At 62.0% G+C, this 56924-nt stretch carries 53 protein-coding genes (1 of these 53 running past the window's edge); 34 read left to right on the top strand and 19 right to left on the bottom strand.

Features of this window, described 5'->3' with window-relative positions; genetic code table 11:
• The 3 genes from AACW30_RS07750 to AACW30_RS07740 all read left to right on the top strand — a co-directional run.
• On the top strand, window positions 1-735 hold the 3' portion of the coding sequence (locus AACW30_RS07750; protein WP_200624649.1) for an NAD-dependent succinate-semialdehyde dehydrogenase. It extends 645 nt beyond the left edge of the window; 735 of the gene's 1380 nt are visible here — the last part of the coding sequence; its start codon lies off the left edge, out of view; it ends in the stop codon at window positions 733-735.
• Window positions 736-847: 112 nt separating this feature from the next.
• Window positions 848-1756, top strand: a complete 909-nt coding sequence (locus AACW30_RS07745; RefSeq protein WP_200624648.1) for a LysR substrate-binding domain-containing protein — start codon at window positions 848-850, stop codon at window positions 1754-1756.
• Window positions 1753-2109, top strand: coding sequence for an MmcQ/YjbR family DNA-binding protein (locus AACW30_RS07740; RefSeq protein ID WP_106577973.1), 357 nt, complete (start codon window positions 1753-1755; stop codon window positions 2107-2109). Before AACW30_RS07745 ends, AACW30_RS07740 begins: the two co-directional genes overlap by 4 nt.
• Here AACW30_RS07740 and AACW30_RS07735 read toward each other — a convergent pair.
• Both AACW30_RS07735 and AACW30_RS07730 read right to left on the bottom strand, forming a co-directional pair.
• Window positions 2098-2481, bottom strand: a complete 384-nt coding sequence (locus tag AACW30_RS07735) for a DUF1294 domain-containing protein (RefSeq protein ID WP_106577972.1) — start codon at window positions 2479-2481, stop codon at window positions 2098-2100. The two genes, AACW30_RS07740 and AACW30_RS07735, sit on opposite strands and share 12 nt — an antisense overlap.
• Window positions 2478-3308 carry an undecaprenyl-diphosphate phosphatase gene (locus AACW30_RS07730; RefSeq protein WP_106577971.1) on the bottom strand — a complete coding sequence of 277 codons (831 nt, stop codon included), beginning with the start codon at window positions 3306-3308 and terminating at the stop codon, window positions 2478-2480. The genes AACW30_RS07735 and AACW30_RS07730 overlap by 4 nt, the downstream gene beginning before the upstream one ends.
• Window positions 3309-3537: 229 nt before the next feature.
• On the opposite strand from AACW30_RS07730, the gene AACW30_RS07725 reads away from it, so the two are divergent.
• From AACW30_RS07725 to AACW30_RS07710, 4 genes are all read left to right on the top strand, one after another.
• Window positions 3538-5172 (top strand): methyl-accepting chemotaxis protein, encoded by a 1635-nt coding sequence (locus AACW30_RS07725; protein ID WP_200624647.1) that lies wholly within the window; start codon window positions 3538-3540, stop codon window positions 5170-5172.
• A gap of 1131 nt (window positions 5173-6303) precedes the next feature.
• Entirely contained in the window at window positions 6304-6867 is a 564-nt protein-coding gene (gene pnuC / locus AACW30_RS07720; RefSeq protein ID WP_200624646.1) for a nicotinamide riboside transporter PnuC, read from the top strand.
• On the top strand, window positions 6864-7385 hold the full coding sequence (locus AACW30_RS07715) for an AAA family ATPase (RefSeq protein WP_179607759.1): 522 nt from the start codon (window positions 6864-6866) through the stop codon (window positions 7383-7385). The genes pnuC and AACW30_RS07715 overlap by 4 nt, the downstream gene beginning before the upstream one ends.
• 65 nt (window positions 7386-7450) lie before the next feature.
• Window positions 7451-8959 (top strand): FAD-dependent oxidoreductase, encoded by a 1509-nt coding sequence (locus tag AACW30_RS07710; RefSeq protein ID WP_200624645.1) that lies wholly within the window; start codon window positions 7451-7453, stop codon window positions 8957-8959.
• On the opposite strand, the gene xth is transcribed toward AACW30_RS07710, so the two are convergent.
• Entirely contained in the window at window positions 8956-9750 is a 795-nt protein-coding gene (gene xth / locus AACW30_RS07705) for an exodeoxyribonuclease III (RefSeq protein ID WP_119739616.1), read from the bottom strand. The two genes, AACW30_RS07710 and xth, sit on opposite strands and share 4 nt — an antisense overlap.
• Window positions 9751-9803: 53 nt before the next feature.
• The gene (locus AACW30_RS07700; protein WP_200624644.1) at window positions 9804-10244 is read right to left on the bottom strand and encodes a MarR family winged helix-turn-helix transcriptional regulator; all 441 of its coding nucleotides are present in this window, start codon (window positions 10242-10244) and stop codon (window positions 9804-9806) included.
• 75 nt (window positions 10245-10319) lie between these two features.
• Between AACW30_RS07700 and AACW30_RS07695 the strand changes: the two genes are divergently transcribed.
• A complete protein-coding gene (locus tag AACW30_RS07695) occupies window positions 10320-11441 on the top strand; it encodes an FAD-dependent oxidoreductase (RefSeq protein WP_200624643.1) in 1122 nt (373 codons plus the stop codon).
• Here the strand turns inward: AACW30_RS07695 and ggt are convergent.
• Window positions 11435-13159: a gamma-glutamyltransferase gene (gene ggt / locus AACW30_RS07690; protein ID WP_200624642.1), complete on the bottom strand. Its 1725-nt coding sequence runs from the start codon at window positions 13157-13159 to the stop codon at window positions 11435-11437. The two genes, AACW30_RS07695 and ggt, sit on opposite strands and share 7 nt — an antisense overlap.
• A 159-nt stretch (window positions 13160-13318) precedes the next feature.
• Between ggt and AACW30_RS07685 the strand changes: the two genes are divergently transcribed.
• Window positions 13319-13966, top strand: coding sequence for a TetR/AcrR family transcriptional regulator (locus tag AACW30_RS07685; protein WP_200624641.1), 648 nt, complete (start codon window positions 13319-13321; stop codon window positions 13964-13966).
• 131 nt (window positions 13967-14097) lie between these two features.
• On the opposite strand, the gene AACW30_RS07680 is transcribed toward AACW30_RS07685, so the two are convergent.
• From AACW30_RS07680 to AACW30_RS07665, 4 genes are all read right to left on the bottom strand, one after another.
• On the bottom strand, window positions 14098-17625 hold the full coding sequence (locus AACW30_RS07680) for a molybdopterin cofactor-binding domain-containing protein (RefSeq protein ID WP_200624640.1): 3528 nt from the start codon (window positions 17623-17625) through the stop codon (window positions 14098-14100).
• A complete protein-coding gene (locus AACW30_RS07675) occupies window positions 17622-18113 on the bottom strand; it encodes a (2Fe-2S)-binding protein (protein WP_106577957.1) in 492 nt (163 codons plus the stop codon). The genes AACW30_RS07680 and AACW30_RS07675 overlap by 4 nt, the downstream gene beginning before the upstream one ends.
• Before the next feature lie 372 nt (window positions 18114-18485).
• Window positions 18486-18920 carry a MarR family winged helix-turn-helix transcriptional regulator gene (locus tag AACW30_RS07670; RefSeq protein WP_106578155.1) on the bottom strand — a complete coding sequence of 145 codons (435 nt, stop codon included), beginning with the start codon at window positions 18918-18920 and terminating at the stop codon, window positions 18486-18488.
• Window positions 18921-19126: 206 nt separating this feature from the next.
• The gene (locus AACW30_RS07665; protein WP_200624639.1) at window positions 19127-20179 is read right to left on the bottom strand and encodes a 2,5-dihydroxypyridine 5,6-dioxygenase; all 1053 of its coding nucleotides are present in this window, start codon (window positions 20177-20179) and stop codon (window positions 19127-19129) included.
• Between the two features lie 307 nt (window positions 20180-20486).
• On the opposite strand from AACW30_RS07665, the gene AACW30_RS07660 reads away from it, so the two are divergent.
• From AACW30_RS07660 to AACW30_RS07610, 11 genes are all read left to right on the top strand, one after another.
• Window positions 20487-21620, top strand: a complete 1134-nt coding sequence (locus AACW30_RS07660; RefSeq protein WP_124417300.1) for an FAD-dependent monooxygenase — start codon at window positions 20487-20489, stop codon at window positions 21618-21620.
• Window positions 21617-22414 carry an alpha/beta fold hydrolase gene (locus AACW30_RS07655; protein WP_200624638.1) on the top strand — a complete coding sequence of 266 codons (798 nt, stop codon included), beginning with the start codon at window positions 21617-21619 and terminating at the stop codon, window positions 22412-22414. The genes AACW30_RS07660 and AACW30_RS07655 overlap by 4 nt, the downstream gene beginning before the upstream one ends.
• A gap of 14 nt (window positions 22415-22428) precedes the next feature.
• Window positions 22429-23181, top strand: a complete 753-nt coding sequence (locus AACW30_RS07650) for a maleate cis-trans isomerase family protein (protein ID WP_200624637.1) — start codon at window positions 22429-22431, stop codon at window positions 23179-23181.
• Between the two features lie 276 nt (window positions 23182-23457).
• Entirely contained in the window at window positions 23458-24090 is a 633-nt protein-coding gene (locus tag AACW30_RS07645; protein WP_200624636.1) for an N-carbamoylsarcosine amidohydrolase, read from the top strand.
• Between the two features lie 294 nt (window positions 24091-24384).
• Window positions 24385-25695, top strand: coding sequence for an MFS transporter (locus AACW30_RS07640; protein ID WP_169366605.1), 1311 nt, complete (start codon window positions 24385-24387; stop codon window positions 25693-25695).
• Window positions 25696-25723: 28 nt separating this feature from the next.
• Window positions 25724-26800 carry a nucleoside hydrolase gene (locus AACW30_RS07635; RefSeq protein ID WP_200624635.1) on the top strand — a complete coding sequence of 359 codons (1077 nt, stop codon included), beginning with the start codon at window positions 25724-25726 and terminating at the stop codon, window positions 26798-26800.
• Window positions 26801-26824: 24 nt separating this feature from the next.
• Window positions 26825-27247: a carboxymuconolactone decarboxylase family protein gene (locus AACW30_RS07630; protein ID WP_200624634.1), complete on the top strand. Its 423-nt coding sequence runs from the start codon at window positions 26825-26827 to the stop codon at window positions 27245-27247.
• On the top strand, window positions 27240-27680 hold the full coding sequence (locus tag AACW30_RS07625) for a GNAT family N-acetyltransferase (RefSeq protein WP_106577936.1): 441 nt from the start codon (window positions 27240-27242) through the stop codon (window positions 27678-27680). The genes AACW30_RS07630 and AACW30_RS07625 overlap by 8 nt, the downstream gene beginning before the upstream one ends.
• Window positions 27677-28270 carry an FMN-dependent NADH-azoreductase gene (locus AACW30_RS07620; protein ID WP_200624633.1) on the top strand — a complete coding sequence of 198 codons (594 nt, stop codon included), beginning with the start codon at window positions 27677-27679 and terminating at the stop codon, window positions 28268-28270. The genes AACW30_RS07625 and AACW30_RS07620 overlap by 4 nt, the downstream gene beginning before the upstream one ends.
• 59 nt (window positions 28271-28329) lie before the next feature.
• Window positions 28330-29475 carry a MalY/PatB family protein gene (locus tag AACW30_RS07615; protein ID WP_124417286.1) on the top strand — a complete coding sequence of 382 codons (1146 nt, stop codon included), beginning with the start codon at window positions 28330-28332 and terminating at the stop codon, window positions 29473-29475.
• A 209-nt stretch (window positions 29476-29684) separates the two neighbouring features.
• A complete protein-coding gene (locus AACW30_RS07610) occupies window positions 29685-33032 on the top strand; it encodes a hypothetical protein (protein ID WP_200624632.1) in 3348 nt (1115 codons plus the stop codon).
• A gap of 800 nt (window positions 33033-33832) precedes the next feature.
• On the opposite strand, the gene AACW30_RS07605 is transcribed toward AACW30_RS07610, so the two are convergent.
• Window positions 33833-34048 carry a TOBE domain-containing protein gene (locus AACW30_RS07605; protein WP_003173733.1) on the bottom strand — a complete coding sequence of 72 codons (216 nt, stop codon included), beginning with the start codon at window positions 34046-34048 and terminating at the stop codon, window positions 33833-33835.
• 319 nt (window positions 34049-34367) lie between these two features.
• Between AACW30_RS07605 and AACW30_RS07600 the strand changes: the two genes are divergently transcribed.
• Genes AACW30_RS07600 through AACW30_RS07590 form a run of 3 tightly spaced genes read left to right on the top strand, consistent with a single transcriptional unit; the run spans window position 34368 to window position 36890 of the window.
• Window positions 34368-35339, top strand: a complete 972-nt coding sequence (locus tag AACW30_RS07600) for an aliphatic sulfonate ABC transporter substrate-binding protein (protein ID WP_200624631.1) — start codon at window positions 34368-34370, stop codon at window positions 35337-35339.
• 10 nt (window positions 35340-35349) lie between these two features.
• Complete coding sequence (locus tag AACW30_RS07595; protein ID WP_200624630.1) at window positions 35350-36177, top strand: ABC transporter permease; 828 nt, start codon at window positions 35350-35352, stop codon at window positions 36175-36177.
• Window positions 36174-36890, top strand: coding sequence for an ABC transporter ATP-binding protein (locus AACW30_RS07590; protein WP_106577929.1), 717 nt, complete (start codon window positions 36174-36176; stop codon window positions 36888-36890). The genes AACW30_RS07595 and AACW30_RS07590 overlap by 4 nt, the downstream gene beginning before the upstream one ends.
• Window positions 36891-37117: 227 nt before the next feature.
• Here AACW30_RS07590 and AACW30_RS07585 read toward each other — a convergent pair whose 3' ends face one another.
• From AACW30_RS07585 to AACW30_RS07575, 3 genes are all read right to left on the bottom strand, one after another.
• The gene (locus AACW30_RS07585) at window positions 37118-38038 is read right to left on the bottom strand and encodes a FecR domain-containing protein (RefSeq protein ID WP_200624629.1); all 921 of its coding nucleotides are present in this window, start codon (window positions 38036-38038) and stop codon (window positions 37118-37120) included.
• A complete protein-coding gene (locus AACW30_RS07580) occupies window positions 38035-38553 on the bottom strand; it encodes a sigma-70 family RNA polymerase sigma factor (protein ID WP_200624628.1) in 519 nt (172 codons plus the stop codon). Before AACW30_RS07580 ends, AACW30_RS07585 begins: the two co-directional genes overlap by 4 nt.
• Before the next feature lie 92 nt (window positions 38554-38645).
• A complete protein-coding gene (locus AACW30_RS07575; RefSeq protein ID WP_200624627.1) occupies window positions 38646-39263 on the bottom strand; it encodes an LpxA family transferase in 618 nt (205 codons plus the stop codon).
• Window positions 39264-39376: 113 nt separating this feature from the next.
• On the opposite strand from AACW30_RS07575, the gene AACW30_RS07570 reads away from it, so the two are divergent.
• Together AACW30_RS07570 and AACW30_RS07565 are read left to right on the top strand one after the other, a co-directional pair.
• Entirely contained in the window at window positions 39377-40342 is a 966-nt protein-coding gene (locus AACW30_RS07570; RefSeq protein WP_200624626.1) for a threo-3-hydroxy-L-aspartate ammonia-lyase, read from the top strand.
• Window positions 40339-40719 carry a RidA family protein gene (locus AACW30_RS07565; protein WP_119735327.1) on the top strand — a complete coding sequence of 127 codons (381 nt, stop codon included), beginning with the start codon at window positions 40339-40341 and terminating at the stop codon, window positions 40717-40719. The genes AACW30_RS07570 and AACW30_RS07565 overlap by 4 nt, the downstream gene beginning before the upstream one ends.
• On the opposite strand, the gene AACW30_RS07560 is transcribed toward AACW30_RS07565, so the two are convergent.
• Window positions 40707-41333 carry a helix-turn-helix transcriptional regulator gene (locus tag AACW30_RS07560; RefSeq protein WP_119735328.1) on the bottom strand — a complete coding sequence of 209 codons (627 nt, stop codon included), beginning with the start codon at window positions 41331-41333 and terminating at the stop codon, window positions 40707-40709. The two genes, AACW30_RS07565 and AACW30_RS07560, sit on opposite strands and share 13 nt — an antisense overlap.
• Window positions 41334-41403: 70 nt before the next feature.
• Here AACW30_RS07560 and AACW30_RS07555 point away from each other — a divergent pair, with 70 nt between their 5' ends.
• Window positions 41404-42507, top strand: a complete 1104-nt coding sequence (locus AACW30_RS07555) for a DSD1 family PLP-dependent enzyme (RefSeq protein WP_200624625.1) — start codon at window positions 41404-41406, stop codon at window positions 42505-42507.
• 56 nt (window positions 42508-42563) lie between these two features.
• Here the strand turns inward: AACW30_RS07555 and AACW30_RS07550 are convergent, their stop codons facing one another.
• Window positions 42564-43040, bottom strand: coding sequence for a GNAT family N-acetyltransferase (locus AACW30_RS07550; protein ID WP_124417275.1), 477 nt, complete (start codon window positions 43038-43040; stop codon window positions 42564-42566).
• A gap of 271 nt (window positions 43041-43311) precedes the next feature.
• On the opposite strand from AACW30_RS07550, the gene AACW30_RS07545 reads away from it, so the two are divergent.
• Together AACW30_RS07545 and AACW30_RS07540 are read left to right on the top strand one after the other, a co-directional pair.
• Entirely contained in the window at window positions 43312-44562 is a 1251-nt protein-coding gene (locus AACW30_RS07545; RefSeq protein ID WP_034108883.1) for a ribonucleotide-diphosphate reductase subunit beta, read from the top strand.
• 152 nt (window positions 44563-44714) lie between these two features.
• Entirely contained in the window at window positions 44715-45203 is a 489-nt protein-coding gene (locus tag AACW30_RS07540) for a DUF1289 domain-containing protein (RefSeq protein WP_200624624.1), read from the top strand.
• A gap of 125 nt (window positions 45204-45328) precedes the next feature.
• Here the strand turns inward: AACW30_RS07540 and mdeB are convergent, their stop codons facing one another.
• Window positions 45329-48007 (bottom strand): alpha-ketoglutarate dehydrogenase, encoded by a 2679-nt coding sequence (gene mdeB / locus AACW30_RS07535; protein ID WP_200624623.1) that lies wholly within the window; start codon window positions 48005-48007, stop codon window positions 45329-45331.
• Window positions 48008-48197: 190 nt separating this feature from the next.
• Here mdeB and AACW30_RS07530 point away from each other — a divergent pair, with 190 nt between their 5' ends.
• The 3 genes from AACW30_RS07530 to AACW30_RS07520 all read left to right on the top strand — a co-directional run bounded on the left by AACW30_RS07530 (window position 48198) and on the right by AACW30_RS07520 (window position 50949).
• Complete coding sequence (locus tag AACW30_RS07530) at window positions 48198-49112, top strand: class I SAM-dependent methyltransferase (protein WP_200624622.1); 915 nt, start codon at window positions 48198-48200, stop codon at window positions 49110-49112.
• A 149-nt stretch (window positions 49113-49261) separates the two neighbouring features.
• Window positions 49262-49981, top strand: a complete 720-nt coding sequence (pcsA, locus tag AACW30_RS07525; protein ID WP_106577916.1) for a phosphatidylcholine synthase — start codon at window positions 49262-49264, stop codon at window positions 49979-49981.
• Between the two features lie 188 nt (window positions 49982-50169).
• A complete protein-coding gene (locus AACW30_RS07520; RefSeq protein ID WP_119741946.1) occupies window positions 50170-50949 on the top strand; it encodes a TSUP family transporter in 780 nt (259 codons plus the stop codon).
• Here the strand turns inward: AACW30_RS07520 and nudC are convergent.
• Complete coding sequence (gene nudC, locus AACW30_RS07515) at window positions 50917-51750, bottom strand: NAD(+) diphosphatase (RefSeq protein ID WP_169366581.1); 834 nt, start codon at window positions 51748-51750, stop codon at window positions 50917-50919. The genes AACW30_RS07520 and nudC overlap by 33 nt on opposite strands.
• A gap of 5 nt (window positions 51751-51755) precedes the next feature.
• Window positions 51756-52568, bottom strand: a complete 813-nt coding sequence (locus AACW30_RS07510) for a crotonase/enoyl-CoA hydratase family protein (protein ID WP_119741942.1) — start codon at window positions 52566-52568, stop codon at window positions 51756-51758.
• Between the two features lie 192 nt (window positions 52569-52760).
• Between AACW30_RS07510 and AACW30_RS07505 the strand changes: the two genes are divergently transcribed.
• Window positions 52761-54029 carry a chloride channel protein gene (locus AACW30_RS07505; RefSeq protein WP_200624621.1) on the top strand — a complete coding sequence of 423 codons (1269 nt, stop codon included), beginning with the start codon at window positions 52761-52763 and terminating at the stop codon, window positions 54027-54029.
• A gap of 60 nt (window positions 54030-54089) precedes the next feature.
• A complete protein-coding gene (locus AACW30_RS07500) occupies window positions 54090-54644 on the top strand; it encodes a UPF0149 family protein (RefSeq protein WP_106577911.1) in 555 nt (184 codons plus the stop codon).
• Window positions 54645-54651: 7 nt separating this feature from the next.
• On the opposite strand, the gene AACW30_RS07495 is transcribed toward AACW30_RS07500, so the two are convergent.
• A complete protein-coding gene (locus AACW30_RS07495) occupies window positions 54652-55281 on the bottom strand; it encodes a lytic polysaccharide monooxygenase auxiliary activity family 9 protein (protein ID WP_119741934.1) in 630 nt (209 codons plus the stop codon).
• Between the two features lie 329 nt (window positions 55282-55610).
• On the opposite strand from AACW30_RS07495, the gene AACW30_RS07490 reads away from it, so the two are divergent.
• Entirely contained in the window at window positions 55611-56867 is a 1257-nt protein-coding gene (locus AACW30_RS07490) for a 3-phosphoshikimate 1-carboxyvinyltransferase (RefSeq protein WP_106577909.1), read from the top strand.
• The last annotated feature ends 57 nt before the right edge of the window (window positions 56868-56924 follow it).

Genomic DNA, 56924 nt, shown 5'->3' with positions numbered 1-56924 from the left:
GCGGCGCAATGCGCGGCCACCCTCAAGAAAATGACCCTGGAACTGGGCGGCAACGCTCCGTTTATCGTGTTCGAGGACGCCAACCTGGATGAGGCCGTCAAGGGCCTGGTCAGCGCCAAACTGCGCAACAGCGGGCAGGTGTGCATCTCGCCAAACCGGATTTTTGTGCAGCACAGCATCCTCGACGAGTTCGTCCAACGGGTGCAGGCGGCGGTTGCCAAAATCGACGTGGATCAAGGCCTGCGCGAAGACTTTGTGGTCGGGCCGCTGGTCAATCAACTGGGTTTTGACAAAGTCGTCCGTTTGGTGGAAGACGCCAAGGCCGCCGGCGCCAGCGTGCTGATGGGCGGCAAGCCCCACGCCAGGGGCGGGTTGTTCTACGAACCCACCGTGTTGACCGGTTTGCGCGACGACTCGCCGCTGGCCACTGAGGAAATCTTCGGGCCGGTGTTCGCCTTCTATTCATTCAAGGATGAAGAGGAAGTCATCGCGCGCGCCAATCAGACCGAGTTTGGCCTGGTGGCGTATGCCTACACCCGCGCGCTGGGGCGTTCGTTGCGGCTGTCGCGCCAACTGGAGGCTGGGATGGTCATCCTCAATTCCGGTTCGGTCGGCACCGCGTCGATTCCATTTGGCGGTATCAAGCAATCCGGCTATGGCCGTGAGGGCAGCTATTACGGGATCGAAGAGTACGTGCATGTGAAGTATGTGCTGATGGCGGGCGCGCAGTTCTAAGCGTTTAATCGCGTCCAAAGCGAGTCGCCACACGGCGCTCGCTTTTTTTGTAGTGGATTTGCCCTCGCCAGACGCGGATAGTTCGTCCCACTGACAGGACAATAGGTTGACCATGCAAGACCTCAACGACCTCTACTATTTCGCCAAAGTCGTCGAGGCCGGCGGCTTTGCGGCGGCCGGCCGGCTGCTGGGGATTCCCAAGTCACGGCTGTCACGGCGTATTGCCGAGCTGGAAGAACGCCTCGGCGCGCGCCTGTTGCAGCGCACCACGCGCCAATTGACCCTCACTGCGGTCGGCGAGCGTTATTTGCGCCATTGCCAGGCGATGCTGCTGGAAGCGGAAATGGCCGACGAGGCCGTGGCCAGTATGTCCAGCGAACCGCGCGGGCGCCTGCGGGTCAGTTGCCCGGTGGGCATGGCCCAGCACATGTTGCCGGACATGGTTGCCGGTTTTCTCGCCGCCCACCCGCTGGTGCAGCTGGAAATGACGCTGGTGAACCGCCGTGTCGACCTGGTGGCTGAGGGCATCGACGTGGCCCTGCGCGTGCGCGAGTCGGGCGATGAAGACCCGCTGCTGGTGACCAAGCGCCTGCGCCAGGCCCAGACCCTGCTGGTGGCCAGCCCTGAATTCATCCAGGGTCGGCACATCGACAGCCTCGAAGACCTCAAACAACTGCCGTTGCTCGGCGCGCTGGAGGCCGACCGCCTGGTCCACCTGCGCCTGATCGACCCGCAAGGCAACGCTCAGGACCTCGCGCTGGAAGCCCGCCTGGGCATCGACGACTTCATCGTGCGCAAGGCTTGTGCCCTCAAAGGCCTGGGTTTCACCGTCTTGCCGATGATGTACTGCGAAGAGGAATTGGCCAGCGGCCAGTTGGTGCAGCTGCTGCCGCAATGGTCGTCGCCAGGGGGCTGGTTGCAGGCGGTGTACCCGCATCGCCGTGGCGTGCTGCCGGCCATTCGTGCCTGGATCGACTACCTGGAAGAAGCCTTCAAGGGCTGCGGAGACCGCTTGCTATGAAAATGACTGAAGCACACGTCGCCGCCTTCTGCCTGAGCCTGCCCGGCGCGCGGGAAGACTACAAATGGGGCGGCGTGCGGGTGTTTTCGATCGCCGGCAACAAGATGTTCGCCCTGCAGAACCTGCGGGGCGAATCGCTGGCGTTCAAGGTCGACAAGGACCTGTTCCTCGGCCATGTCGACCGCCCCGGCATCCACCCGGCGCCTTACCTGGCGCGGGCACAGTGGATCATCATGAACACGCCCTACCCGCTGGGCGCCGAGGAACTGCGTGGCCTGTTGCGGCGTTCTCACCAATTGGTGGTGAGCAAACTGCCCAAGCGCACGCAGATCGGGCTGTTGCTAGAAGATTGAAAGCAGCGTGCCGCCCAGGAATAACTGGTCGAGCCAGAACACCTCGTGCAGCAACACGATGACCCAGAACAGCACTTGGTACGACACCTTGCGCGTCTTGTGGCGGAACACTTGCTGGGCGATCAACGCCCCAGGCCACCCGCCGGCCAGTTCCACGGCGTGCAGGATGTTTTCGCGAACGCGCGGGCCTGCTGTCTCAGCCTTGCGCTTGTCACCCCAGTAAAGAAAAAACGCCACCACGCTGACCACGCCATAGGCGGCCAGCGGGATCACTGTCTCACCGCGATGCCATACCAGCGCCGCTCCCAGCAGCGGCGCGGCGCACAGCAGCACAAAGATCAGCGCCTTGAGGCGCGGATGCTGAATGTTCATGGCTTGACCGCCGACCAGTCGATCCAGCCGAACTGCCAGGTCGCCAGGATCAGCACACCGAACGCGATGCGATACCAGGCAAAGGCCGCATAGCTGTGGCTGGCGATGAACTTGAGCAAGGCCTTGACCGCGATCATCGCAAAGATGAACGAGGTGACAAACCCGATGGCAAACACCGGCAGGTCATCGGGCTGGAACAAGTGACGGTACTTGTAGCCCGAATACAGGGCCGCGCCGACCATGGTTGGCATCGCCAGAAAAAACGAAAACTCGGTGGCGGTCTTGCGCGACAGGCCGAACAACAGGCCGCCAATGATGGTGGCGCCGGAGCGTGAGGTGCCCGGAATCATGGCCAGGCACTGGGCCACGCCGACCTTGAGCGCGTCTTTCCAGGTGATCTGGTCCACGGTTTCAGCATGGACCGCATGCTGGCGGCGCTCGGCCCACAACATGATCACGCCGCCCACGACCAGGGCGGTGGCCACGGTGATCGGGTTGAACAGGTAGTGCTTGATCAGGTCGGCAAAAATCACCCCCAGCACGATGGCCGGCGCCACCGCGATGATCAGGTTAGCTGTAAACCGCCGGGCACTGGGTTGGGTCGGCAAGCCGATGACCACGTCGAGGATCTTGCGCCGAAACTCCCAGACCACCGCCAGGATCGCGCCCAATTGAATGATGATGTTGAACGCCTCAAAGCGTTCGCCGCCGAAGCCGATCAAGTCGGCGACGATGATCTGGTGCCCGGTGCTGGAAATGGGCAGGAACTCTGTCAGCCCCTCCACCACGCCAAGAATCAATGCCTGTATGGCGGTCCAAAAATCCATGTATCCCCCAAAGGTCATGCCTGTCGGCATGCCTTGACTGTCTTTTTAATAGTTCACTGACGACAAGCGCACTCAAGTTCCGGTGCTGATTTTCAACATCGGTCTGCAAAAATTTCGTGAAAAATCAGGGAGTACTCAGGTTTTTCAATTACAGGCCGAAAGCCTATCAGACAAGCCGGAAATTTCGATGCAGCGCCCACAATTATAAAAAGCATGGAGTGACAGGACGATGAACAGTTTGCGCAGTATGTCGATCAGCCGCCGCCTCTGGCTGATCCTGATAGTCGCCGTGTTGATGCTGCTGACGTTGGGGCTGTTGATGCTCAAGCAGATCCATGGCGACCTTTACCAGGCCAAACGTCAGCAGACCCAGCACGTGGTGCAGACCGCCAGCGGGGTGCTGGCCTATTACCAGAACCTTGAGAAAACCGGCGTGCTCAGCCGTGAAGCCGCGCAGCAGCAAGCCCTGAGCGCGGTGCGTGGCCTGCGCTACGACCACGACGATTACTTCTGGATCAACGACCTGACGCCCGTGATGATCATGCACGCGGCCAACCCCAAGCTGGATGGCCAGAACCTCTCGGCGATCCGCGACCCGGACGGTTTTGCGGTGTTCAACGAATTCGTGATCCTGGCCAAGGCCAAGGGCGCCGGCATCGTCAACTATCGCTGGCCCAAACCTGGCGCCGAAGCGCCCGTGGAGAAAACCTCGTACATCCAGCTGTTCGAACCCTGGGGCTGGATTATCGGCTCCGGCGTGTACGTGGATGATGTGCAGGCCGAGTTCACGGGCCAGGTGTGGAAGGCCTCGCTGATTGGCCTGGGCATCGCTCTGCTGATGGCCGTGTTGGTCACCCTGATTGTGCGCAGCATCGTGACGCCGTTGCAGGCGGCGGTGAACGCCATGGCCAATATCGCCAGTGGCGAAAGCGACCTGACGCGCAGCCTCGACACCCACGGGCGCGACGAAGTCACCCAGTTGTCTCGGCACTTCAACAGCTTTACCGCCAAGCTGCGCCAGGTGGTCGGCCAGTTGCAGGTGTGCGCCAATGCGTTGGGCCAGTCGTCCACGGAATTGGGCAACAACGCCAGCCAGGCGCATGACCGCAGCCAACAGCAGTCGCAGCAGATGGAACTGGTGGCGACGGCGATCAATGAAGTCACCTATGGCGTGCAGGACGTGGCGAAAAACGCCGAACATGCCGCCAGTGAGATGCGCGATGCCCAGGCCCAGGCGCAGCAGGGCCAGGTGAATATTGACGGTAGTTTGCAGCAGATCGACCAGCTCTCCGGCACCATCAGCCAGGCTGTGGAGGTGATTCGCACCTTGTCCAGCGAGAGCACGCAGATTGGTGGTGTGCTGGAAGTGATCCGCTCCATCGCTGACCAGACCAACCTGCTGGCGCTTAATGCGGCCATTGAGGCCGCACGTGCCGGGGAGCAGGGCCGTGGGTTTGCGGTGGTCGCCGATGAAGTGCGGCTGCTGGCTCAACGTACGCAAAAATCCACTGCTGAAATCCAAGTGATGATTGAGCGTCTGCAGGGGCACTCGGAAGCGGCGGTCAAGGTGATCAGTGACAGCCATAGCGCTTCGCAGCTGACGATTGAACAGGCTGGGCAGGCCGGTGCCAGTCTTAACGCCATTGGCCAGGCGTTGCGTAACCTCAACGGGCTGAATGCCTCGATTGCCAGCGCGACCTTGCAACAGGCGCATGTGGTGGAGGATATCAACCAGAACGTCACCCAGGCGGCCGGGTTGTCTCACAGCACTGCGCTGGCGGCGGAGCAATCCAGCGTGGCGAGTGCGCATTTGCGTGGGTTGAGTGAGGAGTTGGACGGGTTGCTGCGGCAGTTCAAGGTTTAGCTTTTTTTGGGGAGGGTGGGTGTACATATCCGGTGTTTGGGTGATGGCGGCTTATGGTTCCGCCCTTACGGCGGGTCACTTTGGAAAAGCCCCAAAGTAACCAAAGGGCTCTTGCCCCACCACTCGGCACCTCGCTCACGCTTCGGTGTGCCCGAACGCAGGCTTGAATCCGTGGGCCGCCGTGACGGGCCATCCATGGCCCAACACGGCTAACCCGGCGTCCTGCCGGGTTACCCACGGATTCAAACCTGCGTTCGGCCAGCGTGGTTTAACGGGGCGCCTAAGATCAAAATCAAAAGCAAAGCACGGCGGCCTAGTAGCCGACCTGAGTGGTTAGATCAAAAGCGAAGGCGAGGCGGCCTGACAGCCGACCTGATCTTGAGAGCTGAACCCAATTCAATGTGGGAGCTGGCTTGCCTGCGATGGCATCAACTGGTTGTGCCTGATACACCGAGGTGCCTGCATCGCAGGCAAGCCAGCTCCCACAGAAGAGCAAAGCAGCACGGTGCTGGCGGTCTGTACCCGGTCAAACTGTGGGAGCGGGCTTGCTCGCGAATGAGGTGGTTCAGTCAGCTCATAGGTCACTGGCACACCGCCTTCGCGAGCAAGCCCGCTCCCACAGTTGATGCTCGAGTGGTAGAAGCCAAAACACAGCCGTGGCGGCCTGATAGCCGACCTGATCTTGAGAGCTGAACCCAATTCAATGTGGGAGCTGGCTTGCCTGCGATGGCATCAACTGGTTGTGCCTGATACACCGAGGTGCCTGCATCGCAGGCAAGCCAGCTCCCACAGAAAGGCAAAGCAGCACGGCGCTGGCCGCTGAACTCGGTCAACTTGTGGGAGCGGGCTTGCTCGCGAAGGCAGTGGTTCAGTCAGCTCATGGGTCACTGGCACACCGCCTTCGCGAGCAAGCCCGCTCCCACAGTTGATGCTCAGTACATCTGGTGATGGGGTGTTGCTCAGCTTCTGCCACGCACGCCGTGCTCTGCTTTTGGCATCAATCTCAGGCACCTCGTCAAACCACGCCAGCCGCCATGACCGCAGCAATGTGTATACCTCCACATCCGCGTTTAAACATTCCTCACCTCTGGTTACAATTAGCGCCCTCTCCCACTCTCCCAAGGAACCGCCATGTCCGGGCTTGAATTGTTCGCCGCCGCCCTGGGGGTGATCGCTGTCTGGCTGACGGTCAAACAAAACCCCTGGTGCTGGCCCATCGGCCTGGTCATGGTGTTGCTCTACACCTGGGTGTTCTTCGACGTAAAGCTCTATTCCGACATGCTCCTGCAAGTGGTCTACGCCGCCCTGCAACTTTACGGTTGGCGGCAATGGACCCGCGCCGGCGAGGTCAAGCAAGGCCGTCAGGTCACGAGCCTCGGCGTGCCCGCGATCATGAGCAGCCTGGCCGTCGGCGCCGTCTTCAGCCTGCTGCTCGGCGCGGCCATGGCCCACTGGACCGACGCCGCCCAGCCATGGCTCGACGCCGCCCTCACCGGCTTCAGCCTGGTGGCGCAAATGTGGATGGCGCAAAAACGCGTGCAATGCTGGCCACTGTGGATCGCCGTGGACGTGATCTTCGTCGGCCTGTTCCTCTACAAAGGCCTGTACCTCACCGCCGCGCTTTATGCCCTGTTCACCGCGATTGCCGTGCAAGGCTGGCGTGAATGGCGCAGCGACCCGGCGTTGCACGCATGAAAGTGGTAGTACTGGCAGGCCCCGAATCCAGCGGCAAAAGCTGGCTGGCGGCTGAACTGCATGCACACTTTGGCGGGCTGATGGTTGGCGAATACGTGCGGTATTTCATCGACCATCACCAACGCGACACCACCCTGGCGGATATTCCGGCGATCGCCCGCGGCCAGCTGGCCTGGGAAGACGCTGCCCGCGCCGAACAGCCCAACCTGCTGGTGCTCGATACTCACCTGTTGACGAACAAACTGTGGAGCCAGACGCTGTTCGGCGACTACCCGGCCTGGCTGGACGACGAACTCCTGGCCCGGCATTACGACCTGCATCTGCTGCTGTCTCCCGAGGATGTTGAGTGGACCGCCGACGGCCAGCGCTGCCAACCGGAACTGGCTGATCGTCGGGCGTTTTTCCAGGGCAGCCTGGCGTGGATCGAACAGCACCAGCAGCCCGCCGTGGTGATTGGCGGCCATTGGCAAGCGCGGCGTGACAAGGCATTTGAAGCGGTGGCGCAACTGCTGGCGTAAGGCCCATCGGGTCAACGCAGTCCCTTTCCTTCGGCGCCAGTCAATCTTCTAAAGGAGATTGGCCTATGAACATGCGCATTGTTGCTCGCCTGATTAACTTGCCGGAAAACCGTGGCGTTCGCGTCACCGCGGCAAAGCATCCTGTCTTGCTGGTGCGTGTCGGCGACCGGGTGCGCGCCTTCCAGGCCGACTGCCCGCACGCCGGCGCTCCGCTGGAAGAAGGTGTGATCTGTAACGGGCGGATTATTTGCCCCTGGCACAAAGCGGCGTTTGCCGTGGACAGCGGCGCCGTCATCGAACCTCCAGCACTGGTCGGGCTCACGCAATACCCGGTGCAGGTGCACGATGGCGTGGTCAGTGTTGGCGACGAGCCCATCGTCGCCGAAGCCGCGCCAGCGCGGGATGAACACCGCTGTTTTGCGGTCATCGGCGCTGGCGCGGCAGGCACTGCCGCCGTGGCGACGTTGCATCAGCAGGGCTTCAGCGGACGATTGCTGTGGATCGACCGCGAACAAGCTCCGGCCTACGACCGCACCGCCCTGAGCAAATTCGTGATCGCGGGCCAGATGACGCCCGAAGACACGCCGCCACTGCTGGATAAGCAGCCTATTGGCATTCACGGCGAAGTTCAGCGCCTGGACGCCCGCGCCAAACGCATCGAACTCGCCGACGGTCGTCACTTCGACTATGACGCGGCACTGGTCGCCACCGGAGGCGAAGCGCAACCACTGGACATCCCCGGCGCCGTATTGAGCCACGTGTTTGTATTGCGCAGCCGCGAGGATGCAGCGCGAATCGATGAAGCAGCGCAGTCGGCAGCGTGCGCGGTGATTGTCGGCGACAGTTTTATCGGCCTGGAAGCCGCGTCCGCCTTGCGCCAACGGGGCCTGGTGGTGCAGGTGGTCAGCCGCCATGACATTCCTCTCGCTGCGCAATTGGGCAAGCGCATCGGTGCGGCCATTCGCCAATTGCACGAAGACAATGGCGTGATCTTTCACTGCAACACCGAGCCCGAACGCTTCAACGGTCACGGCGCGGTGAGTACCGTGCTGCTTAAAAACGGCAAGCGCCTGGCGGCAGACCTGGTCGTAATGGGCGTTGGCGTCACACCCGCCACAGGCTTTATCCAGGGCGTCGACAAAGCCGAGGATCAGTCGCTGAACGCAGACAGTCATTTACAGGTGGCGCCTGGGTTATGGGCGGCCGGCGACAACGTGACTTTTGCCTGGCGTCAGCAGCCGACACGCATCGAGCACTGGCGCGTGGCCCAGCAACTGGCCGTGCTGGCCGCGCGCAATATGCTTGGAGACACGCAGGTGTACGCCGACGTGCCCTTCTTCTGGACCTACCACTTCGGCAAAACCTTTGAAGTGCTCGGCCATCCGCGGCACTGGAACCGCCTGCACGTGGAAGGTGATGTGAATCGTCACGACTTCATTGCCTTGCTGTGCCGTGATGATCAAGTGGAAGCCGTGATTGCCTGCGAACATCAGCAAGCCATGGCGCGCCTTTCACAACGCATGCAGCACCCCTTGGGCAAAGCCGACGCCTTGGCCATTATTCGCGCTGATTAGCGCTTTTTGCGGGTGCTCAGTTGAATCCATGTCGGTGCATGATCGCTGGCGTGCGGCTCGTTGCGCACCCAGGCGTCCACGCCGGCGTCTTTGAGGTAAGGCTTGAGCGCGGGATTGAGCAGCAGGTGATCGATACGCAGCCCGGAATTGGTCTGCCAGTGCTGACGGAAGTAATCCCAGAAGGTGTAGACGCGCTCTTCGGGGTACAGATGGCGCAGCGAATCGGTCCAACCCTGCTCCAGCAGGCGCTGATAACACGCGCGGCTCTCGGGTTGCAGCAAGGCGTCCTTGAGCCAGGAGCGCGGGTTGTAGATGTCGAGGTCGGTGGGTACCACATTGAAATCCCCGGCCAGCAGCACCGGGTGTTCGCTGGCTTGCAGCGCCTGGGCATAATCGATCAGCCGTTCGAACCAGGCCAGTTTGTACTCGAATTTCGGCCCAGGCTGCGGGTTGCCATTGGGCAGATACAGGCAGCCGACCAACACGCCATGCACCGCGGCTTCCAGGTAACGGCTTTGCGTGTCGCTGTCATCGCCCGGCAAGCCGCGCCGGCTCTCCAGCGGCTGGGCATCGCGCGCCAAAATGGCCACGCCGTTCCACGAGGCCTGGCCCAGGCAGATCGCACCGTAGCCGGCTGCTTCGAAGTCGGCATAGGGAAACAGGCTTTGCGGCGCCTTGAGCTCTTGCAGGCAGACAATATCGGGCTGCTCGCGCTCAAGCCATTGCAGCAGGTTGGGCAGACGGGCACGGATGCCGTTGATATTGAAGGTGGCGATTTTCAGCGCTTTCATCGGTCCGGTCCTTACAGGGCTCTTGGGGTAGAACCTGAAAGCGGCGCGGATGTTCAATCCAAACCACGCTCCAGGTTGGCATTCACGCGCAGCAATAACGCCAGCAGCGTCGCCTCTTCCTCAGCGCTGAAGCCCTGCAGCGCCTGCGCCGTGCCCTGCACCATCACGGCGTAGGCCGCAGGCATGCGTTCACGCACCGCATCGGTGAGGGTGATCAGGCGGCTGCGTTTGTCTGTGGGGTCGACCATGCGCTGGATCATTCCATCACGCTCCATGCGCCCCAGCAGCTGCGCCATGCTCGACTGCTCGACACGGGCGATGCGCACCAATTCAGCCTGGGGCAGACCCTCGCTGTGCTTGAGCGCCACCAGCACCGGAATTTGCGCCACGGCAAACCCCAACGCGCGTAGCTGGCCCTCGTAAAGTCGGATAAACCCGCGGTTGGCGAGACCTATCTGTTGCATGGGATTGGGTGACGGGGTTTGAACATTCATGGGGTCGTTGACTTTCCATAGGAGCCTATGCATCAAATGTATAGGATCCTATAAACATCGCCAAGGGCCATTTCAATGAACATTCCAACGCGTATTGCGATTGTCGGCGCCGGTCCTGGCGGATTGACCCTGGCGCAAATCCTCACACGTCATGGCGTTGCCGTCAGCGTGTTCGAGCGCGAACGCGGGCCGCTGGAACGCCCGCAAGGCGGGACGCTCGACCTGCATGTCGACTCCGGCCAACTGGCGCTGCAACGTGCCGGCCTGGAAGACGCCTTCAACCGGATCGCGCGCTACGAAGACCAAGGCTCACGGTTGATGGATCAACACGCTCGCCTGCTGTTCGAAGCCCCCAACCCTGATGCCGGAGACCGCCCGGAGGTCGACCGCACGGCCTTGCGCCAGATCCTGCTGGAGGCGCTGCCCGCAGGCTGTGTGAACTGGGGCGTCGGCATCAGCGCCATTCGCCCGGCCGAGCACGCACGCTGGACGCTGCACCAGGGCGAGATCAGCCACGGCCCATTCGATCTGGTCGTCGGTGCCGATGGCGCCTGGTCCAAAATCCGGCCGCTGCTGTCGCCTTACGTGCCGCAGTACAGCGGGCTGACGTTTATCGAGTTCGGCATCGATGATGTCGACCGCCAACACCCGCACATCGCCAGGCTGGTCGGTCGCGGCAAGCTGGAAGTCGAAGGCGGCGCCAAGGCGATCATCGTGCAACGCAATGCCAACGCGCACTTGCGCGGCTACGCGATCTTCCGCGTGCCCACCGACTGGGCCGCCGCGCCCCGCAGTGTGTCTGCGCTCAAAGCCCAGTTCGAAGGCTGGCACGCGGACATCCTGGCGTTATTTGAAGCGGCCAACGAAACCGTGCTGACGCGGCACATCTACGCCCTGCCCGTGGGCCATCGCTGGAACCACCGTCAGGGGTTGACATTGATTGGGGATGCAGCGCACCTGATGTCGCCATTTGGTGGCGAAGGCGTCAATGCAGCGATGCTCGATGCGGCCGAACTGGCGCAGCATCTGCTCCAGACGCCTGACTGCTCGGCAGCAGTGCAGGCTTATGAAAACCACATGTTCGAGCGTGTGATGCCGGCCGCCAGAGACAGCGCCGAAGGCGCCGCCACCCAGTTATCGCATGACAGCCTGGCGCTGTCCCTGGCTCACCTGCATCACCACCTCATGCCTCAGTAGCCCAGGGGCAGGCCTGTATTGCGGCGCGGGTCGTTGGCCCCGTAGAAACGGTTGTTGCCCACCGGCTTGCCACCCAGGGACGGCGCGCCCACCAGGATTGCGGCCAGGTGGTTGGCATCCTGAGGCCCGGCAAACTTGTGGCCCCAGCTCTCGAGGATTTTCTGAGTGTCGGGGCTCACCGCGAAGGTCTCCAGGTTGGTGGTTTCAGGCATCCACTGCTGGTGGAAACGCGGCGCATCGACGGCTTCCTGGATGTTCATCTTGTAGTCGATGACATTCAGGATGGTCAGCAAGGTCGCGGTGATAATCCGGCTGCCCCCTGGCGTACCGACCACCATCACGGCCTTGCCGTCCTTGGTCACGATGGTCGGGCTCATCGACGACAGCGGCGCCTTGCCGGGTGCGATGGCGTTGGCTTCACCCTGGACCAGCCCGTACATGTTCGGCACGCCGACCTTGACGGTGAAGTCATCCATTTCATCGTTGAGGATCACGCCGGTCTTGCTCGCCATCACACCGGCACCGAACCAGTCGTTGAGGGTGTAGGTCACCGACACCGCGTTGCCCCACTTGTCGACGATGGAATAGTGCGTGGTGTTGTTGCCTTCATGCGGCGACACGCCCGGCTTGATCGCCTGGGAATCCCCGGCCTTCTGCGGTTCGATGGCCGCGCGCAGCTTGGCGGCGTAGTCCTTGTCCAGCAGGTGGGCGATCGGGTTCTTCACAAAGTCCGGGTCGCCGAGGTAGCTGTTACGGTCCACGTAGGCGTGGCGCATCGCTTCGATCTGGTAGTGCAGGCCTTGGGCCGAGTGATAGCCCAGGTCCGCCATCGGGTAGCCTTCGAGGATGTTCATGATCTGGCAGATCACCACGCCGCCCGAGCTCGGCGGCGGTGCCGAGACCACGTGGTAGCCACGGTAATCGCACTCGATGGGCGCCAGTTCGCGGGTCTTGTATTTGTCGAGGTCGGCCTGGGTGATGATGCCCTTGCCGGCCTGGCTGGAGTCCACCAGAGCCTTGGCGACCCAACCTTTATAGAAGCCGTCGGTGCCCTTGGCGGAGATTTCCTTGAGGGTCTTGGCCAGGTCTTTCTGCACCAGTTTCTGGCCGACCTGCATCGGTTGGCCGTTGTGCAGGAAGATCGCGCGCAGGTCTTTGTCTTTCTCGAACTCACCGGTGGCGGTGTGCAGCAGGTCGATATCGCCCTGCTCCAGTTCAAAGCCGTTTTCCGCCAGCTTGATCGCCGGGGCAATCACTTGGGCGCGCTTGAGCGTGCCGTACTTGCTCAGCGCGGTTTCCATGCCGGACACGGTGCCGGGCACGCCGACCGCCAGGTGGCCCTTGGCGCTGAGGCCTTCGACGACCTTGCCGTCTTTGTCCAGGTACATGTCGGCAGTGGCCGCCAGGGGGGCTTTTTCGCGGAAGTCGAGAAAGGTCTTGCGCCCATCCGCCAGTTGCACGGTCATGAAGCCGCCGCCACCGAGGTTACCCGCCGCCGGGTACACCACCGCCAGCGCATAGCCCACGGCCACGGCCGCATCGACTGCGTTGCCGCCGGCCTTGAGCACATCCACCCCCACATGAGTGGCCAAATGCTGGGCGGTGACTACCATGCCGTTTTCACCGGCCACCGGGGCCTGGGAAGCGGCGTGCACACCGCTGACCGTCAGTACCAGAGCGGTGGCGATTAAGGTGCGGCTGAAGGGTTGGTATTTCATCCATGGCTACTCTAGTTATTGGGATGCACCAAAATAGCCCGACTCGGATCCAATCCCCAGCGCAGTGGCGTTTTTATTACAGAACTTGTCGGTCACAGAACGGCCGCGAAAAAGCCCATGCTATATTTCGCGCCCAGACTGGCTGCAAGGCGCGTTGAGATGGTGATCAAGAAGACCGGTATTCGGGCTCAGCAGGCCGACCAGACACGCGCGCGCATCTTGCAGGCGGCGGTCAAGGTGTTCACCCGCGACGGTTACTCCGGCGGGCGCGTCGACACCATTTCCAAGAAGGCCGACTCCAACGACCGCATGCTTTATTACTATTTCGGCAGCAAGGAACACCTGTTCATCTGCGTGCTGGAACACATCTACGAGCAGTTCAACAAAGCCGAAAGCAAACTCAAGCTCAACCTGGAGGCGCCCGTGCAGGCGCTGCAGGACCTGGTCGCGTTTATCTGGAATTACTACGTCAAGCATCCGGAATTCGTGGCGATTCTGAGCATCGAGAACCTGCACCAAGGCAAACACGCTCAACAGTCCGGGGAGATGCGCCGATTGTCGGGCGAAGCGGTTGGGGTGTTGAAACCGATCATTGAGGCCGGCCAGGCCCAGGGTGTGTTTCGCCAGGATGTCGACCTCAAGCACGTGTACTTGATGATCGCTTCGCTGTGCTACTTCTATAACTCCAACCGCCATACCCTCAGTTCGTTTCTGGGTGAAGACCTGGCGGATAAGGGGCAGCAGCAGGATTGGCTGGGGTTTATCACTGACTTGGTGCTGAGGGGCGTCTCCCCTGACTCATTGTAGAAACCGGCTCTGACCCCTGTGGGAGCTGGCTTGCCTGCGATGGCGATGTGTCAGGTAGTATTTTCGGTGCAGACGCACCGCTGTCGCAGGCAAGCCAGCTCCCACATTTGACCTTCACCGGTTGTGGAATATCAGTGGGTGCCCGGGTTGGCCCGCAGGTGTGCGACCTTCTGCTCCCCCCCTTTCCACTGCGCCGCATTCGGCGCAAATTGCCCGCGCAGGTACGCGACCAAGTCGGCAACCTGAGTGTTCGACAAACTGTCTTTGAACCCCGGCATATACCCCAGGTCCTTGGTCGCCGGGTTGCTGATGCCTTGCAAAATCACCTTGATCAAATTGTCCGGCTGATCACTGTGCACATTGGTGTTGGTCGCCAATGACGGGCTCACCCCAAACAGTTTCGGCCCCAGGCCATCAGCATGACAGGCCTTGCACGAGCCATCGAATACGCGTCGACCTTTCGGATTCGGCACCGTCGCTGCCGCCACGGTTTGCGCCTCAGCCGTCGCCTCGCCCTTGAGCGATGCCAGGTACACCGCCATCGCGCGAATATCGGTCTTGGGCAACTTCGCCAACTCAGTCACCACCGGCCCCATCGGCCCCGCCGCCACGCCATGGGCATCGGAATAGCCGGTGCTCAAATAGGTGAATAACTGGTCCTCAGTCCATGGCGTTGGCGCCTTGGACAAACCTGTCAACGCCGGCGCTTCCCACCCATCAACCATGCCACCGGCCAGGAAGGATTTACCGCCCTTCTGCGCCCCCATCAGGTTACGCGGCGAATGGCACGCCGCGCAGTGCCCCAACCCATTGACCAGATAATTACCGCGATTCCACTGCTCGCCGCGCTCCGGTTGCAGGGTGATTTCACCGCGCCTCAGATTCAGCGCATTCCACCCCGCCATCAACGGCCGGATATTGAACGGAAAGCGCATGGCATTCGGCGTCGGCGCCTGGCTCACTGGCGCTTGCGACATCAGGTAGGCATACAGCGCCTGCATGTCCGCCTCATTGATATTGCGAAACGCCGTATAGGGAAACGCCGGGTACAAATTGCGCCCGTCACGGCCAATGCCCTCACGCATCGCCCGCTCGAATGCCGGGTACGACCAGGCACCGATGCCGGTGTTCACATCCGGGGTGATATTGCTGCTGTACAGGGTGCCGAACGGCGTTTCCAGCGCCAACCCACCGGCATTGTTCGCGCCGCCCGGTGCCGTATGGCAGACCGCGCAATCGCCCACCGCCGCCAGCAAACGCCCGCGCTCCAGGGTGGCCTTGGACCAGGTGCCGGCGCTGGGCGGGGCAATCGGTGCGATCGCGCTGTGAAACGGCCAGGCCGTGGCCATCACCGCGCCCAGCGTCGCAAACAGCGCGCCGAACCACCATTTTTTGCGTTTCTGTGGCGACGTCGCAGGCTCGCCGAGGGTGCCGGCATTCAACGCTGCCAACACCCGCTCGGGCGTGATCGGCAACTCACGAAAACGAATGCCGGTGGCGTCATAGATCGCATTGGCAATCGCCGCCGCGCTGGGCACCGAGGCCGACTCACCGGCGCCCATCGGCGGCTGGTCCTGGCGCGGCATCATCAGCACGTCAATCTGCGGCACTTCAGGGAAGGTCAGGATCGGGTAACCGCCCCACTCCTTGCTGGCCACCGTCGATTCCTCAAAGGTCACCCGCTCCTTCAATACGCGGCTGGTGGACTGGATCACATTGCCGTGGATCTGATGCTGCACACCCGCCGGGTTGATCATCATCCCCGAGTCATGGCCGATCACCACCCGCGTCACCGAGACGTCGCCGGTGTGTTTGTCGATGGCCACATCCGCCACCCAGGCGGCCCACGCCGCGCCAAAACCGGGGAATTTACTGTGGATGTAGCGCGCGTAAGCAAAGCCACGGCCGCGCAACAAATGGTCTTCACTGGCGGTTTGCATGGGCGCGGTGCGCGGTGACCAGTTGGCGCGTTCGGCGGTGGATTTGACCAGGTCGATGGCGCGCTCGTCCTTGAGGTAGCGCAGGCGGTACTCCACCGGATCGACGCCGGCGGCAAATGCCAGCTCGTCGATATACGATTCGTGGGCAAAGGTATTGGGCAACGCCGACACACCGCGCATCCACGAGGCGCGCACGATGGGCGCCATGTCGTTGATAGTCACCCGCATGTTGTCGATGTCATACGGCGGGATCGAGGTGCGGTCGCCCATTTCGAACATCGCCGCCACGGGCTCAACGCGGCCGGTCAGCAATAGCGCCAGGGTCGGCGCGCCATTGGAGGGGTAGCTGGTTTCAAAATCGTACGCGGCAATGCTGCCGTCTGCGTTGAGGCCGCCGTCCACGTCCATCAACTGCGCCGTGCCCTTGGGCTCCCACAGGTGTTCCTGTTCGCGGGTCAGTTGCACGCGCACCGGCTTGCCCACCGCGCGCGACAACAGCAACGCATCGGCGCAGACGTCATCGGCGCAATTGCGCCCATAGCAACCGGCGGCTTCCATGCGAATCACGTCGATCAGGGCTTCATCACAGTCCAGCAACCAGGCCAGGTCGGCGCGCAGCAGATGCGGGTTCTGGCTGCCCGACCACACGCGACTGCCCGCGGCCTGATAGTCGGCCACGGCGCAGGACGGGCCGATTGAGCCGTGCATTTGATAGGGCCACAGGTAGCTGCGCGGCATCCGTTGGCTGGCGCCCGCCAGGGCTGCATCGACATCGCCCTGATCGAGCACCGTGCGGCGTACGCGCGGGTTGTCACGGATCGCCTGCTCGACATCGCTCATGTCCGGCAGGGCGTTATTCCAGGGCTTCCACTGCACCTGCAACTCATGGGCGGCCTTGATCGCCTGCTCTTCGCGCAACGCGACCACGCCCACAAAATCGCGGATCACCACCACGGCAACAATGCCGGGGATATGCGCGATGGACGCTTCATCCACACGCAGCAGGCTATTGCCGACAAAATCCCCGCAGTCCAGACCGGCATACGGCGGGCGCACGACGCGGCCGTGCAGCATGCCCGGCACACGCATGTCGTGCACGTAGGTCAGCTCGCCCGTGGCCTTGCCGGGAATATCCACGCGCGCGGCGCCCTTGCCCACCAGGCGGTAATCCTCGATGGCTTTCAAGGGGGCGTCGCCGCTGATGCGCAACTGGTCATGCTGGCCGCTGACCAACTCACCGTAAGGGGTGGCGCGCCCGTCTGCCGCCTGGATAACGCCCGCTTCGACCTTGAGGCTGGCGGTGCTCACGCCCCAGCGCCCCGCCGCCCGCGCCAGCAAAAAACGTCGTGCTTCGGCAGCCGCGTTACGCAGCGGGATCGCCGAAATCTGCAAGGTCGCGCTGGCAATCGTCGCGCCCTGGTTCGGCGCGCGCTCGGTGTCGCCCAGCACCATGGTTACCTGGTCCATCGTCAGGTCCAGTTCTTCGGCGACGATCTGCGCCAGCGAGGTGCGAATGCCGGTGCCCAGGTCCACATGGCCGTTGAACGCATAGACCAGGCCGTCATCGTTGACCGCGATAAACAGCCCCAGCTCTTTGGGTTTCACAGTCGGCGTGCCGCCCTTGGCCACCGGGCCGGAGGGCGGCAGCACATCGTCGACGATCAACAAGACGCCCGTCTTGGCCAGCCACTGGTCACGGGAAAGTGGGATATCGGTCATGGTCGGCCATCCACGGTCAAGAGGTGAGCAGCACGCAATACCGCGCGCAGAATTTCGATATGGGTGCCGCAGCGGCAGAGGTTGCCCGAGAGTTCGTTGCGGATCTGGGCTTCGCTGGGGTTGGGATTACGGTCGAGCAAGGCTTTGGCCGTCATGATCATGCCGTTGAGGCAGTAGCCACATTGCGCGGCTTGCTCGTCGATAAACGCCTGCTGCACCGGGTGCGGCGCCTGGCGAGTGCCGAGGCCTTCGAGGGTGACGATTTCACGCCCTGCCGCGCCCGCCAGCGGGAACACACATGAGCGTGCCGCGACACCGTCGATGATCACCGTGCACGCGCCGCACTCGCCCAGGCCGCAGCCGTACTTGGGGCCGTTGAGTGCCAGGTCATTGCGCAGCACCAGCAACAGCGGCGTGTCCGCCATGGCGCTGACTTCGCGGGTGCGGCCATTGACCTCTAGTGCAACCGTGATGGAGGGACTGATCATTCGCTTCGCCTGTGTCAGTTGGTGAAGTGGCTACTACACGAAACAGTCAAAAAAAAGCATCGCGGACCTGGGGTCTCGCGACACACTTGATTCGTGAAGTGGCTACTACATCAATACCGAGCAAAAACGATGCCAAGGGGTTGGGCTTACTCTGAAGTACGCAGGTTTGTGATGGTTGGGGCGAGCGGGCTTGCCCCGCGTTGGGGCGCGAAGCGGCCCCTCGCTCAGGCAATGGGTTTATTCAGATAAGCCTCATGGCAGGGTTTGGGGCTGCTTCGCAGCCCAACGCGGGGCAAGCCCGCTCGCCACTACAAGCCTGGTCGCCACATCAAGCCGTTGGTCGTTACAAGCCGGCTGGCTACGGGGCGCCCACTATTGCTGCGGGTCGTCGATCATCTTGCGCAGCAGGAACAACACCGCCACGCGCTCGGCCGGGTTGAGGTTGCTCAGGGTCAGTTCGCTGATCTGCGCCGCGCGCGGCGCCGTTTGCGCGACCAGGTCGGCGCCTGCGGCAGACAAATCCACCACCACCTTGCGCTTGTCTTGCGGGTCCGGCTCCAGCGTGATCAGTTCCTTGGCCTTGAGCCGCTCGACAATGCCGCGAATGGTCGCCTGGTCAACGGCCGTGGCCTTGACCAGTTCGGTGAGAGAACTTGCTCCGTGATCGCGCAGGGCACACAGGGTAACGAACTGCACGGCGGTGAGCTGGGAGTCGCCGACATTCTGCTGAAAGATCGCCAGGTGGCGCTGGTAGGCCTTGCGCAGCAGGTGGCCAACTTGTTCAGAGAAAACGTAGGAATCAGGCACGGCGAGCTCGGTGGGTGATTGGCGATGGGGAGGCATGATGGCTGGCTTACCGGATCGACTCAAGTTTCTCATCGAGGAAACACGGTTAGAACGGTGGGAGCGGGCTTGCTCGCGAAGGCGGCGTATCAGTTAAAGATGCATTGACTAGCACACCGCATTCGCGAGCAAGCCCGCTCCCACACAAGCCCGCTCCCACATTGGGATCTTCAGCGGGCCAGAGAGGCTGGCGGGGCGACTACGTCACCGGCGATAACCACCGCCTCGTCATCCAGGTACACATCGCAATGACGCAGCGGGATGTCCATGTGGCACGGCGTCTTGCGCGTGCCGCCCACTTCGGTATTCGGCCCGGTGGAGAACAGGAAATTGCCATAGAACGCCCGCGCGTCCATGCACATGCCGTCGTTCTTGTCATGCAAACCCATGGCGGTCCACTGCGCTTTTGGCTGCAAGCCCCAGCCGATATGGGAGATGCCGTATACCTCCGGATCGTTGAAGTACTTCATGTAATCACGCAGGTACTCAGCCTCGAAACCACCGTGGATCCTGGTGATAAAGCCCTTCTCGATTTCCAGCGCGATCTTCTCGCGGGTGTAGGTCTTGAATGGCAGGAGGATGTCGCCGACGTCCAGCACCAGCACGCCCTCGGCGGTTTCCTCGTTGGGCCAGGAGAACAGGAAGCCGCTGGGCCAGTGGTCCCAGCGCCCAGGCTCATCGGCAAAACCGTATTCGGTCACCGACGGGTACTGCCCCAAGGCGGCGCGAAAATCACTGCCAGCGCGGGATTTGACCTGAATCGAACGCGCCTTTTTCAGCAATTGCTCGGCCGCCAGCACACGCACCTTGTCTTCTTCGGTGGGCAGCATGCGCGCCAGCACTTCCGGCGGCTCCACGGCCAGCAGGATGCGCGTGCCGGTCTTGAGGATCTGCTCCTGTTCCGGCGAATGCAGCAGCATCATCGTGTCAACCACCAGGTCGGCGGCTTCCAGCGCACGCTGGGCGGCAATGTTGCCGGTGAGCGCGGTGTCGCCGCAGTAGGCGGTCATGTCATTGCCCATCGCACGCGGGTGATTGAACGACGGCAGCTCCACCGCATACACCTTGGCCCCCAGGCGCTGCGCCGCGTCCATTGCCGCGCGCACGGTGCGTGCGTCGGAGTAATGGCTCTTGAGCACGGCAACGCTCTGGGTCGGGTCGACCTTCGACAGCCTCAGCACGTGTTCAAACATCTGGGTCAGTTCGCAATCGCTTACCGGCATTTTCCTGTCTCCTGTGGGGCTGCACCAAGTTCAAGCACTGCGCTTCACTCTAGTGCACTTTTATAGCGTATACGCCAATTAATAACGATAAGACCTGAATTGCAGGCGGACTGCAAGCGGCGCGCCAATTCGTTACCAATCGACACATACCGAGCATTTACGGACTTAAACGCGTTACACAGGATAAATATGGCCAAAAAATAAATTTTCGAAAGTGGGCTTCCCATTTCAAAAAATGAGTGTATACACTTTAAAAACCTTGCAGACAGACGCTGCCGACAATCACAAAGAAAGAGGATTACGCCCCATGGGAAGCACTCAAAAAATCGCCATCGTCGGTGCCGGCCTGGGCGGTGCCGCCGCCGCCACCCTGTTGCAGCAAGCCGGTTTTGACGTAGATATCTACGAACAAGCGCCGGAGTTTTCCCGGTTGGGCGCAGGGATCCACATGGGCCCCAACATCATGAAAATCTTCCGCCGCATGGGCATCGAACAGCAGCTGGACCTGATGGGCTCGCACCCCGAGCATTGGTTCAGCCGTTGCGGCGAAACCGGCGACTACCTCTCGCGCATCCCGCTCACCGGCTACGGCGCCTCGTATGTCACCGTGCACCGCGGCGACTTGCATGCGCTGCAGATGTCCACCCTCAAGCCCGGCACCCTGCACTTCAACAAGCGCCTGGAAACCCTCGAAGAAACCGACACCCAGGTGCGCCTGACTTTCGCCGATGGCGAAGTGACTTATGCCGACATCGTGATCGGCGCCGACGGCATCAACTCGAAGATTCGTGAAGAACTGCTCGGCGTGGAAAAACCGCTGTACAGCGGCTGGGTCGCGCACCGCGCATTGATCCGTGGCGACCAGTTGGCCAAGTACGACCTCACGTTCGAAGACTGCATCAAATGGTGGACCGAAGACCGCCACATGATGGTGTATTACACCACCGGCAAACGCGACGAGTACTACTACGTGACTGGCGTGCCGCATGCCGAATGGGACTTCCAGGGCGCGTTCGTCGACAGCAGCCGCGAAGAGATGTTCGAGGCGTTCCAGGGCTACCACCCCACCGTGCAGGCCCTGATCGAGTCCACCGAAAGCGTAACCAAATGGCCGCTGCGCAATCGCAACCCGCTGCCGCTGTGGAGCCGAGGTCGCTTGGTGCTGCTCGGTGACGCCTGCCACCCAATGAAGCCGCACATGGCCCAGGGCGCCGGCATGGCCATCGAAGACGCCGCCATGCTCACCCGCTGCCTGCAGGAAACCGGCATCGGCGATTACCGCACCGCGTTCCAGCTCTACGAAGCCAACCGCAAGGAACGCGCCTCCCGCGTGCAGGCGGTGTCCAACGCCAACACGTGGCTGCGCACCCAGGAAGACCCGGACTGGGTGTACGGCTATGACCTGTACGCGCAGCCACTGAAATCGGGGGTGGCCGCGTGAGCACCTTTCTCTATGGCGGCAATGTCCAGGCCAACGGCATTCGCCAGCACTACCTGCGCTACGGCGGCAACGGCCCGGCGCTGATTTTGATTCCGGGCATCACCAGCCCGGCGATTACCTGGGGGTTTGTGGCCGAACGCCTCGGCGCGCACTTCGACACGTACGTGCTGGATGTACGCGGGCGCGGCTTGTCGTCCACCGGACCCGAGCTGGATTACAGCGCCGAGACCTGCAGCGATGACATTGGCGCATTCGCCGATGCACTGAAGCTGGACCGTTACCACCTGGTCGGCCACTCCATGGGCGCGCGCTTTGCCGTGCGCAGTGCGGTCAAGCATCCGCAAGGCGTAAACCGTGTGGTGCTGATCGACCCGCCAGTGTCCGGCCCCGGTCGTCGTGAATACCCGAGCAAATTGCCGTGGTACGTCGATTCGATCCGCCAATCCCTGGTTGGGATGGATGCACAGGCCATGCGCGCCTTCTGCACCACCTGGACACTCGAGCAACTGCAACTGCGCGCCGAATGGCTGCACACCTGCTTTGAGCCCGCCATCGTGCGCGCCTTCAATGACTTTCACACGGTGGATTTCCACCAGGACCTGCCCCACCTCAAGGCCCCTGCCCTGTTGATGGTGGCCGGGCGCGGCGGCGTGATCCTCGATGAAGACATCGCCGAAATCCAGGACCTGCAACCGGCCATCCAGATCGTGCGCGTGCCCAACGCCGGGCACATGATTCCGTGGGATGACCTCGAGGGCTTCTTCGACGCCCTCGGCGACTTCCTCACCCACTAAGAACGGAGACCACCATGCAGAAGCTTTACCGCATCGGCCAGATCGTGCCGAGTTCCAACACCACCATGGAAACCGAGATCCCGGCGATGCTCAACGCGCGCCAGGCCATCCGCCCGGAGCGTTTTACTTTCCACTCCAGCCGCATGCGCATGAAGCAGGTGCGCAAGGAAGAACTGGCGGCAATGGACGGCGAGTCCGACCGCTGCGCCATTGAGCTGTCCGACGCCAAAGTGGATGTGCTGGGGTACGCCTGCCTGGTGGCGATCATGGCCATGGGCTTGGGTTATCACCGCAAATCCGAGCAGCGCCTGCGCCAGGCCACTGCCGATAACGACGCCAACGCCCCTGTGATCACCAGCGCCGGCGCACTGATCGAAGGCCTCAACGTCATGGGGGCCAAACGCATCGCCATCGTCGCGCCGTACATGAAGCCGCTGACCGAACTGGTGGTGAATTACATCCGCGAAGAGGGCTTTGAGGTGGTGGACTGGCGGGCGCTGGAAATCCCCGACAACCTCCAGGTTGCGCGCCACGACCCGGCCAACCTGCCGGCCATCGTCGCGGGCATGAACCTGGAAGGCGTCGATGTGATCGTGCTCTCGGCCTGCGTGCAGATGCAGTCGTTGCCAGTGGTCGCCAAGGTCGAGGCGCAAACCGGCAAGCCGGTGCTCACTGCCGCCATCGCCACTACTTACGCGATGCTCAAGGCCCTGGATTTGGAGCCAATCGTGCCCGGTGCCGGCGCCCTGCTCTCCGGCGCGTACTGAACATGCTGTCTTGGCTGGCGGGCTTGCTGTGCCAAGCGGGCCTGTCGTGGCTGGAGGGCTTGTCGTGGCGAGCGGGCTTGCCCCGCGTTGGGGCGCGAAGCGGCCCCTCGTCCAGGCAATGGGTTTCGTCAGGAAAACCGCATGGCAGGTTTTGGGGCCGCTTCGCAGCCCAACGCGGGGCAAGCCCGCTCGCCACGACAAGCCCACTCGCCACAGTAAACCCGCTAGCCACAGTTAACCCGCGCGCCACGACGCAGAGAATGAGGTGAAAAACCAATGAGCGAACAATCTGCCGACGCCAACTACCAAGGCGTCTGGGGCAATCGCATCGGCTTCGGCAAAAAGGCCGCGCTGCTGATGATCGACTTCATGCAGGGCTACACCACCGAAGGCGCGCCACTGTTCGCACCGGGCGTGGTCACGGCGGTGGCCGAAAGCGTCGAGTTGCTGGCCACTGCGCGCCGGCATGGGATTGCGGTGGTGCACACCCATATCCGCTACCATCGCGGCCATTTCGCCGATGGCGGCATCTGGGTCAAGAAAGCCCCGGTGATGAAAGACATGGTCGAGGGCAACCCACTGGCGGCGTTCTGCGCCGAGGTGCTGCCCCAGGACGATGAAGTGGTGATCACCAAGCAGTACGCCAGCGCCTTTTTCGGCAGCAGCCTGGCCCCGATGCTGCACGCTCAAGGCATCGACACCGTGGTACTCGCCGGCTGCTCCACCAGCGGCTGCATTCGCGCCACGGCGGTGGATGCGGTGCAACACGGGTTTCGCACCATCGTCGTGCGCGAATGCGTCGGCGACCGACACCCGGCGCCCCACGAAGCCAACCTGTTCGACATCGACAGCAAGTATGGCGACGTGGTGAGCAAGCAGGAGGCAATGAGCAAGTTCAGGGAGCAATAACGATTCACCAGGAACCACGACAAAGAGCGTGGTCCGGAAAAAACTGAGCGTCTCCCACTTTGGAATGCAATCGAATGTGGGAGCGGGCTTGCTCGCGAAGGCGGTCTGTCAGGCAAAAATGCACTGACTGATCCACCGCTTTCGCGAGCAAGCCCGCTCCCACACTTGATCTCCTCTAACAGGGAAATCTCAGTCTTCTGACACTGCCTTTGGAAGTCGCTTTTACAGCACTCCGAAGTGCTGGAACAAAAGCGGCTGTATAAAAACCATAAGTCACCGCCAGGAGACACCCCAATGCCCATTGCGAATGCAGCGCCCGCGACCACCGTCGCCGACCCCGTCACCACGCTCTACCACAAGATCACCTGGAAGCTGATTCCGTTTCTGTGTTTCTGCTACCTGGCCGCTTACCTGGACCGCATCAACATCGGCTTCGCCAAACTGCAGATGCTCGACCAACTGCACTTCAGCGAAACCGCGTTCGGCCTTGGCGCCGGCTTGTTTTTTGTCGGCTACATCATCTTTGAAGTGCCCAGCAACCTGGTGCTGGAACGGGTCGGCGCGAAAATCTGGATCGCGCGCATCATGATCACCTGGGGCCTGCTCTCGGCCTGCACCATGCTGGTCACCTCTACCACGCAGTTCTACATCCTGCGCTTTCTGCTCGGCGCCGCCGAAGCCGGGTTTTTGCCGGGTGTGTTGTATTACCTGACCACCTGGTTCCCGACGCATCGGCGCGGACGCATCATCGCGCTGTTCATGATCGGGCTGCCGCTGTCCAGCGTGATCGGCGGCCCGTTGTCCGGCTGGGTCATGAGCCACTTCGACAACCTGGGCGGCTTGCGCGGCTGGCAATGGCTGTTCCTGATCGAAGCGGTGCCCAGCGTTTTGCTCGGCGTGCTGACTTTCTGGGCGCTGCCCAATACTTTCCAGCAAGCCAAATGGTTGTCGGACGACGACAAGGCCCTGCTCGAAAGTGAGCTGCGCAAGGACGAAGCCGATGCCACCGGCAGCAAGCACAGCTTCCGCGACGGCTTCTTCAACCTCAAAGTGTGGATGCTCGGCGGTATCGACTTCTCGATCCTGCTCAGCGCCTACGCCATGGGGTTCTGGATGCCGACGTTCATCCGCAACGCCGGGATTACCGACACGTTCCATATCGGCATGCTGACTGCATTACCCAGCGTGGCGGCCTTGCTCGGCATGCTGTTGATCGGCGCCAGCTCCGACAAACATCGCGAACGCCGCTGGCACATTATTGTGCCGTTCCTGGTCGGTGCGGCCGCCATGGCCACCAGCACATTCTTTACCCATAACGTGGTGGCCACGGTGGTGCTGTTCGCCATCGCCTCGGCCGCGATCATCGGCGCCGTGCCGGTGTTTTTCAGCCTGCCGGCAACCTTTCTCAAAGGCACCGCAGCAGCCACCGGCTTTGCCCTCGCCTGCTCGTTGGCGAACATCGCCGGCCTGGTGAGCAACTCGCTGATGGGCGTGGCCATCGACGTCACCGGCAGCAGCGCGGGCGCCTTGTGGTTTTTCGCCGGCTGCCTGATCCTCAGCAGCTTCCTGGTCATCGCCCTGCCGGCGAAACTGGTGAACCGTTAACAACAACAATTTCTGCGGATGAATCACCATGCAAGGTTTGTTTAAAAGCTGTGCGCTGCTTGTTGCGGTCGGCCTGTGTGCCGGCACCGCGCACGCGGCGGAAAAAGTCATCTTCGACACCGACTTCAACGTGCTCAACGATGACGGCCAGGCCTTTATCATGCTCGCCCAGCTGCAGGCGCAAAAACGCATCGAGCTGCTGGGCATGACCCTCGTCAGCGGCAACGCCTGGGTCGACCAGGAACAGGTCGATGCCCTCAAGGCCGTGGAACGCATGGGCGTGGAAAAAGAGGTCGGCGTCTACTCCGGCGCCGCCTACCCGCTGCTGCATGACTACGCCACTTACGAGGCAGAGAAAGCGCTGTTTGGCGCGGGTTGGCCGGGCGCGTTCAAAAACCCGCGCCCTGCCTCGCCCTCGCTGTTGCTCGCGCCACCGGATGGCCTGGCGACGCACACCCAACTGCGCAGCGAGACCGCCGCGCAGTTCATTGTGCAAAGCGTGCGCGCCAATCCCCATCAAGTGACGATCCTTGCCGTCGGCCCCTTGACCAATATCGCCCTGGCGATTCGCTCGGCGCCGGACATCGTGCCGCTGATCAAGCGCATCGTGTACATGGGCGGTGCGTTCCAGATCCCGGGCAACACCACACCGGCGGCGGAATTCAACTGGTGGTTCGACCCGGAGGCGGCGAAGATCGTCCTGCGCTCACCCATTGAGCACGTGATTTTCCCGAATGACGTGTGCGAGAAAGTCACCTTCGACAAGTCGGTGTACCAGCGCGTGGTTGCGCAAAAAGGCGCGATTGCCGACCTGTACAAGCACGAGTTCGGCCCGCTGTTCGACAAAGACCCCAGCTACCACAGCTTCACCTGGGACAGCTTGCCGGCGCTGTTCCTGGTCAGCCCGGACATCGTCACCGAGTCCCGCGATTTGTGGGTGGATGTGGACGCAACGTTCGGCGCCGACTACGGCCGTGCGCTGGGCTACCAGAAAGGTGCACCGGTTGGCACGCAGAAAGCCAAGGTGGTATTTGGCGTCGATCAGCAAAAGTTCTGGGACGGCTACGTCGGCCTGGTGACGCTGCCGACGCCGGTCAAGCACTGATAAAAGGGATCGCTCCCACCTTGCGTGGGAGCGATCTTCACTATCCACGGCTGCGGCCTGGAAAAAGAATTGATCGACCTGGTGTACTTGCGCGTCTCGCAACTCAACGGCTGCGCCTATTGCCTGGATGCCCATTCCCGCGACCTGCTCAAGCAAGGCGTGAGCCTGGAAAAAATCATGCTGCTGGCCGCCTGGCGCGAGGCATTGCCACTGTTCACCGCGCGCGAAAGCGCGGCACTCGCCTGGGCCGAGGTGGTCACCGAAGTGGCGCACACCCAGGTGCCGGATGCCGATTACACCGAGGCCGCAGCGATGTTCAGCGCCAAGGAAATCGCCGACCTGACCCTGGCCATCTCCCTGATGAACGCCTTGAACCGCGTCGCCATCAGCTTTCGCAAAGTACCGGCCGCGATCAAGGCCCACCTGGAGAACCTCAACCATGAATGAACTCGTTGAATTCGTGCCGATGCGCACCCATGCCGACTACCTCGAAAGTTTCGCCGTGATGCAGCAACTGCGCCCGCACCTGACCGACGCGGTGGCATTCGCCGAGCAAATCCAGCGGCAACGGGAGAATGGCTACCACCTGCTCGCCGCGCGCGAGCACGGTAAGGTGATCGGCCTGGCCGGTTACCGGCTGACGGAAAACACCTTGTACGGCCGTTTTATCTACGTCGATGACCTGGTGGTGGACGCCGCGCTGCAACGCCGGCGCCTGGGCGAGCAATTGCTCGATCGGGTCCGTGAAGAAACCCGTGCCCGTGGCTACCGTTTCCTGGTGCTGGATACCGGCATGCACATGGCCCTGGCTCAGCGCTTTTACTTCCGCCAGGGCCTGCTGCCGTTGGGGATGCACTTTTCCCAGGACCTGAGCCAATGACCCGCGCCCTGCTGCTCAGTTTCAGCCCCCATGGCAAGGCCGCACAGACCTTCAAGCTGACGCGCACCCTGCTCAGCGACCTGGTGCCGAATGCCCACATCACCGAGCGCGACTACGGCGGCCAGGCGTTGCCACCATTGACCCGCGAATACGCCAACGCCCTCACCACGGCCGGCGGCTTGAGCGGCAGCGCCACGGCACTGTCGGAACAGTTGATTGTGGAGCTGGAAGCCTGCGACCTGCTGATCCTCTGCACCCCGGTGCACAATTTCACGGTACCGGCGGCGCTTAAAGGCTGGATCGATCACGTGGTGCGCATTCAACGCAGCTTTACAGTCAACGCCAGCTTCGAAAAGGTCGGCTTGCTCAAGGATCGGCGCACCTTTGTGCTGGTCAGTTCGGGCAATGCACGCAAAGGGCATGAGCCGGACTTTCTGACGCCGTACCTGACCGCCATCCTGTCCACGGTGGGCATTCGCAGCGTGGATTTCGTTTACCTGGGCGCCATGGTGCGCGGTGAAGAAGCGGTCAACCGAGCCGTGGAGCAGGCACACCGGCAACTGTGCGAGGCAATCAGCTCTGGCCTATAAAAATAATGGCGCTAGAATCAGCGCCATTCTTGCGCCTGCCTCCCTGACACGAGCCTCCCATGAGCTTTGATTTCGACACGATCCACCCCCGCCTCGGCACCGGCAGCACCAAGTGGAACCGTTACCCGCAAGACGTCTTGCCGATGTGGATCGCCGACATGGATATCGCCGCGCCACCTGCCGTACTGCAAGCCCTGCACCAGCGTCTCGACCAGCACATCCTGGGCTACAGCGTGGCCGGGCCGGATGTGCGCGAAGCCATCGTTGCCGACCTGTGGGCCAAATATGCCTGGCGCGTACTGCCAGACGAACTGCTGTTTTTGCCCGGCGTCGAACCGGGCTTCAACATGGCGCTGCACGCGTTCGTGCAGCCGGGCCAGCCGGTGGTGCTGCAAACCCCGAACTATCGCCCGATTCGCCTGGCGCCGGCGAACTGGAACCTGCCGCGTATCGAAGTGCCATTCGCGTTGCACAACGGCGAATACCTCACGCCACTGCCCGCCCTGCGCCAGGCGCTGAGCGGTGCCGGCGCGCTGCTGTTGAGCAACCCGCACAACCCCATCGGCAAAGTCTTCCCGCGTGAAGAACTGCTGGCCGTGGCCAACGCCTGCCTGGAAAGCGGCGCGCTGATCATCAGTGACGAAATCCACGCCGAGCTGTGCTTCGATGGCCGTCGCCATACGCCTACCGCCAGCCTCAGCCCCGAGATCGCCCAGCGCACCATCACCCTGATGTCGGCGAGCAAGGCCTACAACGTCGCCGGATTGAAGACCTGCTTTGCCGTGGTGCAAAACGCCGAGATGCGCGAGCGCTTCAATAACGCGCGTTGCGGCATGGTCGACAGCGTCAGTCCGCTTGGCCTGGAAGCCACCCGCGCAGCCTACAGCCAGTGCGGTGAATGGCTGGAGGCGCTGGTGAACTACCTGCAAGCCAACCGCGACTACCTGCTCAACGCCGTGCAAACCCGTTTGCCCGGCGTGGTGATGCATGCCCCGCAAGGCACCTTCCTCGCGTGGCTGGATTGCAGCGCCCTGGGCCTGGACGATCCGCAGCAGTTCTTCCTGGAACAGGCCAAGGTCGGCCTGAGCGCCGGCATTGAGTTCGGCGATGACAGCCAGCAGTTTGTGCGCCTGAACTTCGGCTGCCCGCGCGCAATGCTCGAAGAGGGCTTGCAGCGTATGGAGCGCAGCCTGAAAAACCGCTGAGCGACTGGCCCCATTGCCGGGGCCAGCCCCACTCGAACCTCGGGCTTGCCCGCCTCAACGTTCAGGCGGTTGACTTGCACAACCCGGCCGGATGAGCCCGTTGGCGCGGGTCGCTGGCGTTAATTCACAACGTTTCGCAACGAATGCCGACCCCCTGCTGTTACTGTTTTTGCCATCCGTCCCACCGGCAACAGCAGGAGTTTCATGGTATGGCGACCCAGCCCCTTGATCGCTCGTCCGATTCCAAAACCCTTCCCCGCACGCCGTCCAAGTCGAGCACCGCTTTTCATGTGCTGCTCAAAAACAGCGCCAACAAAAAAGTCGAATCCCAGGACAAGACTCCATCGGGGCTCGATGCCAGCCAGCAACAGGGCTATACACTGGCGGCCAAGGACGCCACGCCACCGCCGGCCCTCGCCGACTACAAAGCCATCGGTCCACCGGATGAAGTCGGGCCTGGGTTGATTCGTTATGAAACCCAGGACGGCAAGAAAGTCATCGTCAGCGAACAGGACAGCCCGGAGCTGTTCAAGCAAGTGAGTGCCGATTTCAAATCGCTCACGGGCGTGGTGGCCAGCCAGAACGCGGGTTACCAGAGCCTTGGCGCGGATGCAAAGGCGCCGGAAAAGCTCGCCGACTACAAATCCCTCGGACCGCCCGACGAGACCGGTCCGGGCGTGATCCGCTATGAAACCCAGGACGGCACCAAGGTCGTGGTCAGCCAGCGTGACAACCCCGAAGCCTTCCAGAAAGCCAAGGATGACTATGCGAGCTTCACCGGCCTCGCCAGCAGCGAAGACGCCGGCTACAAACGCGCCAGCGACAACGAAGTGTGGCCGCCCTACGCCGGCACCACGGTCGGCCCCGAGGATGAAGTCGGCCCGGGCCTGATCCGCTTTGAGAGCAACGGCCAGAAGATGGTCGTGGCCCGTGACGACAACCCCAAGCTGTTCGACTACCTGGCGGGCCTGCACGAGGTCTACACCGACCCTGGCAAGAAGGCCGTGGTGGAAGGCGAGCTGAATAACGGGGCGGCCCTGGCCGACGCCAACACGCCGGTGCCGGGCCTCAATGACTACAAGACGTTCAGCTGGAACAACGACCAGAAAGACAGCATCCTCACCTACGAACTGCATGACGGCACCAAGGTGGTGGTGTCTTCCGACGTCAGCCCCGAGCTGTTCAAGCGCGTCGCCACCGCCCACGACACCTGGGACAAAATCCACACCAGCGAAGCCGAAGGCTATAAGTTGGCCGGGCCGAATGACTTCCTGAAAAACACCGACATCACGTTCGGTTCGCCCGACGAACTCGGCGATGGCCTGATTCGCTATGAAACCAGCGAAGGCAAGGTCATCGTCTCCAAGGAACTCAGCCCGCAGCTCTACGATGACGTCAAGGCCAAGTGGGACGCCTTCAGTGCCGGCGCGGTCGATGACACGCGCACCCAGCACAACCTGCCCAAGGCCGGTGACCTCGACGTGCTGAACATGGACACCGGCGTCCATGCCGATGACAAAGACGACAAGTCGCCAACCTTGAGCGTCAGCGAGCTGGCCACCACCCAGTTGATCGACACCTACCGCGCCGGCGTCAAGGATGGCTCGATTCCCAAGGACGACCCGCGCGCCAAGCTGGTGCGCGCGCTGGAAGCCCAGGCCGCCTACCAGAATGGCCACGGCATTACCGGCTACGAAGAAGCCAAGCGCCCGTTCAACACCACCTGGCGCGAGTTCGATGACAAGCAGACCGAGCTGACCTCGGCCGATATGCACGACATCATCGACGGCAAGGCAGTGCAGGAACAGATCGGCGAGCTGTTCAAAGACCCGACCGTGCAGGCCGACTACAAGTCGAAAATGGACGACGCGATCAACAAGCTGCCGAACAAGGACGAGATCAAGCAAAAGCTCCTGGACCTGACGTCCAACCCGGATTACGTGCTGTACCTCAAGGACCTGCAAGACCAGGGCAAGACCTCGGAGGCGCAGAAGGACCTGAGCGACACCCTCACCTCGCTGTCGTTGTTCGACCCGGAAGCGGCCAGCAAGGCGGCGCAGAACATTCAGGCCGACGGCTTGACCACCGACCTCAACGCGATCCTTTCGGACCCGAGCAAGATCTCCGACGAGAACAAGGAACTGGCCACCAAGGACCTGTTCGGCCTGCTCAAAGGCGTCTTGAAAGGCAGCCTGCTCGACCTGCCACGGCGCACCCAGGAAACCCTGGAGAAATTCCTCAACGAAGGCCTGCAGGGCAAGGAAAAATCCGCTGGCGTGACCAAGGCCCTGGAGGAGTTGGGCGAGGTCTACAAGAACAATGGTTCGATCAGCGAGGCCGACCTGAAAACCGCGCTGAGCAAACCCTATATCCCGGTCGCCGACCGCGGCATGCTCGGCGAGGTGTTTCATACCCTCAACAGCAAGGGCATCCTGGGTTCTCTCGGTGCTGGCGTGACCCTGTTTTCGGCGATTTACCAATTGGTCGGCAAAGGCAGCAAGCTCGGTGAAACGCCCGCGCAGCGCATGTCCATCGCCAAGGACTTCTTGAGCTTTGCCGGCGGTTCCAGCCACTTCGTGCGCCTGGGCGACAAGATTGGCGAGACCCTGGGTAAAGGCGGCTTGGTGGACTTCCTTGGCCTGGACAAAACGCTGCCGGAAATCTGGGGCAAGACCGGCCTGCAGGAGCCAAACTTCGAGTTCCGCGTCAACGACCTGCCCGCCGATGTAAAAGCCAAGATCACCAGTGCACTCGATGCCGTGCCCGACAGCCAGTACGACGGCATTTCGAAGATGTTTGGCGACGGCGACAAAGCCGTCACCGAGGCCACCGAAGGCCTGGCGACTCACCTGGATGACGGCCTCGCCGCTGCAGGCGCGGCCAAGCTCGGCGCGTCCAAGTCAGCGAAAATTGCCGGCTCGGTCATCAAGGTGCTCGGCCCGGCCACGGACATCGCCGGCGGGTTCGCCGATATTGTGTTGGGCGCGCTGGCGATCAAAAGTGGCGTGGACAGCAAAGACCCGCTGGCCCAGGCGGCTGGCGGCCTGCAGGTGGCCGGTGGTGCATTCGGTGCGTCGGCCGGGGTACTCGGCGCGGCGGCGCTGTTTGGCGCAGGCACGGCGGCGGCATTGACCGGGCCATTGTTCCTGGTGGGCGTGGTGCTGGCGGTGGTGGGCGGGATCATCGGCTACTTTGTCGACCACAACAAAAAGCAGAAAGCCACCGAGAAAGAAAACGACTGGTACCGCGACCTGGCCGGCGACGGCTTATTGCAGGACAACTGGGCCGACAAGGTCGAGTACGCCCACTACGAAATCCACCATTACCACGGCCGCGACACGCCGACCGATGACAGCATCTTTCGCTTCCAGCAATCGGAATGGGAGCACTTCGACGAGACGCCGCAAAAAGGCGGGTCGTCGAGCAATCGGCTGGATGGGGACTTGCACAAGCATTATGAAGACCCGAACACCCCACCCAAAAGCCTGCCCAGCGATGCCCCACCGGACAAACCGCAACCGCATCAACCGGGCGGCGGCGGCCCGCGCATCAACTGAGGTTCGCTGGGCTGGCGTCTATCAATGTGGAATGGGCTTGCTTGAGAAGGCGGTGCATCAGCGACAGAAAAGCTGAATGCCCCACCGCATTCGCGAGCAAGCCCGCTCCCACATTTGGATCCGGGTGCATCAGGGTAGTGGGAGTACTGGTCCAAATGTGGGAGCTGGCTTGCCTGCGAAGAGATCGACTGGGTATGCCTGATGCACCGAGGTGCCTGCATCGCAGGCAAGCCAGCTCCTACAGAGAAGCAGATCTGCTGTTGATCTGATGCTGATCTTGATTTGACAGGTCCAGCCAACCACGATGGCTGTCGCAAAGGATAGGCACCCGGCCTCCCGAGTGACCTACCCAAGCAACCCCGCCCCCACATTGGAGTTGTGCATCGGAGTGGTGGTTGTACCGGGGTCCAAATGTGGGAGCTGGCTTGCCTGCGAAGGGATCGAATGGGTATGCCTGATGCACCGGGGTGCCCGCATCGCAGGCAAGCCAGTCCCCACAGAGAAGCAGACCTGCTTTTGATCCGATGCTGATCTTGATTTGACAGGTCCCGCCAACCACGATGGCTGTCGCAAAGCATAGGCACCCGGTCTCCCGAGTGAGCTACCCAAGCAACTCAGTCCCACATTTGGATCTGAGCGCATCAGGTAGCGAGTGTACCGGGTCCAAATGTGGGAGCTGGCTTGCCTGCGAAGGGATCGACTGGGTGTGCCTGATGCACCCGGGTGCCCGCATCGCAGGCAAGCCAGCTCCTACAGAAAAGCAGATCTGCACTTAATATGCTTTTGCTTCAACCACTGGCTTACAGCTTGGCAATGGAAACTTCGGTCGACTTCACAAAGGCAATCACTTCGCTGCCCACTTTCAATTCCAGGTCACGCACCGAGCGCGTGGTGATCACTGACGTCACGATGCCGGACGCGGTTTGCACGTCGATCTCGGACACCACTTCCCCCAGCAGAATCTCCTTGATCACGCCCTTGAACTGGTTGCGCACGTTGATCGCTTTAATGGTCATGTCGGCTTTCCTTTTGGCTGTTGGGTCAATCCGCACGAATGCGCAGGCCCTCAAAATGCGCCATCCAATCGGACATTAAAAGGAATATATAACTCTTTATTTATTCGATATTGATATATATGAACTGTTCGCCTGGCAACAGCTGATCAACAAACTGCCCGCTGCTATCACAGCAACGGCGGCTTAAACCCGAGCAAATCCGCCTTCGGCGTAGATGGCACAGAGACTGCATATTCCGATAAAGCATGATGGAACATGCCAGTTCAATTTTCTGAATATAAGAAAAGCCTTCTCTCATCGCCTTGTCCGGAGCTGTTCCATGAAACCCTTTGCTCAACGTTTACTGGGCGCCTGCGCCCTCGCCTTGTGCCTGCAGCCCCAGGCCTTTGCCGCCGAGGCCGACCCGGCGCAAGTCAATCTGGATTACGCCTACTATTCGCCGGTCAGCCTGGTGCTCAAGCATTTCGGTTGGTTGGAGCAGGCGTTGCCGCACACCAAAGTCGGCTGGGTACTGAGCCAGGGCAGCAACCGCTCACTGGAATACCTCAACAGTGGCGGCGTGGACTTCGCCTCCTCCGCCAGTTTGTCTGCCGTATTGAGCCGTGCGAATGGCAGCCCGATCAAATCGGTGTATGTCTACAGCCGCGCCGAATGGACGGCTTTGGTGGTACGCAAAGACTCGCCGTTCACCAGCGTGACGGACCTCAAGGGCAAGAAAATCGCCGCCACCAAAGGCACCGACCCGTACCTGTTCACCCTGCGCAGCCTGCAACAAGCCGGGCTGAAAAAAGATGACGTGGAGCTTGTGCACCTGCAACACCCGGACGGCCGCACCGCCCTGGAGAAAGGTGACGTGGACGCCTGGGCCGGCCTCGACCCACACATGGCCGCCAGTCAAATCCAGGCCGGTTCGCGCCTGCTGTACCGCAACAAAGACTTCAACAGCTACGGTGTGGTCAGCGTCACCGAGACGTACGCCAAGGAGCATCCGCAGACCATCACCAAGGTGCTCGGCGCCTATGAAAAGGCCCGCGACTGGGCGGTGAAGCATCCGGATGAGTTCGCCAAATTGCTCGCCGATGAGTCCGGGTTGCCGCTGGAAGTGGCCAAGCTGCAACTCTCGCGTACCGACCTCGGCAGCCCGTTGCTGACCCGCCAGGATGTGGTGTCGTCCAAGGCCGCCGCACCGATCCTGGTGTCCGAGGAACTGGTCCGTCGCGGGGTCAATGTGGATCAGGTGATCGACCAACTGATCGACACCTCGTTCGGTCAAGCCTTGCCGAAGCCGTAAGGGGCGCGTGATGACCAGCAAAACCCAAACCGTGCCGCTCGCGGCGCCGCTCGTCATGCAGCGCAGTGCCTGGCCACGGCGTTTGAAAGGACTGGTGTTGCCGGTGCTGATCCTGCTGGTGCTGGAGGTGGTGGTGCGTATCGGCTGGCTGCCGTCGTACCAGATGCCGGCCCCCAGCGAGATCGCCGTAACCCTGACCGACCTGGCCGAAGGCGCGTTGTGGAAGCACATCGGCGTCAGCCTGTTGCGCGTACTGGCGGGCTTCGCCATCGGCGCGAGCCTGGCGTTGGTGTTTGCCGCCTGGGTAGGGCTCAGCCGTGAAGCCGAGGCGTACCTGGAACCCACGTTTGCCGGGCTGCGCTCGATCCCGAGCCTGGCCTGGGTGCCACTGTTGCTGCTGTGGCTGGGCATCGATGAAACCTCGAAGATTGTGCTGATTGCGATTGGCGCGTTCTTCCCGGTGTACCTCAATGGCGTCGCGGCGATCCGCGATATCGACCGCAAATGGGTGGAGGTCGGGCAAATGTACGGCTTCAGCCGGCGCCGTCTGGTGCGGCGGATTCTGTTGCCCGCCGCCCTGCCCGGTCTGTTTACCGGCTTGCGCAGTGGCCTGAGCCTGGCGTGGATGTTCCTGGTGGCGGCCGAGTTGATCGCGGCCACCAAGGGTTTGGGCTACTTGCTCAGTGACGGGCGCGAAACCTCACGGCCGGACATCGTGCTGGCCGCAATCATCGTGCTGGCGCTGCTCGGCAAAGTCAGCGATGGCCTGCTCGCAGCGCTCGAGAAACACTGCCTGGCCTGGCGTGACACCTTCAACGGCCAGGGTGCGGAGCAATGAGCATGCAGCCTTTATTGGACATTCGTGTAGAGCGTAAAAGCTTTGCCAGCACCCCCGTGCTGACCAACGTGCACCTGGCCTTGCAGCCACGCGAAGCGGTGAGCCTGCTGGGGCCCAGTGGTTGCGGTAAAAGCACGTTGCTGCGCATCGTTGCCGGCCTGGAAAAAGACTTTCAAGGCCAACTGCGCAGCCCCGAAGGCGAAGTGGCGTTTGTGTTTCAGGAACCGCGCCTGATGCCCTGGCTGACGGTAGAGCAGAACATCGGCTTCAGTGATGACAGTCACTATGACAAAGCCTGGGTCGCGCAATTGATCGACGAAGTCGGCCTCAAGGGTTTCGCTCAGGCACTGCCCAAAGCGTTGTCGGGCGGCATGGCGCAACGGGTGGCGATCGCACGCGGCCTGTATTCGCGCCCGCAGGTGTTGCTGCTGGACGAGCCGTTCAGCGCTGTGGACGCCTTCACCCGCATGAAACTGCAGGACTTGCTACTGCAACTGGCCAAGCACCATGCCATCGCGTTATTGCTGGTGACTCACGATGTGGACGAAGCGCTGTACCTGAGTGATCGGGTGCTGGTGATGGACAACCGGCCGAGCAGCATCCGCCAGGAACTCGCGGTGGACCTGCCGCACCCACGCGACCGTCGCGACCCGCTGCTGGCACGGCTCAAGGCACTGGCCTTGACCGAGTTACAGCGGGCGCATGTGATTTAAAGACAGATGATCGCCCATGGCATGCGGGCGCCCTATGGCAAGCACGCTCCCTGTGGCAACCAGACTCCCTATGGCAAGCAGGCTTTCTGTGGCGAGCGGGCTTGCCCCGCGTTGGGCTGCGAAGCGGCCCTAAAATCCCACGACGCGGTCTATCAGTTTTACCCAAGTGTCCAATTGGAAGCGCTTCGCACGCCAACGCAGGCCAAGCCCACTCCCCCAGTGAAGCGTCAAACCAGTGTGCGGCTCAAGGTCACCCAGTACCGCGTCCGCGCGCGCACTTCAAACCCCAACGTCTGGGACAGCAGCGTGAGAATGCGGTCGGTGTCGTCCAGCCGGAAGCTGCCGGTCACGCGCAGGCTTTCCAGGCTCGGGTCCCAGCGCAACACGCCTGGGCGATAACGCGCCAGTTCACGCAAAAAATCCCCCAGCGCCTGGTTCTGCGCGGTCAACACGCCGTCGCGCCAGCCCAGTTGCAGCGCATCGAACGCTACCCAGGCGCCAAGCCCTTTGGCCTGCAACGGCGCCTGCTGCCCGCTGCTCAATGTCGCCACGTGCCCCTGCACGTCGTGCACCTGCACCGCGCCCTTGAGCACCGAGACCAAACAACCGGACGCCAATTGCCGCACACACACTTCGGCCTGGCTGACGTGAACCTCGCCGTAGCGGGTGTTCACGGTCATCGACGCCGCGCCTGGCACATTCACGGCCAGCTCACCGTCCACCAACGTGATGCGCCGCTGCTGGAGATCGACATCCGCCGCCGTGGCAGTGTTGAGTTGCAGGCTGCTGCCATCGGCCAACGGCAGGCGCCTGCGCTCGCCGGTGGCGGTGTGCACATCGGCCCGCCATGCCTCGATGGGCAACTGCCGACTCACCAGCCAGGCGGTCGGCACCAGCGCCGCCACACCCAGCGCACGCTTGAGCATGGCCCGCCGCGACGGCTGGGGCCGGTCGAGGCTGGCCATTGCCAATGCCTGCGGCACGTCGCTGAAACGCTGGCGCAGGGCTTGGGCTTTCTGCCAGGTCTGTTCGTGCTGGGGGTGGCTGGCGCGCCACTGCTGCAACGCGGCGTGATCACCTTCGGTGGCCGCGCCGGATTCCAGCAAGGCCAGCCACTGCGCGGCGGCGCGCGCGACCTCGCGGTTCACAGGTCTGCCAGCAAACAATGTTCGTAGGCTTGCGCCATGTAGCGCTTCACCGTGCGCTCAGAAACGTTGAGCCGCTCGGCAATCTCGCGGTAGCCCAGGCCTTCAAGTTGGCTCCACAAAAATGCGCGGCGCACCAGCACGGGCAAACCGTCGAGCAACTCATCCAGCGCCTGCAGGGTTTCCAGCAGCAGCCAGCGTTGCTCCGGCGACGGCACACAGGTGTGAGGAAGACTTGCCAAGGCCGTCAAGTAAGCCTGCTCAAGGCTGCGCCGCTGATGAAAGTTGACCAGCAAGCGCTTGCCGACCGTGACCAGGTACGCGCGTGGCTCCTGCATCTGCGCAATCGGCTGGGCACTGGCGAGCACGCGCAGGAACGTATCCTGGCTCAGGTCCGCTGCATCCCAGGCATTGCCCAGGCGCCGCCGCAGCCAGCTTTCGAGCCAACTGCGGTGGTCGCGGTACAAACTCGACAAGGTGGGTTCGGCGGCGTGAGTCGGGACAGCTGCATCATTCATGGCAAGCGACCTGCGCGGCGCGAGTGAGTCTCAAATGAGATTCATTCTATTTAATATCGTGCCGGTGCACCATGCCCTTTTCAACATTGCGTTTATACAGAGGCTTCTGCGTCGAACACTTGCCCGCGCCCGATGACACTGGCAGGGGCTAACACGGCCCCCGGCGCCAGCACCGCATTGGCGCCAATTCGGCACTGATCGCCGAGCAACGCGCCGAATTTGTCGCAACCGGTGCGCTGTAACTGCCCGTCAATGCGCACCAGCACCTCTTTGTCCACGCGCTCATTGCGGTAGTTGGCGACGATGCTGCCCGCCTCCAGGTTGATCCCGTGGCCAAGCACCGAATCACCGACAAAATTGAAATGCGCCAGCTTGCTGCCCTTGAATACAAATGAGGTTTTCAGTTCGGCGCCTGGCCCGATGATGCACTGCGCCTCCAGCCAGCAACCACCGCGCAGCAGCGAACCGCTGGCGATAAAGCACTCGGCGCCGATGATCAATGGGCCCTTGAGCAAGGCGCCGGGTTCGACCGTGGCGGTGCGGTGCACGGCGATTTCATCGTGAATGGCGTAATCCTCAACCGGAAGTTCGGTGAGCAAGTGGCGGACGATGGCGGGCGCCTGGGTCACTAGCGCCCAGGGTGCCAGGTCGGCCCACGGCGCCAGCGGTGACTGGGCAAGGTTGGCGATGTAGTCGGTGAGTCGGATCAACGTCGAACCCTCGGGCGTTCAGAGAAGCTCGAAACGCTAGCATGAACACAGGAAACTTTACTATTTGTCTTGATATGGATATTTTATCCAAACACGCACATGAGGTCCGTCGCATGCAACTGCCTACCTATCAAGACGTCACCGCCGCCGCCCAGCGCCTGGAGGGCTTCGCGCACGCCACGCCGGTGCTCACCTCGCGCACTCTCAACGCCGAAACCGGCGCCGAAGTGTTCATCAAATGTGAACACCTGCAACGCACCGGCTCATTCAAGTTTCGCGGCGCGTTCAACGCCCTCTCGCAGTTTGATGCGCAGCAGCGCAAGGCCGGTGTGGTGGCGTTTTCTTCGGGCAACCACGCCCAAGGCATCGCGCTGGCGGCGCGTTTGCTGGGCATGCCGGCGACGATTGTGATGCCCACCGACGCGCCGGCCGCCAAGGTCGCCGCGACCCGTGAATATGGCGCCAGCGTGGTGCTGTATGACCGTTTTGCCGAGGACCGCGAGCAGATCGGCCGTACCCTGGCCATCGAGCAAGGGATGACGCTGATCCCGCCTTACGATCACCCGCACATCCTCGCCGGCCAAGGCACTGCCGCCAAGGAACTGCTGGAATTCACCGGTCCTCTGGACGCGCTCTTCGTCGGCCTGGGTGGCGGCGGCATGCTCTCGGGCACAGCACTTTCGACCCGTGCGCTGGCACCGGATTGCCAACTGTTCGGCGTCGAACCGGAGGCCGGCAATGACGGCCAACGCTCCTTGCGTGCCGGCAGCATTGTGCACATCGACACGCCGGCGACCATTGCCGACGGTGCGCAAACCCAACACTTGGGCAACTACACCTTCCCGATCATCCGTGATCAGGTGAACGACATCTTCACTGTCTCCGACGCGCAGTTGGTGCAAGCCATGCGCTTCTTCATGCAGCGCATGAAGATGGTGGTGGAACCCACCGGCTGCCTTGGCCTGGCGGCATTGCGCCAACTGGGCGAGCGGTTCAAGGGCCAGCGCGTGGGGGTTATCGTCACCGGCGGCAACGTCGATATCCAACGCTACGCCGCCCTGCTCAGCGAGGCGCCATGAACATCATCCACACCGCGACTGCCGCGCCGCCTGCCGGGCATTATTCGCAGGCCGTGCGCCATGGCGACACGCTGTATATCTCCGGGCAATTGCCGGTCAGCGCGCAGGGTCGCCACAACCTTGAGGCGTCGTTTACCGAACAGGCGCAGGTGGCGCTGGACAATGTGTTGGCGATCTTGAAAGCCGCCGGCGGTTCGCCCCAGGACCTGGTCAAGGTCACGGTGTACGTGGCCGGGGTCAACCACTGGCCGGAATTCGACCGCCTCTACGCCGCCGCGCTGGGCGAGCACCGCCCTGCCCGCGCGGTGGTGCCGGTGCCCGAGTTGCATCACGGGTATCTGGTAGAGATTGAAGCGCTGGCGCGTTACTTGGCGTAGGTGTAGACCGCCGCGCGCGACACGCCCAGGTGCGAGGCGACAGTTTCCATGGCCCGACGAACGTCCATGCAGCCGGAGTCTTTGAGCTCCTGCAAAAGCAGCCGCCGATCCGCCGCCTTGAGTGCCCGCGGCGTGGTGGCCAGGCGTGCGGCGAACTGGTCGATACGCGCACGAATCACATCGGCGCCGGACGGGTCGAGGGACTCATTGGGCTTGTCGCCACTGACTGAACCAAACTGCTCCAGCATGCCCTGCAAGCCCCGGAACAACGAGAGATCGACGTTCATGCACAAGGCCGCGACGTACTTGCCGCTGGCGTCCTTGATGCCGATCGACGTGCTCTTGACCTGACGCCCATCGGCGAACTGGTTCTGGTAGTTGGCGATGACCTGCGGGTAGTCCGGGTCGGCAATCCGCGCCAGCCCCAGTTCGGTGGCCGGGTCACCGGGTTGGCGTCCGGAAAGGTTGTTATGGATCGCCAGGATCGCATGCTGCGGGTCGCGCAAGTCGTGCAGCACCACCTCGCAGAACGGGCTGAAGGTTTTGCTCAAGCCTTCGGCAATCTGTTCGAGTTGGCTGATCAGCGTGGTTTGTTCGGGAGAGGTCTTTTTCATGTAAGACAACATATCCAGTCCTGGACAGGGCGTCAATTTGGCCACTGTCCCTCATTGTGGAGTCTCAACCATGGACACGCCTGCCGCATTGATTGACACGCTGAAGATGCAGCGCAATATCCAGCGCATGCAACAGCGCGCTGACAGCCTGGGCGTGCACTTGCGCCCGCATGTCAAAACCCATAAATGCGCCGACGTGGTGGCCGCACAGATCGCTGCGGGTGCGCGCGGCATCACCGTGTCGACGCTCAAGGAAGCCGAGTACTTTTTCGAGCGGGGCATCCACGACATTCTCTACGCAGTCGCCATGGCGCCCCATAAGCTGCCCCAGGCCTTGGCGTTGCGGCGCCAGGGTTGCGCGCTGACGCTGATCACCGACAGCCTCGCCGGTGCCCAGGCCATCGTCGATTTTGGACGGCAGCACGGCGAGACCTTTGCGGTGATGATCGAGATCGATTGCGACGGCCATCGCTGCGGGGTCAAGCCGCAGTCGCCTGAATTGCTGGTGATCGCCCAACTGCTGGGCGCCAACCTCGCCGGCGTGCTGACCCACGCCGGAGAAAGCTACGGCCTGGATGCGCCTGAAGCCTTGCAAGCGATAGCGGAACAGGAACGCGCACGTTGCGTCGAGGCGGCCGAGCGCATTCGTGCGGCGGGCTTGTCATGCGAACAGGTCAGCGTCGGCTCCACGCCCACCGCGTTGTCGGCGCTGAGCCTGCACGGCGTCACCGAACTGCGCGCTGGCGTGTATGCGTTCTTCGACCTGGTGATGCACAACATCGGCGTGTGCCGTGCCGATGAACTGGCCTTGAGCGTGCTGACAACGGTGATTGGCCATCAAGCGGAAAAAGGCTGGGTCATCACCGATGCGGGCTGGATGGCCATGAGTCGGGATCGTGGCACTCAGTCGCAGAAACGTGATTTCGGGTATGGCCAGGTGTGTGATGAATACGGTGAGCCCATCGATGGGTTGCTGCTCAGCAGCGCCAATCAGGAACACGGTGTGGCGCGGTTTGAGCACAGCCATGTGGATGTGGTGACGCACTTCCCACTCGGCACGCGCCTGCGCATTTTGCCCAACCATGCGTGCGCGACGGGCGCGCAGTTTGGTAGCTACATCGCCGTTTTGCATGACGCTGATGTGCAGGTATGGGAGCGCTTGCGCGGCTGGTAGCCCTCCGTTCAAGCACCGCTGGCTCAACGCGGAAGGTGGCTTGAGTCGGCGGCGCATTACGTTTCCTGAAAAGCCCGCTCCATCTTGATGATCTCAATGGAAACCGGACTGTTGCCACGGCTGAACCTGCCCTCGCCGATTTTGCGAAACCCGAAGGCGGCATAGAATCTTTCGGCGGTCAGGGTCGCTTCCAGGTAGGCCTTGGCATGGCCCGCGTGTTGGATGTGCTGCAAGGCTTCACTCAGTAAACGCGCACCAATGCCTTGTCCGGCCGCATCACCGCGCACAAACAATTTGCTGATTTCATGGCCGTCAATTTCGACGAAACCTTGCAGGGTATCGGTGTACGCCAGCCACAGCGTGCCCGCGGCGATGGCCGCGCGGTACGTCTCAGGCGAGCGACCGTCGAGCCACATTGCAATCTGCTCAGGGCCGTAGTCGGCATTGCACAGGTTTTCGACCGAGTTTTGATGCACCGCAAAGATGCTTTCGGCGTCTTGCTGGGTGGCCGCGCGCAGCAGAATCTTTTTCATTCCCTTGAGTTTCCCTATGTGGCCAGTGAACCCTGGCTTTACAGCTGAACAAGCGCCGGGCAGCGACCCATTACCGCACATCTTGTGCGTTGACCTACTTTGTTACACACCATATAGTGTGCCCACAAACAAACCAGACCACTACATAGTGTGCAGCATCGGTATTTACCGACCACACTACGCGCAGTATTTCAATGCCGAGTAGCCTGCAAACCGCATATTTTTGGACGGGTTCACACGCCGTCAGAACAGATAAGGAAGGAGTATTTCAATGCTGAGTTGGGATGAAGTCGACAACGAAGACACCGGTGCAGCGGTGATCAAGGGCGCCAACGCCGGGCATGCCAGCGAAGCCAACATGGACCGCCTTGACGGTGCCGGCGCCGCGGCCGCACTGGAAGCGCGCAACGTGACTGCCAACGACTCCGCCGCCATCGTGCGCGCCAAGGCCGCCCTGGACAAACTCGACGTCGCCGAAGGCCTCGCCGAGCTGGAAGGTTCCGCCGCCCGCGTCGCCGTTGACGAAAAGCGCATGATCAACTGCCGCGCCGACCTCAACCAACTCGTGCCCTTCAAGTACGACTGGGCCTGGCAGAAATACCTCGACGGCTGCGCCAACCACTGGATGCCGCAAGAGGTCAACATGACCGCCGACATCGCCCTGTGGAAAAATCCCGAAGGCCTTACCGACGATGAGCGTCGCATCGTCATGCGTAATCTGGGCTTCTTCTCCACCGCCGACTCCCTGGTTGCCAACAACCTGGTGCTGGCCGTGTACCGCCTGATCACCAACCCGGAGTGTCGCCAGTACATCCTGCGCCAGGCCTTCGAAGAAGCGATCCACACCCACGCCTACCAGTACTGCATCGAATCGCTGGCCATGGATGAAGGCGAGATCTTCAACATGTACCACGAGATTCCATCGGTGGCCAAAAAGGCCGCCTGGGGCTTGAAGTACACCCGCTCGATCTCCGATCCGAAGTTCGAAACCGGCACCGTCGAAACCGACAAAGAACTGCTGCGCAACCTGGTCGCCTACTACTGCGTCCTGGAAGGCATCTTCTTCTATTGCGGCTTCACCCAGATTTTGTCCATGGGCCGTCGCAACAAAATGACCGGCGTCGCCGAGCAGTTCCAGTACATCCTGCGCGACGAGTCGATGCACCTGAACTTCGGTATCGATGTGATCAACCAGATCAAAATCGAAAACCCACACTTGTGGGATGCCGAGATGAAAGAAGAAGCGACCCAGATGATCCTGCAAGGGACTCAGCTGGAGATCGAGTACGCTCGTGACACCATGCCGCGCGGCGTGTTGGGCATGAACGCGGCGATGATGGAGGACTACCTCAAGTTCATCGCGAACCGTCGTTTGTCGCAGATTGGCTTGAAGGAAGAGTACCCGGGCACCACCAACCCGTTCCCGTGGATGAGCGAGATCATGGACTTGAAGAAAGAGAAGAACTTCTTCGAAACCCGCGTGATCGAGTACCAGACCGGCGGCGCATTGAGCTGGGACTGATCAACAACACAGATCTAAACGTGTGGGAGCGGGTTTGCTCACGAATACAGCGTGTCAGTCGATGCATCCGGTGACTGACTCACCGCATTCGCGAGCAAGCCCGCTCCCACATTGGGTCTGCGGTGCTCTATAGACTTTGCAAATTGCCCTTTATGCCCAATCACACCATCAAGACCCCCTGCGTCGGCCTATGCTCTACCGTTTACGGTGACCTGGTCTGCCGGGGCTGCAAGCGTTATCACCATGAGGTGATTCAGTGGAATGGCTACAACGCCGACGAGAAGCAGGCGGTGTGGCTGCGCCTGGAGCAGCTGCTGGTGCAGGTGATGGCCAGCAAGCTGGAAGTGTTCGACCCACAACGCCTGCGCCAGCAGTTGGAAGACCGCAAGATTCGCTTTATGCCGCACCAGTCGCCGTATTGCTGGGCGTACCAGTTGATTGCGCGGGGCGCGCGGGTGATTTCCAAGCTGGATGCGTATGGGTTGGCGTTGTTGCCGGAGTTTCGTGAGCGCAGCCTTGCGGATTTGCGTGATGCGATTGATCGGGAGTTTTTCCTGCTTTCCGAGGCGCATTACGAGCGCTACATCGCGCCGGGGTTTCTGAAGGAAGCGTTTGGGCCAGCCCTGATTGCCACGTTCTAACACCACCGCAACCCTAAAGTGTGGGAGCGGGCTTGCTCGCGAATGCAGTCTGTCAGTTAATAAATCTGCTGACTGATTCACCGCTTTCGCGAGCAAGCCCGCTCCCACATTTGGATTTTCGCCAGTCAGCAAACCCAGGACGCTTCGCGTTCCGTCTGCAAGCCATAGCGCTCAATCGCCTGCTGACACACCTCTCGCGCCAGACTCCCCTGCTCCGCCAACGCCGTCAGCGCTGCCAGCACCAGTTGATGGCGATCCACTTCAAAGAAATCACGCAACGCTGCCCGTGTATCACTGCGACCAAAACCGTCGGTGCCGAGCACGGTGTAGCTACAACTCAGGTAAGAAGCGATCATCTGCGGCACCGCCCGTACATAGTCGGACACCGCAATCACCGGCGCGCCGTTGGGCAAGCAGTCATTCACATGGCTGACGCGCTTGGCGTGCTGGGGATGCAAGCGATTCCACCGCTCCACTTCCCGCGCATCCCGCGCCAGCTCACTGTAACTGGTGACGCTGAACACCTCGCTCGCCACTTGCCAATCCTCGGCCAGTAACTGCGCGGCGGCCTGGGCCTCGCGCAGCAGCGTGCCCGAACCCAGCAAGCGCACTTGGGCATCTGGCGCACCTTGCAAGCGGTACATGCCTTTGATAATCGCTGACTCCACGCCCTGCGGCAGGCTTGGCTGCGGGTAGTTTTCGTTCATCAACGTTACGTAGTAGAACGCGTCCACGTCGTGTTCCAGCATCTGGCGCATGCCGTGGTCGAGGATTACCGCAAACTCGCCGGCAAACGCCGGGTCGTAGGCGCGGCAATTAGGCACGGTGGCGGCGCTGAGGTGGCTGCTGCCGTCCTGGTGCTGCAAGCCTTCGCCGCCCAGGGTGGTGCGCCCGGCCGTGGCGCCGAGCAGGAAACCACGGGCGCGCTGGTCAGCGGCGGCCCAGATCAGGTCACCGACGCGCTGGAAGCCGAACATCGAGTAATAGATATAGAACGGCAGCATGCGCAGGCCATGCACCGAGTAGCTGGTGGCCGCTGCCACCCACGAGCTGATGGCACTGGCTTCGCTGATGCCTTCCTCGAGGATCTGCCCGTCGGTGGCCTCGCGGTAGCTGAGGATCGAGCCGATGTCTTCGGGCTCGTAGCACTGGCCGACGCTGGAATAGATGCCGATCTGCTTGAACAGGTTGGCCATGCCAAAGGTGCGCGCCTCATCGGCCACAATCGGCACGATGCGCGGGCCGAGGGCCTTGTCCTTGAGCAGGTGGGTGAGCATGCGCACGAAGGCCATGGTGGTGGACATTTCCTTGCCGTCAGCCGCCGTGGCGAAACCGGCGTAATCCTTCACTGGCGGCACCGCCACCGGCGCTGCGACCTGACTGCGGCTCGGTACGTAACCGCCGAGCGCCTGGCGGCGTTGATGCAGGTAGCGCAGTTCAAGGCTGTCGTCGGCCGGTTTGAAGAAGCTCAACGATTCGGTCTGCTCGTCCGTCAGCGGCAACTGGAAGCGATTGCGGAAGGCGATCAGCGCCTGCCGATCAAGCTTCTTCTGTTGGTGCGTGGTCATCCTGCCCTGCCCGGCTTCGCCCATGCCGAAGCCCTTTTTGGTCTGCGCCAGGATCACCGTCGGCTGGCCCTTGACCCGGCGCGCGGCGTGGTAGGCGGCGTGGATCTTGACCATGTCGTGGCCGCCACGCTTAAGGCGGTCGATTTGCTCGTCACTCATGCCCTCGACCAACTTGGCCAGTGACTCGCTCTGCCCGAAAAAGTGCTCACGGTTGTAGGCGCCGTCTTTGGCGGCGAAGGTCTGGAATTGCCCGTCGACGGTCTGCGACAACGTGCTCACCAGCGAGCCGTCAGTGTCCTTGGCGAGCAAGGCGTCCCAGTCTGAACCCCAGACCAGCTTGATCACATTCCAGCCGGCACCGGCAAACAACGCCTCCAGTTCATCGATGATGCGCCCATTGCCGCGCACTGGGCCGTCGAGGCGTTGCAGGTTGCAGTTGACCAGCCAGGTCAGGTTGTCCAGGCCTTCGCGGGCGGCCAGGGTCAGTGCCGACATGCTTTCCGGCTCGTCCATTTCGCCGTCGCCGAACACACCCCAGACGTGACGGTCGGTGGTGTCGAGCAGCCCACGATGCTGCAGGTAACGCATGAAACGCGCCTGGAAAATCGAGCTGATCGGGCCGATCCCCATGGAACCGGTGGGGAACTGCCAGAAGTCCGGCATCAACCACGGGTGCGGATAGCTGGACAGACCCCGTGCGCCCGCTTGTTGCCCGCCGATCTCCTGGCGGTAGTGCGCGAGGTCGTCTTCGCTCAAGCGGCCCTCCAGGAAGGCGCGCGCATAAATGCCCGGCGCGGAATGCGGCTGGTAGAACACCAGGTCGCCGCCAAAGTCTGGGTTGCGGGCGCGGAAAAAATGGTTGAAGCCGACTTCGAACAAATCGGCGGCACTGGCGTAGCTGGCGATATGGCCACCGAGCTCGCCGTACGCTTGATTGGCGCGCACCACCATGGCCAGCGCGTTCCAGCGCACCAGGGAAGCCAGACGCTCTTCGGTGGCGAGGTCACCGGGAAAGACCGGCTGCTGCTCAACGCTGATGCTGTTGATGTACGGTGTGCCGTGGCGCGGTTTCCAGTTGATATGCGGGGCGCTGCCTTCGCGGGCCAGCAGGTCGAGGATCTGCCGCGCCCGTTCGGGACCGGCGTTGGCCACCAGCGAAGCCAGTGCGTCACGCCACTCGTCCTGCTCTACTTGATCCAACGCCGTGTGATTGACTGCACTGGCGAAACCATTCATGCGCACCTCCGGGCTTTTTTCCAGTTTATGCTGGCGCTGAAGGATTTTTTGCCTGTTATCAGGCGCAGGTTCGGGCATTTTGAGCATGAATCACTGCCAATCCGCTTTTTGCCAGCACGTTGTGCTCAAGCCACACGCAACGCCGCAACTGTGTTTAAAATGCCGCCCGCTCAATGACCGACGCTGACCGATGACCCCAGACGCACTTGCCACCCTGCACGCCCACCTGCTCACCGCCCTGGCCAGCCCGCCCGCCGAGACCCGGCGACTGTTCCACGGCCGTGGCCGCTGCTGGCCGGGGCTGGAACAACTGACGGTGGACTGGTTGCAAGGGGTGATTCTGGTTTCGTTGTTCAAAGCGCCGGAGGCCGAACATCTGGACGCGTTGAAACAGATGCTCAAGGAACAGCTCAGCACCTATACCGTGGCCCTGCAACACCGCTACCTGCCGCAAAGCACCACAGAATGGCTGGTGGGTAACGCTGTTGATGAGCTGACGATCACCGAAGGCGGCCTGCGCTACCTGATAGACCTGGGAAAAAAACAGAACAGCGGGCTGTTCCTCGACATGCGTTACGGCCGTAACTGGGTGCGTGAGCAGGCCAAAGGCCAGCGCGTACTCAACTTGTTCGCGTATACCTGCGGGTTCTCCGTCGCGGCCATCGAAGGCGGCGCCGACCATGTGGTCAACCTCGACATGGCCCGTGGCGCCCTCAGCCGTGGCCGCGACAACCATCGCCTGAACGGTCACGACCTGAGCAACGTTACGTTTCTGGGCCATGACCTGTTCAAGTCCTGGGCCAAGGTCACCCACAGCGGGCCTTATGATTTGGTCATCATCGATCCGCCGTCCTTTCAGAAAGGCAGCTTCCTGCTGACCAAGGACTACCAACGCGTGCTGCGCCGGCTGCCGGATTTGCTCACGCCCCAGGGCAGCGTACTGGCGTGCATGAACGACCCGGCGTTTGGCGAAGACTTCCTGATCGACGGCGTCACCCGCGAAGCACCGGGCCTGCGCTTTGTGGAGCGGCTGCAAAACCCGCCTGAATTTCCGGATATCGACCCCCAAAGTGGCTTGAAGGCGCTGGTGTTCCGTCAGGGTTGATGCTGAAACGTGCTGCGCTTGCTACGCTAAGTGATACACCGGGGCGGTGAACCTTATCCCCCCCTTCCCGGTCGATACCTGCATTCCCCGGCCAGACTCGACGGCGTTACGTTGTCGGCTGCCCTGTTTGACCTTTTGGAGAAACGCCCGTGATATCGACCCTGCATGTAGCCAGACTCAAAGCCTGGGGCGCCCACGGCTTTACCGCCACCGGTGTCGTGCTGGCCTTTCTGGCCACGCTTGCGCTGCTGGAAAACTCACCCAAGGCTTGCCTGCTCTGGCTGGGCCTGGCACTGGTAGTCGATGGCGTAGACGGCTCCCTGGCCCGACGAGTGAATGTCAGCACGGTATTGCCAAGCTTCGATGGCTCGGTGCTGGACCTGGTGATTGATTACCTGACGTATGTGTTTATTCCGGCGTTGTTCATCTACCGCTATATCGACCTGCCCGACTTCACTCACCTGTTTACGGTGTCGGTGATTCTGGTGTCGTCGCTGTTCTGCTTCTGCAATGTGAACATGAAGAGCAAGGACAACTACTTCGTCGGCTTCCCCGCCGCCTGGAACGTGGTTGCCCTGTGCGTGTACATCATCCAGCCGGACGCCTGGGTCACCTTGCTGACGGTGATTGGCCTGGCGCTGCTGACCGTGACGCCGATGAAGTTTTTGCACCCGTTCCGGGTCAAGCGCTTTATGCCGATCAACATTGCCGTGACCACGATCTGGTTGCTGTGCAGCTTTTTGATGGTGGTGGACTACCCGAATACCAACCCATGGACGTTCGGGTTGTGGTCGCTGATGTCGGCGTATTTCCTCGGCATTTGTGTGTGGCGCACAGCGCTGGAGTGGCTGGACAAGCGTCACGGTTGATCGCGGTTAAACCTGTGGGAGCGGGCTTGCTCGCGAAAGCGGTGGATCAGTCACAGATATATTGACTGACCATGCCGCCTTCGCGAGCAAGCCCGCTCCCACATTTGGCTCTCTGTTGATCTGACAGGTAAGATGCGGGCCTTTGGTGCAGCCCCTTCGCTGTGCCCTGCCAATAATAAGCCCTGCCCATGCCCTTCGAACTCAGCGTCGACCTCACCACCCTCGCCATCCTGGCCATCGTGGCCTTTATCGCCGGCTTCATCGATGCCATCGCCGGCGGCGGCGGGCTGCTCACCACGCCCGCCCTGCTGACCGCCGGCATGCCGCCCCACCTGGTGCTGGGCACCAATAAACTCAGTTCCACCTTCGGCTCGGCCACCGCCAGCTTCACCTTCTACCGGCGCAAACTCTTTCATCCCCGCCAGTGGGTGCATGCCATCGTCGGCACGTTGATCGGCGCGCTGGCCGGTGCGGTCGTCGCGCACTACCTGCCGGCCGAAACCCTGAACAAAATGCTCCCGGTGATCGTATTCGGCTGCGGTGTGTACCTGCTGTTTGGCGGTACGCCCAAGGCGCCGCTGGATGCCGACGCGCCGATCAAGAAGAAGTGGCAATCCACCCAGGGCTTTGGCCTGGGCTTCTACGACGGCGTGGCCGGCCCCGGCACCGGCGCGTTCTGGACGGTCAGCACGATGCTGCTGCACCCCATCGACCTGGTAAAGGCCAGCGGCGTCGCGCGCAGCATGAACTTCGTCAGCAACGCGGCGGCGCTGTCGGTGTTCATCTTCAACGGCTCGGTGGACTGGATCGTCGGCCTGGCGATGGGCTTTTCGGTAATGTGCGGCGCGTTCTTTGGCGCACGCAGCGCGATCAGCGGCGGCGCCAAATTCATTCGCCCGGTGTTTATCACCGTGGTTCTCGGCCTGACCGTGCGTCTAGCCTGGCAACACTGGTTCAGCGTGGCCTAAACGACGCGCCAGGTAGAGGTCGATCAGGTAACGCGCAATCGAACGTGACGCCGGCAGCGGCGGCAGGTCGTGGATGTTGAACCATTGCGCGTCCTCGATCTCGTCAGCTTGGGGCACGATGTCGCCACCGGCATATTCGGCATGGAAGCCGAGCATCATCGAATGCGGGAACGGCCAGCATTGGCTGCCCATGTACTGGATATTCTTGACCTCCACCTGCACTTCCTCGCGCACCTCGCGGATCAGGCAGTCCTCGGCCGACTCACCCGGCTCGGCGAACCCGGCCAGGGTGCTGTAGACGCCCGTGACAAAACGCGGCGAACGCGCCAGCAGAATCTCGTCGCCTCGGGTCACCAGCACAATCATGCTCGGCGAAATGCGCGGGTAGCTGCGCAGGTCGCAGGCTGTGCAATGCATCGCACGCTCACGCGGCACCTGGACCATGGCCTGGCCGCAGCTGCCGCAAAACCGGTGCTCGCGCGCCCAGGTGCCGATCTGCGCGGCGTAGCCGAGCACTTTGTACAACGTGTGATCGCCCTGCAGCATGAACGCGCGCAAACCTTGCCAGCTGCAGCCTGGCACGTCACTCGCCGAGTTCAGTTCCAGCAAGTACACCGGCTCACCGTCGAGGTGGCCGATGCCGTGTTCGGCGAACACCGACAGGTCCTGGCGCTTGAGCCATTCGCGCGGGAACAGCGGGCCGTTGGTGTCATGCAAAAAGCCTTCGCGGCTGCGGGCGACGGCCCAGCCACCGGGGGCGTCGTTGTCCAGCAGCGTTGTGGTAATCCAGCCTGGGGTCATGTCAGTCAATCCACGAATTCGGGTTTCTGCTTACTCATATGGGCCGCGATGGCCACGCGCAGGTCGTTGGATTGCAACATAGCCGAGTTCCAGGTGGCAACGTATTCCAAACCATCATTGACCGTGTGGTCACGCATGTAGCTGATCATCGCCTTGGTGCCGGTCACGGCAATCGGCGACTTGGCGGCGATTTGCTGGGCAATGTCCATGACGCCGGCCAACAGGCTTGCATAGTCCGCATACACGCGATTGACCAGGCCGATGCTGCGCGCTTCCTCAGCACCGAACTGGCGGCCGGTGTAAGCCAGTTCACGCAGCATGCCGTCGCCGACAATGCGCGGCAGGCGCTGCAAGGTGCCCACGTCGGCGGCCATGCCGATGTCGATTTCCTTGATCGAGAACTGCGCGTCTTCAGCGGCGTAGCGCATGTCGCAGGCACTGATCAAGTCGATGGCGCCGCCGATGCAGTAGCCGTGGATCGCCGCCAGTACCGGTTTGCGGCAATGGTCGACGGCGTTGAACGAGGCTTGCAGCTCGAGGATTTTGCGGCGCAACAAGCGCGCATTGCGGCCCACGTCCTTGCCGAATTCGTTGGCCACCGAGGCCAGCAGCATCAGGTCGATGCCGGAAGAAAAATGCTTGCCGGCGCCGCTGAGTACCACGGCGCGCACGGCGTCGGTGTCCTCGACCCACTGGAAGATGTCGATGATTTCGGTCCAGAACGCCGCGTTCATCGCGTTGATCTTTTCCGGGCGGTTGATCTGCACATGGGCAACGTTGCCGGTGAGTTCGACGACGAAAGCTTGGTATTCGGACATGGCAGTGATCCCTGACTGGCGAGTGATAAGGGCCGAACTATAACAAGGGAGCGCGGCGGCGCATCGGCCAAAAACGGGACTGGCAAACGTAATGAAATGTTGTGGGGCCGCGGTTCATGGCCTGCCGATACATTTCACCCGGGAACGCGACTTTATCGGCTATACAATCTGGGCCACTTCCTGGAGCCGTCTATGCCGACCACGTTTCGCTCATCGTTGATTCTGGCCCTGGTGGTCGTGCTGACTGGCATCGGCGCCGGGCTTGGCGGGATGCTCCTGGCGTTGCTGCTGCACGGCATCCAGCACCTGGCGTACGGGTACAGCCTCGACAGCCTGGTCAGCCATGAAACCTTTCTGTGGGGCGTGACCGCCGCCGCGCCACAGCGTCGGTTACTGGTTTTGGTCATTTGCGGCCTCGTTGCGGGTGTGGGCTGGTGGACCATTTATCGCTACGGCCGTCCGCTGGTGAGCATCAAGCAGGCGGTTGGCGAAAAGATGCCGATCATGCCGCCCAAGACCACCCTCGCCCACGCCATCCTGCAAATCATCACCGTGGCCCTCGGCTCGCCGCTGGGGCGTGAAGTGGCGCCGCGTGAAGTCGGCGCACTGGCGGCGACATGGTTAGCGCAACGTGCGCGACTGGAACCGTCGATGCATCGGCTGATCGTAGCCTGCGGCGCGGGTGCGGGCCTGGCGGCGGTGTACAACGTGCCGTTGGGCGGCGCGGTGTTTGTGCTGGAAGTGCTGGTCGGCGCATTCAGCTGGCCAGCGGCGGTGATTGCGCTGGCAACGTCGGCGATTGGGGCCGCGGTGGCATGGATCGGCCTTGGCGCAGAGTCGCAATACGTGGTGCCGCATTTTCTGCCGAGCCCGGCGTTGATCGCCTGGGCCGTAGTGTGTGGCCCGGTGTTTGGCGTGGCGGCCTACGCTTTCAGCCGCGTTACCGGCGCCGCCAGGGCGAACGCCCCGCGCGGCTGGCGTCTGCCGGTGCTGGCGTTGATCAACTTTACCCTCATCGGTGGGTTGGCCATGCTGCTGCCGCAGATCCTCGGCAACGGCAAGGGCCCGGCGCAACTGGGTTTCGACAATGAGCTGACAATCGGCCTGGCCGCCATCCTGCTGCTGGTCAAAGTGCTGATCACGACCAGCAGCCTGCGCGCCGGGGCCGAAGGCGGGCTGCTGACCCCGGCCCTGGCCAATGGCGCGTTGCTGGCGATCATCCTCGGCGGCGCCTGGAGCCTGGCGTGGCCCGGCGTGCCGCTGGGCGCGTTTGCGATCATCGGCGCAGCGGCGTTCCTGGCGGCGAGCATGAGCATGCCGCTGACGGCGATTGTGCTGGTGGCGGAATTTACCCGGATCGACCATGACTTTCTGGTGCCGATCATCCTGGCGGTGGTGGGTTCGATGTGCGTGAGCAAACTGCTTGTGCGCTGGGAAAACGCTGGAAAAAAGCCGGCCTAAGCGCCATCCTTCGCGCTTTAAGCCGCCCCGCAGCGGCGCTCGACGCTCAAAGGAATTGCCATGCACGCCCAACCCCTCGCCCCCGCCGATTTCGAATTCATCGACGAAACCCTGCTCAAGTACGGTGACGATCACTCGGTGCTGAACCTGGCCGAACTCGACGGCTACTTCACTGCGCTGGTCTCAAGCCCGGCACAAGTGGACGTCGCTGAGTGGTTTCCGGCGATCTGGGGTGGGCAGAACCCGGACTGGGAAAGTGTGGAGGAGGCCCAACGTTTTCTCGAACTGTGCGTGCGCCATATGAATACCCTGGCCGCGCAGTTGGCAACCGACGCGCAAGGCTTCAAGGCTCGCTTTGATGACACGGAGCATCAGGGCCACGTCGTCACCCTGGCGGAGGAATGGTGCTTTGGCTATATCCGTGGCGCCGCGATCGGCCACTGGCCCGAATTGCCCGCCGAACTGGCCGGGCAACTGGAGAAAATTTCCGGGTGCGCCGAGCAGGACAACTTCGAATTGCCGGCGGACCTGGATGTAAACGCCCATCAACAGCGGGTCAGCGCAATCGAACCGGCTGCGCGGGCGCTACATGATTACTGGTTGAGCAAACGCTGAGCCGGGCTTATTTGAAGTCCAGGTCAAACGCCTGATAGAACGCGTTGCCGGTGTTGGCCACGATCCACATCAGCACCACCACGTGGCGGCCTTTTTTGCCCTTGGGCAAGGTCACCTGGTGCTCGACCCTGGCTTTCATTTCGTCGGCGTGCTGGTAATACGGCACCTGGGTGTAGAAGTCTTCAAAGAATGGTTTTGCCTCAAGCTGGGCGCGGCTGATGCGCTGCTTGGGGTCCCAGCCATCCTTGGTGATGAGCCAGCGATAACCCCGGGTGACGTGGGCAGCGGTGTATTGCCACTGCACCTTGAACACCTGGCCGGCCTCGACATTGAGCAATGGCCAAGTGAACGGGGTGTTGAGCTTTTTGCTCATTTCCTCATCGGTGAAGTTGACGCAATCGCGCTCATCGGTTTTGCCGCCGCTCAGGATGTGCCCGTCGGCCGGCGGCGTGACGCTTTGATCATCGGTTTGATAAGGCGCAGGGAAAGGCCCGGCGGTGAGTGCCGGGAAGTTCTTGCCGCCTTCCATTTCGTTGACCTGCCAGTTGCCCAGCAGCCCACGCTCTACGGCCACCGAGCCTCGGCTGGCGGGGGTCACGACACGGCCGTGCCTAAGTTGCGTCTGAGGTTTGTTCATTTCATTCACTCCTTGATTGAAAGCGCCCCGTCATGGGGCGTGCCTCGAACTTACCGTGGTGGGTTTTATTGTCCAATCGATGCTTCTCTCGGAACAGTCGTACAGCGACGCCGTTTCGCGGCGTAAAGGCCGTTGTCCTGCAACGCAAGGGTTGGTTGTCCTACCCGGCTGAGGGCAGTAAGGCTACACGCCCTGTCCGCGAGTTGATCACGCCGTAATACGCGCCGCACAACGATCCCTGCTCGACAAGCGTGGCGTGTTTGGCTGATTATTCGGGTCCGCCCGTCGGCCACTCCACACCACCTTGCCTTGATCAGGAGCCTTGTACCTTGAGTTCGCAGAAAACCGTGACCGTGACACCGCCCAATTTCCCCCTGAACGGCAAGGTCGCTCCTCCCGGCTCCAAATCCATTACCAACCGCGCCCTGTTGCTGGCGGCGCTGGCCAAGGGCACCAGCCGTTTGAGCGGCGCGCTGAAAAGCGATGACACCCGCCACATGTCGGTGGCCCTGCGCCAGATGGGCGTGACCATCGATGAGCCGGATGACACCACCTTCGTGGTCACAGGCTCCGGCAAACTGCAATTGCCCGCGCAGCCGTTGTTCCTCGGCAATGCCGGCACCGCCATGCGGTTTCTCACGGCGGCCGTGGCAACGGTCGAAGGCACCGTGGTGCTGGACGGCGACGACTACATGCAAAAACGCCCGATCGGCCCGCTGCTGGCCACCCTTGGCCAGAATGGCATCCGCGTCGACAGCCCCACGGGTTGCCCGCCGGTGACCGTGCACGGCGTGGGCAAGGTCCAGGCCAAACGCTTTGAAATCGACGGCGGTTTGTCCAGCCAGTATGTGTCGGCCTTGCTCATGCTTGCCGCCTGCGGCGAAGCGCCGATTGAAGTGGCGCTGACCGGCAAGGACATCGGCGCCCGTGGCTACGTGGACCTGACCCTGGACTGCATGCGTGCCTTTGGCGCACAGGTCGAAGTGGTCGACGACACCACCTGGCGCGTCGCCCCCACCGGCTACACCGCCCATGACTACCTGATCGAACCTGATGCCTCCGCTGCAACGTACCTGTGGGCCGCTGAAGTGTTGACCGGCGGGCGCATCGACATCGGCGTGGCGGCGCAGGACTTCACCCAGCCGGACGCCAAGGCCCAGGCCGTGATCGCCCAGTTCCCGAACATGCAGGCCAACGTGGTCGGCTCGCAGATGCAGGACGCGATCCCGACCCTGGCAGTCTTGGCCGCGTTCAATAACACCCCGGTGCGCTTCACTGAACTGGCCAACCTGCGCGTGAAGGAATGTGACCGGGTGCAGGCGCTGCACGATGGCCTCAACGAAATTCGCCCAGGCCTGGCCACCATCGAAGGCGACGACCTGCTGGTCGCCAGCGACCCTGCCCTGGCCGGCACCACGTGCAACGCGCTGATCGACACCCATGCCGACCACCGCATTGCCATGTGCTTTGCGCTGGCCGGGCTGAAGGTCGCGGGAATCCGCATTCAAGACCCGGACTGCGTGGCCAAGACCTACCCTGAGTACTGGAAGGCCTTGGGCAGTCTTGGGGTCGCACTGAGCTACTGAAGCAGCCGCGCCGGAATGGGGAGGGAATGCACATGACGATTCGCCCGCCCTGCCCAC

It is taken from the genome of Pseudomonas sp. MF6747 (assembly GCF_963890955.1).
Lineage (GTDB): Bacteria > Pseudomonadota > Gammaproteobacteria > Pseudomonadales > Pseudomonadaceae > Aquipseudomonas.
The sequence above is the reverse complement of the archived record's forward strand: the minus strand, read 5'-3'. Positions and strand labels throughout refer to the sequence as shown.

Bases quoted from the DNA above. Each gene is read 5' to 3' on its own strand.
- AACW30_RS07610 (WP_200624632.1), top strand. From the start codon at position 29,685: ATGGCGACCCAGCCCCTTGATCGCTCGTCCGATTCCAAAACCCTTCCC.
- AACW30_RS07715 (WP_179607759.1), top strand. From the start codon at position 6,864: ATGAAAGTGGTAGTACTGGCAGGCCCCGAATCCAGCGGCAAAAGCTGG.
- AACW30_RS07510 (WP_119741942.1), bottom strand. From the start codon at position 52,568: ATGTCCGAATACCAAGCTTTCGTCGTCGAACTCACCGGCAACGTTGCC.
- nudC (WP_169366581.1), bottom strand. From the start codon at position 51,750: ATGACCCCAGGCTGGATTACCACAACGCTGCTGGACAACGACGCCCCC.
- AACW30_RS07685 (WP_200624641.1), top strand. From the start codon at position 13,319: ATGGTGATCAAGAAGACCGGTATTCGGGCTCAGCAGGCCGACCAGACA.
- AACW30_RS07665 (WP_200624639.1), bottom strand. From the start codon at position 20,179: ATGCCGGTAAGCGATTGCGAACTGACCCAGATGTTTGAACACGTGCTG.
- AACW30_RS07565 (WP_119735327.1), top strand. From the start codon at position 40,339: ATGAACATCATCCACACCGCGACTGCCGCGCCGCCTGCCGGGCATTAT.
- AACW30_RS07570 (WP_200624626.1), top strand. From the start codon at position 39,377: ATGCAACTGCCTACCTATCAAGACGTCACCGCCGCCGCCCAGCGCCTG.
- AACW30_RS07590 (WP_106577929.1), top strand. From the start codon at position 36,174: ATGAGCATGCAGCCTTTATTGGACATTCGTGTAGAGCGTAAAAGCTTT.
- AACW30_RS07560 (WP_119735328.1), bottom strand. From the start codon at position 41,333: ATGAAAAAGACCTCTCCCGAACAAACCACGCTGATCAGCCAACTCGAA.
- AACW30_RS07600 (WP_200624631.1), top strand. From the start codon at position 34,368: ATGAAACCCTTTGCTCAACGTTTACTGGGCGCCTGCGCCCTCGCCTTG.
- AACW30_RS07730 (WP_106577971.1), bottom strand. From the start codon at position 3,308: ATGGATTTTTGGACCGCCATACAGGCATTGATTCTTGGCGTGGTGGAG.
- AACW30_RS07540 (WP_200624624.1), top strand. From the start codon at position 44,715: ATGCCCAATCACACCATCAAGACCCCCTGCGTCGGCCTATGCTCTACC.
- AACW30_RS07650 (WP_200624637.1), top strand. From the start codon at position 22,429: ATGCAGAAGCTTTACCGCATCGGCCAGATCGTGCCGAGTTCCAACACC.
- AACW30_RS07640 (WP_169366605.1), top strand. From the start codon at position 24,385: ATGCCCATTGCGAATGCAGCGCCCGCGACCACCGTCGCCGACCCCGTC.
- AACW30_RS07520 (WP_119741946.1), top strand. From the start codon at position 50,170: ATGCCCTTCGAACTCAGCGTCGACCTCACCACCCTCGCCATCCTGGCC.
- AACW30_RS07725 (WP_200624647.1), top strand. From the start codon at position 3,538: ATGAACAGTTTGCGCAGTATGTCGATCAGCCGCCGCCTCTGGCTGATC.
- mdeB (WP_200624623.1), bottom strand. From the start codon at position 48,007: ATGAATGGTTTCGCCAGTGCAGTCAATCACACGGCGTTGGATCAAGTA.
- AACW30_RS07675 (WP_106577957.1), bottom strand. From the start codon at position 18,113: ATGATCAGTCCCTCCATCACGGTTGCACTAGAGGTCAATGGCCGCACC.
- AACW30_RS07745 (WP_200624648.1), top strand. From the start codon at position 848: ATGCAAGACCTCAACGACCTCTACTATTTCGCCAAAGTCGTCGAGGCC.
- AACW30_RS07530 (WP_200624622.1), top strand. From the start codon at position 48,198: ATGACCCCAGACGCACTTGCCACCCTGCACGCCCACCTGCTCACCGCC.
- AACW30_RS07660 (WP_124417300.1), top strand. From the start codon at position 20,487: ATGGGAAGCACTCAAAAAATCGCCATCGTCGGTGCCGGCCTGGGCGGT.
- AACW30_RS07625 (WP_106577936.1), top strand. From the start codon at position 27,240: ATGAATGAACTCGTTGAATTCGTGCCGATGCGCACCCATGCCGACTAC.
- AACW30_RS07620 (WP_200624633.1), top strand. From the start codon at position 27,677: ATGACCCGCGCCCTGCTGCTCAGTTTCAGCCCCCATGGCAAGGCCGCA.
- AACW30_RS07680 (WP_200624640.1), bottom strand. From the start codon at position 17,625: ATGACCGATATCCCACTTTCCCGTGACCAGTGGCTGGCCAAGACGGGC.
- AACW30_RS07605 (WP_003173733.1), bottom strand. From the start codon at position 34,048: ATGACCATTAAAGCGATCAACGTGCGCAACCAGTTCAAGGGCGTGATC.
- AACW30_RS07735 (WP_106577972.1), bottom strand. From the start codon at position 2,481: ATGAACATTCAGCATCCGCGCCTCAAGGCGCTGATCTTTGTGCTGCTG.
- AACW30_RS07695 (WP_200624643.1), top strand. From the start codon at position 10,320: ATGAACATTCCAACGCGTATTGCGATTGTCGGCGCCGGTCCTGGCGGA.
- AACW30_RS07700 (WP_200624644.1), bottom strand. From the start codon at position 10,244: ATGAATGTTCAAACCCCGTCACCCAATCCCATGCAACAGATAGGTCTC.
- AACW30_RS07615 (WP_124417286.1), top strand. From the start codon at position 28,330: ATGAGCTTTGATTTCGACACGATCCACCCCCGCCTCGGCACCGGCAGC.
- AACW30_RS07740 (WP_106577973.1), top strand. From the start codon at position 1,753: ATGAAAATGACTGAAGCACACGTCGCCGCCTTCTGCCTGAGCCTGCCC.
- xth (WP_119739616.1), bottom strand. From the start codon at position 9,750: ATGAAAGCGCTGAAAATCGCCACCTTCAATATCAACGGCATCCGTGCC.
- AACW30_RS07710 (WP_200624645.1), top strand. From the start codon at position 7,451: ATGAACATGCGCATTGTTGCTCGCCTGATTAACTTGCCGGAAAACCGT.
- AACW30_RS07555 (WP_200624625.1), top strand. From the start codon at position 41,404: ATGGACACGCCTGCCGCATTGATTGACACGCTGAAGATGCAGCGCAAT.
- AACW30_RS07495 (WP_119741934.1), bottom strand. From the start codon at position 55,281: ATGAACAAACCTCAGACGCAACTTAGGCACGGCCGTGTCGTGACCCCC.
- AACW30_RS07595 (WP_200624630.1), top strand. From the start codon at position 35,350: ATGACCAGCAAAACCCAAACCGTGCCGCTCGCGGCGCCGCTCGTCATG.
- AACW30_RS07500 (WP_106577911.1), top strand. From the start codon at position 54,090: ATGCACGCCCAACCCCTCGCCCCCGCCGATTTCGAATTCATCGACGAA.
- pnuC (WP_200624646.1), top strand. From the start codon at position 6,304: ATGTCCGGGCTTGAATTGTTCGCCGCCGCCCTGGGGGTGATCGCTGTC.
- AACW30_RS07635 (WP_200624635.1), top strand. From the start codon at position 25,724: ATGCAAGGTTTGTTTAAAAGCTGTGCGCTGCTTGTTGCGGTCGGCCTG.
- AACW30_RS07550 (WP_124417275.1), bottom strand. From the start codon at position 43,040: ATGAAAAAGATTCTGCTGCGCGCGGCCACCCAGCAAGACGCCGAAAGC.
- AACW30_RS07545 (WP_034108883.1), top strand. From the start codon at position 43,312: ATGCTGAGTTGGGATGAAGTCGACAACGAAGACACCGGTGCAGCGGTG.
- ggt (WP_200624642.1), bottom strand. From the start codon at position 13,159: ATGAAATACCAACCCTTCAGCCGCACCTTAATCGCCACCGCTCTGGTA.
- AACW30_RS07505 (WP_200624621.1), top strand. From the start codon at position 52,761: ATGCCGACCACGTTTCGCTCATCGTTGATTCTGGCCCTGGTGGTCGTG.
- AACW30_RS07580 (WP_200624628.1), bottom strand. From the start codon at position 38,553: ATGAATGATGCAGCTGTCCCGACTCACGCCGCCGAACCCACCTTGTCG.
- AACW30_RS07645 (WP_200624636.1), top strand. From the start codon at position 23,458: ATGAGCGAACAATCTGCCGACGCCAACTACCAAGGCGTCTGGGGCAAT.